Raw genomic sequence first — 55983 nt, forward strand, 5'->3', positions numbered from 1 at the left:
ACAGCGGCGAGATCACCGCCCATTCCGCATCGCTCACATCGTGTCTGCCCGTCATGCTCACCTCCGTTTCCGAAAGTGAATCATCACACCGCCAAAAACGGAATCCCGTTTATGAGTTCACGACCTAGGCCCCCGCCCGCGCGCGTCCTGCGAAGGCCCCGTCATGGGGCCTTTTCTTTGCCTGCCGCATCCCCTACATCCCCGCCATGACTGAAACGCTTCATATCATCGGCGGCGGCATGGCCGGCTCCGAAGCCGCCTGGCAGGCCGCCCAGGCCGGTGTGCCCGTCGTCCTGCACGAGATGCGCCCCGAGGTGGGCACCTTCGCCCACCAGACCGGCAACCTGGCCGAAATGGTCTGCTCCAACTCCTTCCGCTCCGACGACGACGAGCAGAACGCCGTCGGGCTTCTGCATTGGGAAATGCGCGCCGCGGGCGGGTTGATCATGGAAATGGCCGATCGCCACGCCCTGCCCGCCGGCTCCGCGCTGGCGGTGGACCGCGATCCCTTCGCCGAAGACGTGACGGCGCGCCTCAAGGCGCACCCCAACGTCACCGTGGAATACGGCGAGATCACCGAGCTGCCCACCGAGGGCCACTGGATCATCGCCACCGGTCCGCTGACCTCGGGCAGCCTCGCGCAATCGATCCTGAAGGAGACGGGCGAAGAGAGCCTCGCCTTCTTCGATGCCATCGCGCCCATCGTCTATGCCGACACCATCGACATGGAGAAGGCCTGGTTCCAGTCGCGCTACGACAAGGGCGAGACGGAGGAAGAGCGCAAGGCCTACCTCAACTGCCCGATGTCGAAGGAAGACTACGAGGGCTTCATCGACGCGCTGCTCGCGGCCGAGAAGACCGAGTTCAAGCCCGGTGAGACGGCCGGCTACTTCGACGGCTGCCTGCCCATCGAGGTGATGGCGGAACGCGGGCGCGAGACCCTGCGCTTCGGCCCGATGAAGCCCATCGGCCTCACCAACCCGCACCAGCCCGACGTGAAGCCCTACGCCGTGGTGCAGCTGCGCCGCGACAACGCGCTCGGCACGCTGTTCAACATCGTCGGTTTCCAGACCAAGATGAAATACGGCGCCCAGAAAGAGGTGCTGCGCCGCATTCCGGGGCTGGAAAAGGCCGAATTCGCCCGCCTCGGCGGCATCCACCGCAACACCTTCATCAACTCGCCAACGCTGCTGGACGACCAGATGCGCTTGAAATCCCGGCCCAACCTCCGCTTCGCCGGCCAGATCACCGGCGTGGAAGGCTACGTGGAAAGCGCGGCCATGGGGCTGCTGGCGGGCCGGCTGGCCGCGGCCGAGATCCTCGGCAAGCCGCTCGCCTCCCCGCCGCAGGACACGGCCATGGGTGCGCTGGTGCGCCACATCACCGGCGGCGCCGATGCCAAGACCTTCCAGCCGATGAACGTGAACTTCGGGCTCTTCCGCCCGGTGGACGGGCTGAAGGGCGGCCGTCGCGGGCGCAAGGATCGCTACAAGGCCTATACCGACCGCGCCAAGGCGGCCTGGCAGCAGTGGCTGGACGCCGCCTAGGCGGCGCGCTACCGTCGCGTCCATGGTGTTCAAACGCTTTCTGGACAAGGTCTACGGCCTGAAAACCCCCGAGGAAACCCGCGCGCTCTATGACGCGTGGTCGGAGAGTTACGAGCAGGAGGTGGCCGAACAGGGCTACGCCACGCCCGGGCGCATCGCCAATGCGCTCGGCACCAAGCTGCCCGACAAGAGCCTGCCGATTCTCGATTTCGGCTGCGGCACGGGGCTGTCGGGCGTGGCGCTGCGGGCGCAGGGGTTCACCACCGTGGACGGCTGCGATCTCTCGCCCGAGATGCTTGAGAAGGCACGGGAAAAAGGCGTCTACCGGGATCTCTGGATCTCCTATGCCGATGCGGAACTGCCGATCCAGCCGGGCGATTACGCGGCGATCGCGGCCATCGGCGTCATCAGCGTCGGCGCCGCACCGGCCAGCGCTCTGCACCGGCTCTTCGCCAAGCTCGGCCCCGGCGGGCTGATCGCTTTCTCCTTCAACGATCACACCCTCGAAGACAAGAGCTACGAGGGCGCCGTGAGCGAGCTTCTGGACACCGGCAGCGCGCGGCTCCTCGTGCGCACCTATGGCGACCACCTGCCCGGGCTGAACATGAAGTCCATGATCTACATCCTTGAAAAGCTGTGACATTCACAACCCGCTTCGCGCCATCCCCGACAGGCCCCCTGCATCTCGGGCACGCCTATTCCGCCCTGCTTGCCCATGACATGGCACAGGCCGCGCAGGGCCGCTTCCTGCTGCGCATCGAAGACATCGACCGCTCCCGTGCAAGGACGGAATGGGAAGAGCTGATCTTCGAAGATCTCATCTGGCTCGGGATTGCCTGGGAGGCGCCGGTGATGCGGCAATCCGAGCAGATGGACCGTTACCGGTCGGCGCTGGAAATGCTCTGGAATCAGGGGCTTCTTTATGCTTGCTCATGCAACCGCCGGGATATTCTCGCAGCGGCGACGGCACCGCAGGAAGGTGGCTCGCCCCTCGTCGGCCCGGACGGGATCGTCTATCCCGGCACCTGCCGGCACGCCGGAGCGCGCGCGCCCGCGGCTTGCCCTCCCGAGGCCGCGCTTCGGCTCGACATGGCCGCCGCCCTCCGGCGGCTGGGGCTGTCCGAGATCCGGATCGACGAGCGGATCCACCAAGGCCCATGCGTGAAAAGCGCAGGGGAAATCATTGAAACCATTGGCGACATCGTGATCGCGCGGCGCGACATGGGAACCTCATACCACCTGTCGGTGGTGCTGGACGACGCCCATCAGGGGATCACCGACGTGGTGCGCGGCGCCGATCTCTTCGAGGCCAGTTTCATCCATGCGGTGCTGCAGAGGCTGCTCGGCCTGCCGGCGCCGCGCTATCACCACCACCGGTTGATCCGCGATGCCGCCGGCAAACGGCTGGCCAAGCGCGACGACGCCAAGGCGATCCGCAAATACCGCGCCGAGGGGCTGCGCCCCGAAGACATCCGCGCAATGGTCGGGCTCTGAAGGGGCCCGGCTCAGCCCTCCATCGGGCGCATCAGCTCCACCTCGTCGCCGCCCCGGATCGCGGTGTAGAAGCAGCTCCGGCGGTTGGTGTGGCAGGCCGGCCCCGTCTGGCGCACCTGCACGAGCAGGCAATCCCGATCGCAATCGACGCGCAGATCCACCAGCTCCTGCACATGGCCGGAGCTTTCGCCCTTCACCCAGAAGGCCTGGCGGGAGCGCGACCAATAGGTGACGCGGCCCGTTTCCAGCGTGCGCGCCACGGCTTCGGCGTTCATCCAGGCCATCATCAGCACCTCGCCGCTCTCGGCATCCTGCGCGATGGCGGGGATCAGCCCGTTGGAATCATAGGTCAGGCTGGCGGGATCGAACGGCATGGCAAAACCCTTTGCGTCTGGCAACAGGCAGACTATCTATGACAGAGCACTGCAAAGGGAAAGCCATGTCTGCCGAGGCCGATCTGATCAAACTCTACTCCGGAAAGATCCTCCAGCTCGCGGCGGACATCCCCCATACCGAGCCGCTGGATCAGCCGATGGCCTCCGCCAAGAAGCGCTCGCCGCTCTGCGGCTCCACCGTGACCGTTTCGCTCAACGTGGACGGCGGCCGGATCAGCGCCTTCTCACAGGACGTGAAGGCCTGTGCGCTCGGCCAGGCGGCGGCGGCCGTCGTCGGCGCCAATGCGATCGGGCGCGACGCGGCGGAGATCGAGAAGGCGCGCGACCAGCTCAAGGCCATGCTGAAAGAAGGAGGCCCCGCGCCTGAAGCCCCCTTCGACGGGCTCGAGGTGCTGATGCCCGCGCGCGACTACCGCAACCGCCACGCCTCGATCATGCTTGCGCTCGAAGCCACGCTCGAAGCCCTGAACGCCGCCCGCGAAACCGCCTGCGCCTGACGGCCGCGATGCAGGCGCTGATCGAATCCTTCGTCACGCTCTGGGTCGTCATCGATCCGATCGGCACCGTGCCGGTGTTCATCGCCGTGACGGCCGGCATGGCCACGGCGGCGCGCAGGAAGACGGCGCTGCAGGCCGCGCTGGTTTCGGCCGGCGTGCTGATGTTCTTCCTCGTCTTCGGACAGATCCTCATCAACGCGCTGGGGATCGGGCTCAATTCCTTCCAGGTGGCGGGTGGCATCATCCTGTTCCTTTTCGCGCTCACCATGATCTTCGGCGAATCCAAGCCCGAAGCCGATCTGCAGACGGCCGAGGCCGCGATGGAGAACAAGGCCGCCAACGTGGCCGTCTACCCGCTCGCCGTGCCCTCCCTCGCCTCGCCCGGCGCGATGCTCTCCATCGTGCTCTTGACGGACAACAACCGTTTCAGCATCGCCGACCAGACTCTGACTGCCGTTGTCATGCTGCTGGTGATCGCGATCGCCTACGCCTTCATGCGGCTGGCGGAACCGATCATCCGCGTCATCGGCGAGGCCGGCTCCGCCATCGTCAGCCGGGTCATGGGGATGATCCTGGCCTCTGTGGCCGCCAATGCCGTGCTGTCGGGCATCCTCACAATCGTGCAGACGGGCCAGCTCTGACAAAAAAACCGCCGCGACCCGTGGGGCGGGCGCGGCGGCAGTGGACCTGTTCTGTGGTGTCCGGATCGGCCCGGAGGCGGGGGAGAGGCAATCCCCCTGTTGGGGTCGGCACAGGCAGTGACCGATGGCATCGCTTGGGGACAGATGCGGCAGGCGACCGGCACAGACGACAGGCGGCAAACAGGGCACGGGCGAAGGCCCGCGAAAGAACCCGTCAGATCAGGGACGGAAGATGCAGGCCGACGACGAGCGTCACCACCAGCGCCAGCACGCCGGCCACATCCTGAAGCATCGTATCCGAAGACCGGTGATAGGCGGCTTTGACTTGCTGGATCATGGCGGCTCCTCCTGCGGCTCACAACTCTGTTGCCACTTTGTTCTCATATGCGCGACTCGAAGTAAAGAACTTTATGAGAACATTTGTGAACAAAGCGGAACGTCTCCGCTAACCTACTGAAATCAAACGGATGGCCTTGTCCTGCTCCATCAGCCAAAGCAGCAGCCGGGCGGCCTTCCCACGCTCGGACTCCAGCGCAGGATCGGATTCGAGCAGCCGGCGGGCGTCAGCCTGGGCGATCTTCATCAGCCCGGCCTGCCGCTCGAGATCGGCGATGCGGAAGCGCGGCAAACCCGATTGCGCGGTGCCGATCAGATCCCCGGCCCCGCGGATGGCGAGATCCTCCTCGGCGATGCGGAAGCCGTCCTCGGAGTCGCGCAGCACCTTGAGGCGGCGTTCGCCCCCTTCGGTGAGGGGCGGCTGGTAAAGAAGCAGGCAAGTGGAGGCGGCGGAGCCGCGCCCGACCCGCCCGCGCAGCTGGTGCAACTGCGCAAGGCCAAAGCTCTCGGCGCGCTCGATGACCATGATCGTGGCGTTGGGCACGTTCACCCCCACCTCGATCACCGTCGTGGCCACGAGCACGGACGTCTCCCCGGCCACGAATCGCGCCATGGCGGCATCCTTCTCAACCGGGGGCATCTGCCCATGCACGAGCCCGACCCGGCCCTCCCCGAGCACCGCGCGCAGGCGTTTGAAGCGCTCCTGAGCGGCCGTCATGTCGGAGACTTCGCTTTCCTCAACCAGCGGGCAGACCCAATAGGCCTGCCGGCCTTCGGCCACCGCCTTCTGCAGGTGGGCCACCACCTCGTCGATCCGGGCGGTGGAAATCAGCGCCGTCTTGATCGGCTGGCGTCCGGGGGGCTTTTCGTCCAGCACCGAGACATCCATGTCGCCGTATTGGGCCAGCGCCAGCGAGCGCGGGATCGGCGTGGCCGTCATGACCAGCATGTCCACCCGTGGCCCCTTCTCGCCCAGTTCCAGCCGCTGCCGCACGCCGAAACGGTGCTGCTCGTCCACCACCGCAAGGCGCAGATCCCGGAAGGCCACGTCCTTCTGGAAGACGGCATGGGTGCCCACGAGGATATGGATGTCGCCGCGCGCGAGCGCGGCCAGCTTGGCGGCGCGCTCGGCGCCCTTGTCGCGCCCGGTCAGGATCTCGAGCACCACCCCGGCCTCCTCGGCCATGGGCTTCAGCCCTTCGAGATGCTGGCGTGCGAGGATCTCGGTGGGGGCCATCATCACCCCCTGCCCGCCCGCCTCGACCGCGATCAGCAGCGCCATGAATGCCACGAGCGTCTTGCCGGCGCCAACGTCGCCCTGAAGCAGGCGGTTCATCCGCTGCGGGGCGGCCATGTCGGCGGCGATCTCGGCCATGGCACGCTCCTGTGCCCCCGTCGGCGCGTAGGGCAGCGTTTCGAGGATGCGCCGCTGCAGCCGCCCCGTGGCGCGGGAGACGATCCCGGGGGCCTTGCGGCTGTGTGCGCGGGCCAGGGCCAGCGTCAGCTGATGCGCGAGGAGTTCATCATAGGCCAGCCGCTGCCGGGCGCGCGCATCGGGCGAGAGATCGGCCGGCCCCTGCGGCGCGTGGGCGGCTTCCAGCGCGGCGCGCCAGGAGGGCCAGCCTTCGCGCTTGATCAGCTCGGGATCGGCCCATTCGGGCAACGCCGGCGCGCGGGAGAGCGCCCCGCGCACCGCCTTCTGCATCAGCCGGGCCGTGACGCCGGCGGTGAGCGGGTAGACCGGTTCGAAGGGCGCGATGCTGTCGGCCTCCTCGGCGGGCAGGATGTAATCCGGGTGCACCATCTGGCCGATACCGTCGAACAGCTCCACCCGGCCGGACACCACGCGGCGGCTGCCCGTGGGCAGCTGGCGTTTCAGGTAGTCTCCGCGCGCATGGAAGAAGACGAGCTGGAAGCTGGTTTCGGCATCCTGCACCTCGATCCGGTAGGGACGCCCCTTGCGCGCGGGCTCGTGGTGGCGACCCACGAGCACCTCCACCGTGACCACGGCCGGCAGGTTGGCGGCGCGGATCGAGGCCCGGGGCTGCCTGTCCACGCCGGAATGCGGCAGCGTGAAGAGCAGATCCCGCGGCTTCTCCACCCCCATCTGCGCGAGGTGTTCGGCCGTCTTCGGCCCTACGCCCTCCAGCCGCTCAAGCGCGGTGAACAGCGGAAACAGGATCTCCGGCCGCGTGCTCATCCCTGTTGCGCGGCCCCCTCGATCAGTGCCAGCCAGCCGTCTTCGTCGATGGTTTCGATGCCCAGCTCGGCCGCCTTCTTCGCCTTGGAGCCGGCGCCGGGGCCGGCGACCAGCAGATCCGTCTTGGAGGAAACCGAACCGGCCACCTTGGCGCCCAGGCTTTCGGCCCGCGCCTTGGCCTCGGCGCGCGTCATCTTTTCGAGCGCGCCGGTGAAGACGACCGTCTTGCCCGCCACCGGGCTGTCGGCCGCCGGGGCCTCCGGGGCCTCGATCGTCAGATGCGCGGTGAGGCGATCGAAGGCGGCGCGCTCTTCCGGGTTGGCGAGGGCATCGGAGAGCGACAGCGCCAGCGTGGGGCCGATGCCGTCGGTGCCGATCAGATCCTCCCAGGCGGCGGCGGCGGCCTCGGGCACCTGCGCGGCCGCGACCGCCGCCGCGCGCGCCTCGGAGATCCGCGCCCGGCGGCCCTCCTGCGCGGCGCGCCGGCGTTCCGCATCCTCGGCCTCGTCGGCGGCGCGATGGGCCAGCGCGGCCGGGCGCGCGGTGTCCAGCGCGGCCGTCAGCGCGTCCCAACTGCCGTAGTGCAGGGCCAGATCGCGTGCGGCGACCTCGCCCACGTGGCGAATTCCCAACGCGAAGATCATGCGCGCCAGCGGGATGCGGCGCTTCTCCTCGATGGCGTCGAACAGCTTCGCGGCGGATTTCTCCCCCCAGCCTTCGCGGTTCTTCAGCTGTTGCAGGCCGGTGCCGTATTTCTCCTTCAGATCAAAGATGTCGGCGGGTTCCCTGATCCAGCCGTCGGCGTGGAACTGCTCCACCTGCTTGGCACCGAGCCCCTCGATGTCGAAGGCCTTGCGCGAAACGAAATGCTTCAGCTGCTCCACCGCCTGCGCCGGGCAGATCACGCCCCCGGTGCAGCGGCGCACCGCATCGCCCTCCTCCCGCACCGCCGGGCTGCCGCATTCCGGGCAGCGATCGGGAAAGACGAAGGGCGCCGCCCCTTCGGGCCGCCGTGCGAGATCGACATCGGCCACCTTCGGGATCACGTCGCCCGCGCGGTAGACCTGCACCCAGTCGCCGACGCGGATGTCCTTGCCGTCGCGGATCACCTCGCCCGACGCGCCGCGCCCGGCGATGTAATCCTCGTTGTGAAGGGTGGCGTTGGAGACGACCACGCCGCCGACGGTGACGGGCGCGAGCCGGGCCACGGGGCTGAGCGCGCCGGTGCGCCCGACCTGGATGTCGATGGCTTCCAGCCGTGTCCAGGCCAGTTCCGCCGGAAACTTGTGGGCGATGGCCCAGCGGGGCGTCGTCGCCCGGAAACCGAGCCGGCGCTGCAGCTCCAGATCGTTCACCTTGTAGACGACGCCGTCGATGTCGTAGCCGAGGGTCGCGCGCCGCTCCTCGATGTGGCGGTAGTGGGCGATCAGCGCCGCCGCATCGGTGCAGAGGCGCGTGAGCGGGTTCGTCGCGAAGCCCAGATCCGCAAGGCGCGCAATGGCGCCCATCTGGGTCTCGGCGAGGGGCTCGGACAGGGCGCCCCAGGCATAGGCGAAGAAGCGCAGCGGCCGGGACCGGGTGATTTCAGGGTCCAGCTGGCGCAGGGAGCCGGCGGCCGCGTTGCGCGGGTTGGCAAAGAGCCTGGGGGCCTTGCCGGCCGCCTCGGCCTCGGCTTTCTGCGCGGCGTTGAGCGCCTCGAAATCGGCATGGGCCATGTAGACCTCGCCACGGACCTCCAGGATCTCCGGCGCGCCTTCGATCTTCTGGGGGATGTCGGCGATGGTGCGGGCGTTGGCGGTGACGTTCTCGCCGGTCTGCCCGTCCCCCCGCGTGGCCGCCTGAACCAGCAGGCCATCCTCGTAGCGCAGCGACAGCGAGAGGCCGTCGATCTTGGGTTCGGCGGTGAAATCCAGCGGATCCGCGGCGCGCAGGTTCAGGTATTTCCGGACGCGCGCGGTGAACTCCTCGACGTCCTCGTCGGTGAAGGCATTGCCGAGCGACAGCATCGCCACCTCGTGGCGGACCTTGCCGAAACCCTCCGCCGGGGCGGCCCCGACGCGATCGCTGGGGCTGTCGGCGCGCTTGAGCTCGGGGAAACGCGCCTCGATGGCGGCGTTGCGCCGCTTCAGCGCGTCATACTCCGCATCCGAAATCTCGGGCGCGTCATCTCGGTGGTAGGCGGTATTGGCCGCGCCGATCTGCTCGGCCAGCCACGCAAGCTCCTGTTCGGCTTGCTCTTTCGTCAGGCTCTCTACGGGGGGGCGTTCCTGCATCCTGTCCTCGCTGCGCGGATCCTGCCCTTTTGATAGGAGGCCCGCACGGCGAGGTCCAGAGCCCTAGGCACAGATCGGGATCGGGGTGGCCTCGTGCTCCGGCTCCGGATCGCGCAGCACGTAGCCCCTGCCCCAGACCGTCTCGATGTGGTTTTCGCCACCCGTGGCCTCGGAGAGCTTCTTGCGCAGCTTGCAGATGAACACGTCGATGATCTTCAGCTCCGGCTCGTCCATGCCGCCGTAAAGATGATTGAGGAACATCTCCTTCGTCAGCGTGGTGCCCTTGCGCAGGGAGAGCAGTTCGAGCATCTGGTATTCCTTGCCCGTCAGATGGACGGGCTTGTTGTCCACCGAGACCGTCTTGGCATCGAGATTCACGACGACGCGGCCGGTGCGGATGATGGATTGGGCATGGCCTTTGGAGCGGCGGATGATCGCGTGGATGCGCGCGATCAGCTCCTCCCGGTGGAAGGGCTTGGTGAGGTAGTCGTCCGCCCCGAACCCGAATCCCTTGATCTTGCTCTCGGTATCGTCGGCCCCGGAAAGGATCAGGATCGGCGTATCCACCCGCGCCATGCGCAGCTGCCTGAGCACGTCATGGCCGTTCATGTCCGGCAGGTTGAGATCAAGGAGAATGAGATCGTAATCGTAGAGCTTGGCAAGATCGATGCCTTCTTCACCAAGGTCCGTGCAATACACGTTGAGGTTGGCGTGAGTGAGCATGAGTTCGATGCTCTTCGACGTTGTCGGATCATCTTCTACCAGCAAAACGCGCATGATCGTTGTCCCCTTGATGCTCCAAATCCTTGGTCAAGATTTCGGAAATTGGTTAACTTCACGTTACCAATTCATCAACGCGCCAACCAACAACTTAAAATTGTTTGCACCTCATTTTCCGACCCAAGGTCCGGCATAGAGCGATTCAGGCGACTTTCCGACCGCCCCCCCGTCAGCGATATCGTTGCAGAGCGGTGGTTTTCAGCGCCGACTCACCGTGCCGCGCCACGGCCCGGCACCAGGAGGCGAACTCCTCCTCCGACAGGTTGTAGCGCTCCATGGCCTCCGATTTCGTGATCAGCCCGTGCTGCACCCCGTGCACGACGGCAGCCTTGCGGCTGGCAACCCACCGTTTCGTATCGCGCGCGGGCAGATCCGCGCGGGTCATGACGCGCCCGTCCGGCAGGGTGACAGCGCGCGGCCCGTCGACTTTCTTGAGATACATCGTTTCACCCATTGCTTCGACCCCGCGGCCGACTTTGCACAGGTGCGCTTAACCAGATGTGAAAGCCCCCCTTGTTGTTAGATAGCATTTTCCTATATTCCGCAGCATCCCACTGGAGCACGGACATATGGCACTCGACAGCGACACCCACCCGCTGAATTCCCTCGGCTTTGCGAAGCCGCCCGCAGAGACACGCGTGGTCGTCGCGATGTCGGGCGGCGTGGATTCCTCGGTGGTGGCGGCGCAGCTGGCCGAGGAAGGCTATGACGTGGTGGGCGTGACGCTGCAGCTCTACGATCACGGCGCGGCGCTGGCCAAGAAAGGCGCCTGCTGCGCCGGGCGCGACATCCACGATGCCCGCCGGGTGGCCGAGGAAATGGGCTTTCCCCACTACGTGCTCGACTACGAGAACATCTTCCAGGATGCGGTGATCGACGAATTCGCCGAGAGCTACCTCGCCGGGGCGACGCCGGTGCCCTGCATCCGCTGCAACGAGCGGGTGAAGTTCAAGGATCTGCTGGAAACGGCGAAGGATCTGGATGCCGACTGCATGGCGACGGGCCACTACATCCAGCGCAAGATGGGCCCCAACGGCCCGGAACTGCACAGCGCCGCCGATGCGAACCGGGATCAGAGCTACTTCCTGTTCTCCACCACCCCGGAGCAGCTGGAGTATCTGCGCTTCCCGCTCGGCCACCTGAAGAGCAAGGCCGAAACCCGTGCGCTGGCGGCGAAATACGGGCTGCCCGTGGCCGACAAGCCCGACAGCCAGGACATCTGCTTCGTGCCCAACGGCAACTACGCCAGCGTGATCGAGAAGCTGCGCCCGGAGGCCGCCAGCCCCGGCGAGATCGTCGATATGGACGGCAACGTACTGGCCAGGCACAAGGGCGTGATCCATTACACGATCGGCCAGCGGCGCGGCCTCGGGATCGGCGGGCTGAGCGAGCCGCTTTACGTGGTGAAACTCGATGCCGACAACCGCCGCGTGGTGGTGGGCCCGAAAGAGGCGCTGGCCACGCGCAAGGTGCCGGTGCGGGAGATCAACTGGCTCGGCGACGCCCCCTTTGCCAGCCGCGAGGAATGGCACGTGGGCGTGAAGGTGCGCTCCACCCGCCCGCCGACCGAGGCCGTCATCCGCCCGATCTCGGACACCGAGGCCGAAGTCGAGCTGCTGACACCGGAAGAAGGCGTCAGCCCGGGCCAGGCCTGCGTGTTCTACGACATGGACAGCAGCCGGATCTTCGGCGGCGGCTGGATCTGGCGCGGCTACTGAGCCCGCAAAATCGGAATGGAAAGGCCCGGCAGGTTCATTACCGGCCGGGCCTCATTCATTTCCATCGGCACGCGCAGAAATAGGCGCGGCGCGAATGAGCGATCTCAGATTTCCAGATCCTCGGGTGTTTTGCCGGCGGCCAGCGCGTCAATGAACCAGGCCGGTTTGCGGCCGCGGCCGCTCCAAGTCTGGGTCGGATCCGCCGGATTGGCGTATTTCGGCGCCGTCTTGGACCCTTTGCCGGAATGCAGCGCGATCACCTCGTCAAAGGAAACGCCGTGTTTCTTGGCCACCTCCAGCATGTCGGCATAGGCCTTTTTCAACGCTTGTTTCGCCACTTCCGCTTTCCGTGCTTCGATTTCCCGCGCGAGCTTTTCCAATTCGCCCGGAGAGAGACTGCTCAGATCAATCGACATCTTTCATCCTTTTTGTTGTGCGACCGGCAATTCAATCAGACCGGCAATAGGAATGGGCTTCATATTGGTGCCTTTGCGACATCTACGCAAAAGAATTTCGCCGAAAACTATCCAATTCGGGTTGAAATCCGGCCAATTCAATGAATTGCGCGCCGAGATCGAAAGGCGGCCCCTAAAAAACCGGGTGGAATTGCCGAAACACCAATAAAACTAGGATCAGATGAAACCAGTTTGCGGAGGATGCGGCGAATCAAATGCCCCGCCGCGCATGGCGGCGCCATGGCTTCGGTCCGCGGCGCAGCTTTCCAGAGAGGGGTGTCTTGCGGCGGTAGCGGGTGCGTGAAACGAGAGCTTCGCACCTGCAGCGATCGCGATCCTGCGCCCGCGCGGCGGCGCTCAAGACGTTGATGGCATGGAGTAAATGGCGCACCTGAGAGGATTCGAACCTCTGGCCTCTGCCTTCGGAGGGCAGCGCTCTATCCAGCTGAGCTACAGGTGCCTGTGCGCCCGTCTATAGGCAAAAGCCCCGGGCGCTGCAATCGCAAAATCCGCGCTCCGGGGCCGGAAACCGGTTCAGGCAAACAGCTCGTGGCACAGCTCCAGCGCCTCGACGAGCACGTCCACTTCCTCGCAGGTATTGTAGAGCCCGAAGGAGGCCCGCGCGGTGGCCGGAACGCCCAGATGCGCCATCAGCGGCTGGGCGCAATGGTGCCCGGCGCGCACGGCCACGCCCTTCTTGTCGAGCACGGTGGACAAATCATGCGCATGGGCCGCACCGTCCAGCGTGAAGGAGAAGATCGCGCCCTTGGAGTCGGAAGTGCCCTGGATGTTGAGCCAGTTCAGCCCCGAAAGCTTGGCTTGGGCGTAATCACGCAGGCTGCGTTCGTGGGCGGCGATGTTTTCCATGCCGAGGCCCATCAGGTATTCCAGCGCCGCGCCGAGGCCGATGGTCTGGACGATGCCCGGCGTGCCGGCCTCGAACTTCATCGGCGGATCATTGTAGCTCACCGCATCGCGGCTCACCTCGCGGATCATGTCGCCGCCCCCCATGAAGGGGCGCATCTCGGACATGCGTTCGGGCCGGATGTGGATCGCGCCGGAGCCGGAAGGCCCGTAGAGCTTGTGCCCGGTGATGGCGTAGAAATCGGCGCCGATCGCCTGCACGTCCACCGGCATGTGCACGGAGGCCTGGGAGCCGTCCACCAGCACCGGAACGCCCTTGGCATGGGCGGCCTCGGTGATCGTCTTCACGTCCACCACGGTGCCCAGCACGTTGGACATATGCGTGATCGCCACGAGCTTCGTCTTCGGGCCGATGGCGTCGATCACCTTCTGCGGATCGAGATCGCCCCGGGCGTCCACGTCCACCCATTTCAGCACCACGCCCTGCCGTTCGCGCAGGAAGTGCCAGGGCACGATGTTGGCGTGATGCTCCATCACCGAAAGCACGATCTCGTCGCCTGCCTCGAGCCGGGGCATGGCCCAGCCGTAGGCCACGAGGTTGATGCCTTCCGTGGTGCCGGAGGTGAAGACGATTTCATCCTCGCTGGCGGCGTTCAGAAAGCGCGCGATGGTGCCGCGCACGGCTTCGTAGCGCTCGGTGGAGAGGTTCGAAAGGTAGTGCAAGCCCCTGTGGACGTTGGAATATTCCTCGGCGTAGCCGCGCGTCACAGCGTCGATCACGGCTTGCGGCTTCTGCGCCGATGCGCCGTTGTCGAGATAGACGAGAGGCTTGCCGTTCACCTGCCGCGACAGGATCGGGAAATCGGCACGGATCTTTTCGACGTCATACATGTTACTGGCCTCCGGTCGCGCCGATGAGGATGAGGATGACGGCCAGCCCCACGGCCACGCCGATCATCGTTGCGAGGATCATGACAAAGACGAGCCCGAGGGAGGCGAACCCATGCACCTCGGCCACGAAATTGGTGAGCAGCCAGAACATGGCCGCGATGGCGAAGAGCGCGATCATGTCGCCCAGCGGCGGCAGGATCAGCCCGGCCAGCGTCTGCGCCACCTGGATCAGCAGCATCACCGCCTGAAGCCACGTAATGGCGAGCAGCACCTCGTCGAAGCGCCCGGTGCCGCCGCAGGCCCGGCCCACGAAATAGGCCGCGAAGACGGTGCCCACCATGGACGAGCCCAGGATGATCGCCAGCAGGAAGGGCGATGGAACCGCCCCCTGCGCGGCCTCGAGATCGACCGGCGACAGCATCAGGTTGCCGTAGGCCAGCACCACGCTCACCGCGATCACCAGCACCAGCAGCTGCCACAGGAAGCCCTGCGGAATGCCGAGATTCAGCACGTCGCGCAGCCCCTTGCGAGGATCCCGCAGCGACAGGACGGCCAGATCGAGGAGAGGTTTCAAGGTGGATTGCATGGGCGCTTCTTGCTGTTTCAGGCGGGTTGGGCTGGCGCGGACTCTGCTTCAAGCAGCCCTGCTATCCATATGATAAGAAAAGCGACGCCGGCAATGGTGGAGACGAGCACATGCGCCGGACTGTCGCCGATGAACCCCGCGACAAGGCCGCGCAGCAGCACCAGCGGGCTGACCGCGAGCAGCGCCCAGAACAGCGCCAGTCGCGCCTCGACCCAGCGCGCCCGCCCGCCGAAGAGCCGGGCCACGAGGTGGCTCAGCGCCGCGAGGCCGTAGAAGAACAGGGGTGCGAAGAACACGCCGCCCACGAAGGCTTCGCTCATGCGCTCGGCCAGATCGGGGCCGGCCGGGTCCATGTGCACGGCGCGGGCCAGTTCCGGCCAGCGGGCCACGAAGGAGATGAAGCAGGCGATCATCACGAAGGCCAGCGCCCGCTCTTCGCCGGCGCCCTGGTCGAGCTGGCGCCGCAGGACCTTCCGCGGCGCCCGGTAGCTTTGCACGATATCCGTGGTGACGGGCATCCTACCCCCGGTGACGGCTCAGCCAGCCTTCGAGGCGGGCGAGGATGCAATCGGCGATCTCTTCGCTCTCGATCTCCTCGATGGCTTCGGCGAGGAAGGCCAGAACCAGCAGATCCTGCGCATCGGCCTGCGGCACGCCGCGCGAGCGCAGGTAGAAGAGCGCCTCCTCGTCGATCGCGCCGGAGGTGGAACCATGCGAACAGGCCACGTCGTCGGCGTAGATCTCAAGCTCGGGCTTGGCGTAGAACTGCGCGTCGTCATCCAGCAGCAGCGATTGGCTGATCTGGTAACCGTCGGTCTTCTGGGCGCCTTCCTTCACGAGGATCTTGCCCTGGAACACGCCGGTGGCGCCGTTGCGCAGCACCTTCTTGAACACCTGCCGGCTTTCGCAGTTCACCGCGTCATGGGTGATGAACACCGTGGTGTCGCAGTGGAAATCGCCATCGCCCACGCAGGCCCCGGCCACATGGGCCACGGCGTCGTCGCCGCGGATGTCGAGCACGATCTCGTTGCGGGTCAGCACGCCGTTCACGGTGAGGGTGAAGCTCTTGAAGGTGGCTTCCTTCGCCACACGGCCAAAGAGATGCGTGGCGGCCTGGCGCTCGTGATCGCGCCCCTGCGCACGGATGTGGTGGAAGCTGCCGTTCTCGGCCACGTCCACTTCCATCACCTTGTTGAATCGCGCCGCCGCGGGGCCGTTCTCCAGCACCGTCAGCTCGGCGTCCTCTTCCACGCGGATCACGTGGTGCAGCACGGCGTCCGAGGTTTCGGAGCGGTGCAGATACATCAGCGAGACGGGCTTCTTCACCTTGCCGGTGGCGCGGATCAGCACGCCGTCGGTGGCGAAGGCGGTGTTGAGCGTGGCCAGCGGGCGTTCCACCGGATCCTGGCCATCCTTCTCAAGCTGGCCGTAGAGATCCTTGGCCCAGTGGATGTCGGCGCCTTGCGCCTCGGCGAGGCGGGCGATCTCGAGCCCCTCGCCTTCCAGCGGATCGGAGGCCGCCGCGTCGAAAACGCCGTCCACGAAGACGATCTTCAACCGCTCGATCTCGTCGAACACCGGCGGCTCGCCGTGATCGAAGAGCGCCGCCGGCTTCGGCTCCGGGGCCGTCAGCAGATCGGGGCGGGTGTATTTCCAGTATTCATCGCGCCGCCCAGGCAAGCCCACGGCCAGCAGGCGCGCGAGCGCCTCTTCGCGGGCCGGCTTCGTCCAGCCCGCCGCCTCGGGCATCGTCAGCCCGGCCAGCCGCGCCTCGGTGGCGTCCAGTTTCGCTTGCGCCACGGCCATCACGCCACCTCCGACAGGATGTCGGCGTAGCCGTTCTGCTCGACTTCCAGCGCCAGCTCGGGGCCGCCGGTCTTCACAATGCGGCCGTCGGCCATGATGTGGACGACATCGGGTTTGATGTGGTCCAGCAGGCGCTGGTAGTGGGTGATCACGAGGAAGGCGCGGCCTTCGTCGCGCAGGGCGTTCACGCCCTCGGCCACCAGTTTCATGGCGTCCACGTCGAGGCCGGAGTCGGTTTCGTCGAGGATGCACATCTTCGGCTCCAGCATCGCCATCTGCAGGATTTCGTTGCGCTTCTTCTCGCCGCCGGAGAAGCCCACGTTCACCGGGCGCTTCAGCATCTCGGGGCTGATCTTCAGGCTCTTGGCCTTCTCGCGCACGACCTTGAGGAAATCGCCGGCCGACAGCTCTTCTTCGCCGCGCGCCTTGCGCTGCGCGTTCACCGCGGTGCGCAGGAAGGTCATGTTGCCCACGCCCGGGATCTCGACTGGGTATTGGAACGCCAGGAACAGCCCCGCAGCAGCGCGCTCTTCCGGCTCCATCTCAAGGATCTCCTCGCCTTCCAGCGTGGCGGAGCCTTCCGTCACCTCGTAGCCGTCGCGGCCCGACAGCACGTAGGAGAGCGTGGATTTGCCGGAGCCGTTCGGCCCCATGATCGCATGCACCTTGCCGGCTTCGACGGTCAGGTCCACACCCTTGAGGATCTGCTTGTCCTCTTCTTCAAGTTTCACGTGCAGGTTCTTGATTTCCAGCATGTTTTTCGTCCTTTTCTAAGGCAGCGGCAGGGCGGCCCCGCCCTACGGAATGGGGTTGGCTCGGGGCGTCAGCCCCGGAATACGAGCGCCGCACCGGCGGCGATGAGACAGAAGCCCAGAAGCGTGTTCAGGCTCAGGCTTTCCTTGAGGTAGAACGCCGAGAACCCGGCGAAGATGGTCAGGGTGATCACTTCCTGGATCGTCTTGAGCTGGGCGGCCGAGTAGTAGCCGTGCCCGATCCGGTTGGCCGGAACGGCCAGCCAGTACTCGAAGAAGGCGATGCCCCAGCTGACCAGCACCACGGTGGCCAGCGGGGCGGTCTTGAACTTCAAATGCCCGTACCAGGCGAACGTCATGAAGAGGTTCGAGGCGGAGAGCAGAACGATCGGCCAGAGGGCCTGCGCGGGTATGGTCATCTTGCGTTACCAAAGGTTCAGTCCAGCGTCACGGCCGTGCCGGAGGCAGAGACCATGAGCATGTTGTTGATCACTTCGTAGTCCAGATCGACGCCCACGACGGCATTGCCGCCCGCTTCGGCGGCCCGCTGCTCCAGTTCGGCAAGCGCCGCGATGCGGGCCTCGCCGAGGCTCACCTCATAGGCCCCGGAACGGCCGCCGATGATGTCGGTGATGCCCGCGAAGATATCGCGGAACACATTGGCGCCGATGATCGCCTCTCCGACCACCACGCCATGGTAGGCGGTGATGCGGCGGCCTTCGACGGTCGGGGTTGTCGTCACGATCATGGGGCGGGTCTTTCTCCAGGGTCCTTCGGTCATTTCCGGTTGCGCATCACGGTCTGGGCGAAGAGGCTTCCCAGGAAGCCCGAGGTGCCCGCACTGGCGAGCAGGAAGGCCACGCTCATCGTCGGCAGCAGCACGTTCAGAACGATGGCGAACACCGCGCAGAACGCACCTGTCAGAAGTGCCGAGAGAAGCGATATGCCGGCCCTGCCCTGCATGATCTAGCCGCGCGCTCCCTTGCCCGGCCCGCGATGCAGGCGCCGCATGAAGCGCAGCACCCCCACGGTGAGCGCGCCCCAGAACAGGAAGAGCACCGCCCCGATCGCCAGTTCGGCGGCTTCCGTCTGCGAGGCATCGATCATGCCGCGGGCCACCATGTCCTGCGCGATCTCGTCATGGGTGAGCATGAGCACGAACAGGATGAAGAACCCCAGCACGAAGACCGTCACGCGCAGGCCGTGTTCGTCGCGCAGGCGGCTGGGGTGCCCCAGTTGGACCTTTGGTGCGTGATCGCCAGGTTTCATCAGCCGACGGACCCTTCCAGAGAGATCGCCACCAGCTGCTGGGCTTCCATGGCGAATTCCATCGGCAGCGCCTGGAGCACCTCCTTGCAGAATCCGTTCACCACCAGCGCCACGGCCTCTTCTTCGTCCATGCCGCGCTGGCGGCAGTAGAAGAGCTGGTCGTCATCCACCTTGGAGGTGGTGGCCTCGTGCTCGACGCGGGAAGAATTGTTCTTCACCTCGATGTAGGGCACCGTGTGCGCGCCGCATTTGTCGCCGATCAGCAGGGAGTCGCACTGCGTGTAGTTGCGCCCGTTCTTGGCCTTCGGATGCATTGACACGAGCCCGCGATAGGTGTTCTGCGCGCGGCCGGCGCTGATCCCCTTGGAGACGATGCGCGATTTCGTATCGCGGCCGAGGTGCACCATCTTTGTGCCGGTGTCGGCCTGCTGGTAGTTGTTGGCGATGGCGATGGAATAGAATTCGCCCTGGCTTTCGTTGCCGCGCAGGATGCAGGAGGGGTATTTCCACGTCACGGCTGAACCGGTTTCCACCTGCGTCCACATCACCTTGGCCCGGTCGCCCCGGCAATCGGCGCGCTTGGTCACGAAGTTGTAGATCCCGCCCTTGCCGTTCTCATCGCCCGGGAACCAGTTCTGTACCGTGGAGTATTTCACCTCGGCATCTTCCTCGACGATGATCTCCACCACGGCGGCGTGCAGCTGCGCGGTGTCGCGCTGGGGCGCGGTGCAGCCTTCGAGGTAGCTCACGTAGCTGCCCTTGTCGGCGATGATCAGCGTGCGCTCGAACTGGCCGGTATTCTCGGCGTTGATGCGGAAATAGGTCGAAAGCTCCATCGGGCAGCGCACGCCCGGCGGCACGTAGACGAAGGAGCCGTCGGAGAAGACGGCGGAGTTCAGCGTGGCGTAGAAGTTGTCCGACACCGGAACGACGGAGCCGAGGTATTTCTTCACCAGCTCGGGATGCTCGCGGATGGCTTCGGAAATCGAGCAGAAGATCACGCCCGCCTTCTTCAATTCCTCCTGGAAGGTCGTGCCCACGGAAACGGAATCAAACACCGCGTCCACCGCCACCTTGCGGCCCTCGGCAGGCATGTCTTCCGCGCCTTCGACGCCGGCCAGGATCATCTGCTCCTTCAGCGGAATGCCAAGCTTCTGGTAGGTCTCCAGCAGCTTCGGGTCCACCTCGTCGAGCGATTTCGGCTTGGTTTCCATGCTCTTGGGCCGGGCGTAGTAATATTGATCCTGGAAGTCGATCTCCGGGTAGTGGACCATGGCCCACTTCGGCTCCTCCATCTGCTCCCAGCGCTGCAGAGCGGAGAGGCGCCACTCCGTCATCCACTCGGGCTCTTCGTTCTTCTCTGAGATGAGGCGCACGATATCGGCGTTCACGCCCTTGGGCGCATATTCCATCTCGATCTCGGTTTCCCAGCCGTATTTGTATTTCCCGGCAAGGGATTTCACCGCTTCAACCGTCTCTTCCTCGACCCCGTCCTTGACAGTGACCTGATCCATGGCTGACATCACGTCTTTCCTTTTTTCAGCCCCCCGAAGGGCGCCCGTTTCATGCGGCCCGCGCCTTGTGGCGGGCATGGGCCTTGCTCCAGGCCTCTGCGAAGCCGAGCACCTCGGCCTCCGTTGTCTGCGGCCCCAGCGACACGCGCACGGCCGAGGCCGCCTCGCGTTCGTCGAAGCCCATGGCGCGCAAGGCGCGGCTCGCTTTCACCTTGCCCGACGAGCAGGCCGAGCCGGCCGAAATCGCGTAGCCGGCCAGCTCCATCTGCATCACCTGGGTTTCCCCCTTCCAGCCGGGAACGATGAAACAGCAGGTGTTGGGCAGGCGCCGCGCGCCTTTCCCGACAAAAATAATCTCGCTTGCGGATTCTGCCAGCGCGTTTTCTAGAATGTTTCTAAGTTTTTCCACCTCGCCCCAGCGCCCGCTTTCGAGATCGGCCTGCGCGGCCTGCGCCGCGGCGCCGAAACCGGCGATGCCGATCACGTTCTCGGTGCCCGAACGCCGGCCCATCTCCTGCCCGCCGCCCCGGATCTGCGCCGCCACGTCCAGCCCCTGCTTCAGCACCAGCGCGCCGATGCCCTTGGGGCCGCCCAGCTTGTGGGCCGAGACCAGCGCCATCTCCGCACCGCACCAGTTGAAGGCGAAGGGAATCTTGCCGAAAGCCTGGGTGGCATCGGTCACCGCGAGCCCCTCGGGAAGTTCTTGCAACACGCCGGTTTCACTGTTGGCCAGCTGAAGCGCGCTCGCCGCCGCATCGCGTACCTCGACGCGCCCGTCCCGATCGCAGGGAAGGGAAACGTCGCACCAGCTTGCCACCGCGTCATGCTCCACTCCCGCGCAGGCCAACCCGCGCCCGGCCAGGGCCAGCGCCGCCGCTTCCGTCGCCCCGGAGGTGAACACCACGTCCGCGCCGTCGGCCCCAAGCGCCGCCGCAACCTGCGCACGCGCCTTCTCGATCAGCGATTTCGCCGCCCGCCCCTCGGCATGGACGGAAGACGGGTTTCCCACCACGTCCATCGCCGCGATCATCGCCGCGCGCGCTTCGGCGCGCAGGGGCGCCGTGGCGTTGTAGTCCAGGTAGACGCGCGCCGGCATCACGAAGCGGCCTCCACTTTGTTCCTCAAATATCCCCGCCGGAGGCATCCACCCCCCGCCACGGGCGCCGGGTTGCGCGATCTCATGCGTCGTCCACCACTTCGAAAAGCTGCGGAATCGCCGGGCAAGGCGTCAATTCGTTCTTCACCACGTCCGACAGCCGCGTCTGGTGCAAAAAGACGTAGACATGGGCCGAAAGCCCTTCCCAGAGCCGGTTGGTCAGCGATTGCGCCCGGCTGCCCGAAAGCGCGCCCGAGGCCCCCGCCCCCTTGTGCATGGCCGAAACCGTCTCATCCACCGCGCCCAGGATCTCGGCCACGCGGATGTCGCTCGCCGGCCGGGCGAGCCGGTAGCCGCCACCGGGGCCGCGCACGGACTCCACCAGCCCGGCCCGGCGCAGCTTCACGAAGAGCTGTTCGAGATAGGGCAGCGAAATGTCCTGCCGCCTGGAGATCTCGGCCAGCGAAACCAGCCCGTCGCCCTGCTGCAGCGCAAGGTCCGCCAGCGCCACCATCGCGTATCGCCCCTTGGTGCTGAGTTTCATTGCTTCATTCCCGCAAATACATTGACGACAGCCACGCCAGCCCTTACTTCCATCAGGCCTGATCTGCCGACGCGGCAGAGATTAGAACCGTTCTAAGGACGCTGACTCATTTCGTCAAGAATGAGTTCGGCCAAAACAAAAGCAGGGACAAGAATGCCCGAGGTTATCTTCCCGGGGCCGGAAGGCCGGCTCGAAGGTCGCTACCACCCGCAGAAAGCGAAAGACGCGCCCATCGCCATCGTGCTGCATCCGCACCCGCAGTTCGGCGGCACGATGAACAACCGGGTGGTCTACAATCTGCATTACGCCTTCTACAACATGGGCTTCACCGTGCTGCGCTTCAATTTCCGCGGCGTGGGCCGGAGCCAGGGCGAATACGATCAGGGCGTGGGCGAGCTCTCGGATGCCGCCAGCGCGCTCGACTACCTGCAATCGATGAACTCCAACGCCAAGCACTGCTGGGTCGCGGGCTTCTCCTTCGGGGCCTGGATCGGGATGCAGCTGCTGATGCGCCGCCCCGAGATCACCGGCTTCGTCTCGGTCTCGCCGCCGGCGAACATGTATGACTTCAGCTTCCTCGCCCCCTGCCCGGCCTCCGGCCTCATCATCAACGGCAGCGCAGACCGCGTCGCCCCGCCGAAGGACACCGCGGCGCTGGTAGAGAAGCTGCACGAGCAGAAGGGCATCACGATCACCCACCAGGAGATCGAGGGCGCCGGGCATTTCTTCGAGGATCCCCACATGGACACGCTCATCGGCAACGTCGATGAATACGTCCGCCGCCGCCTGACCGAAAACACCCGCTGAAGGGCCCGCCGATGCACGTCAACGAGCAGATCGCAGACGAGCTGGCCCTCGAGGCCCTGAAGCTCATCGAAGCCACGGGCAACGACGATATCGTCAACGACATCGCCAAGACGATCGGCGCCTCCTCCACGACGCTGGAGGAGAGCTTCCTGACGGCGGTGCGGGTGCGGCGGGCCGAAGCCCGCGCGCGCGCGCTCATCGAAGCGGCCAAGGCGCGCGTCGCCGAATCCGACGGCGCCGCCCAGAGCCCCTCGTCATGAAGGACGCGGCGCCGGCCGGGCCACGCGATGCCCGGCTTGCCGCGCAGTTCCGCTTCCTGCAGGAGGCCGACGCCCTGAAAGGGGTGCTGCGCGCCAACGTGCTGCAGGATCTTTCCCGCCCCGAGAACTCCGCCGAACACAGCTGGCACGCCGCCCTCTTCGCGCTGGTGCTGGCCGACTGCGCCCCGCAACCCGTGGAGGCCGCGCGCGCCATCGCCATGCTGCTGCTGCACGACCTCGTGGAGATCGACGCCGGAGATCACCCGATCCACCTGCCGGTGGACGCCGCCGCGGTGGAAGCGGCGGAGGCGGCGGCGGCGCAACGGCTCTTCGGGCTGCTGCCCGCGGACCAGGCCGCCGAACTGCACGCCCTGCGCGCCGAGTTCGAGGCCGGCGAAACCACCGATGCCCGCTACGCGCGCATGATCGACGTCATCCAGCCGGTGTTCCAGGTCCTGATGGCGCCCGCGCCCCTTCCCGAACACCGCCGCATCGCGCAGGACAACCTGCTTTCGGGGCGCGCGGCGCCGCTGGTGGCGCACTGGCCCGAGGCCCATGCCGCAGCCCTTGCGCTCTTGGAGGGCCGCCCCCTGCCCGCAACGCCCGTCGCGGCCCGCCTCGCCTTCCTCGCCGAGGCCGACCGGCTGAAATCCGTCCTGCGGGCAACGCCCGTTCTCAAGGGCGCGCGGCGGGAGAACTCCGCCGAACACAGCTGGCACATCGCGCTGCACGCGCTCGTCCTGCACGATCTGGCCGCCCCCGGCGTGGACCGGGACCGCATCATCGCCATGCTGCTGCTGCACGACCTGGTGGAGATCGACGCCGGTGACACCCCGATCCATGCCGGCGTGGATGCCGCTGCGCAGGCGGCCAGGGAAGCGGCGGCGGCGGAGCGCCTGTTCGGGCTGCTGCCAGCAAAGCAGGGCGCGGCGCTGCACGCCCTCTGGCAGGAGTTCGAGGCCGCCGAAACCGCCGATGCCGTCTTCGCGAAATCCATCGACCGCGTGCAGCCGCTGTTTCTCAACCTCGCCTCGGGCGGCGGCAGCTGGCGGGACTACGAGGTGACGCTCGCCCAGCTCGAACACCGCGTCGGCAGCAAGATCGCGCGCGGCTCGCCCGCGCTCTGGGCCTTCGTGCGCGCCCGCGTGGCCCCCTGGTTCGCGGCGTAGGGGCGACGCCCCGCTTCGGTATACCGTCGCATACAGCCTTCCATCCCAAGCGGCCATCGGATAGAAGGCGGCTCAAATCCCGACTCACATCCAATCATGCCTGAGAGGCCCACCCATGACGAAGATCAAGGTTGAAAACCCCATCGTCGAGATGGACGGTGACGAGATGACCCGCATCATGTGGCAGTTCATCAAGGACAAGCTGATCCTGCCCTATCTCGACATCGATCTGCTCTACTACGATCTCGGCATCGAGGAGCGCGACCGCACCGACGACCAGGTCACCATCGACGCCGCCGAGAAGACGAAGGAAGTGGGCGTCGCGGTGAAATGCGCGACGATCACGCCGGATGAAGCCCGCATGGAGGAATTCGGCCTCAAGCGGATGTATCGCTCCCCCAACGGCACCATCCGCAACATCCTTGGCGGCGTGATCTTCCGCCAGCCGATCATCTGCCGGAACGTGCCCCGCCTCGTGCCGGGCTGGACGCAGCCCGTCGTCGTCGGCCGCCACGCCTACGGCGATCAGTATCGCGCCACCGATTTCCACTTCCCCGGCGCCGGCAAGCTGACGCTGAAGTTCGAGGGCGAAGACGGCACCGTGATCGAGAAAGAGGTGTTCCAGGCGCCTGACGCGGGCGTCACCATGGCGATGTACAACCTCGACAAGTCGATCTACGATTTCGCCCGCGCCTCCTTCAACTACGGGCTCAACCTGGGCTGGCCGGTGTATCTTTCCACCAAGAATACCATCCTCAAGGTATATGACGGCCGCTTCAAGGACATCTTCGCCGAGGTCTACGCCAACGAGTTCGAAGAGAAGTTCAAGGCCAAGGGCATCTGGTACGAACACCGCCTGATCGACGACATGGTGGCTTCCAGCCTGAAGTGGTCCGGTGGCTACGTCTGGGCCTGCAAGAACTACGACGGCGACGTACAATCCGATACCGTGGCCCAGGGCTTCGGCTCGCTCGGCCTGATGACGAGCCAGCTGATGACGCCGGACGGCAAGATCGTGGAAGCCGAGGCCGCCCACGGCACCGTCACCCGCCACTACCGCCAGCACCAGGCCGGCCAGCAGACCTCGACGAACTCCATCGCCTCGATCTTCGCCTGGACGGGCGGGCTGAAGCACCGCGCCAAGCTCGACGGCAACGCCCAGCTCACGCGGTTCGCCGAAACGCTGGAGAAGGTGATCGTGGACACCGTGGAGAGCGGCCACATGACGAAGGACCTCGCCCTGCTCGTGGGCCCGGACCAGGGCTGGCTCACCACCATGGGCTTCCTCGAAAAGATCGATGAGAACCTGAACAAGGCCCTCGTCGGCTGAACCGGCACCGAGCCGATCAGGGGCCGCTTCCGATCCGGGGCGGCCCTTTTGCCGTCAGGGGGCCCACCGGGCCCCGCAGAGACCATCAGACATCGCCATGACCTTCCTGCTCGATTCCTCCACTCCCGAACGCCACTCCCTCTTCGAGGATGCCTTCGCACTCTTCGTGGGCACCGCGCTCATGGCGCTCGCGGTGATGCTGCTGCAGGCCAGCGGGCTCATCACCGGGCAGATCGCAGGGCTTTCGCTGCTCACCTCCTACGCCACGGGGCAGAGCTTCGGGCTGGTGTTCTTCCTGCTGAACCTTCCCTTCTACCTGCTGGCCTTCCTGCGGATGGGGCTGCGCTTCACGGTGAAGACCTTCTGCGCCGTCGCACTGCTGACCTTATTCACCGAGATCCTGCCTGGACAGATGCGGCTGGAGATGCTCAGCCCGCTCGCAGGCGCGCTGCTGGCCGGGGTCGTCTCCGGCGCGGGGCTGCTGGTGCTGTTTCGCCACGGCGCCTCGCTGGGCGGCGTCGGAATCGCCGCGCTCTACCTTCAGGATCGCTTCGGGATCAAGGCGGGCTGGGTGCAGCTCGGATTTGACACCGGCGTGTTCCTGCTGGCCTTCTGGCTGTTTCCGGCGGTCACGGTGCTCTATTCTCTGGCCGGCGCGGCGGTGGTGAACGTGGTGATCGCCATGAACCACCGCCGCGACCGTTACATCGCGAGCTGAGCCATGCCCAAGCACTACCTGTTCCTGATCGCCGCCATCCTGATGGAGACCGTGGGCACCACCGCGCTTCAGGCCAGCCAGCAGTTCACCCGCGCGGTGCCATCCGTGATCGTGGTCGTGGCCTACGGGCTGGCCTTCTACCTGCTCTCGCTCACGCTGAAGGTGATGCCCGTGGGCATCGTCTACGCGATCTGGTCGGGGCTGGGCATCGTCTTCATCGCGCTGATCGGGTTCCTCGCCTTCGGCCAGAAACTGGATCTTCCGGCGGTGATCGGCATCGGCCTCGTGCTGGCCGGCATCCTGGTGATCCACCTCTTCTCGCAGACCGCCGGCCACTGACCCGCGCCGAGGCGCGCCGGATGCAACGCTGCGTTGCCGCATTTTCACTGGCCTTTTCCCCCAAGGCAGGTTAGGGCGCGCGGGAACAGTTATGAGGCAGGCCCAATGGACCTTCGCAATATTGCAATCATCGCGCACGTCGACCACGGCAAGACCACCCTCGTGGACGAGCTGCTGAAACAGTCCGGCGCATTCCGTGAAAACCAGTCCGTGGCCGAAAGGGCCATGGATTCCAACGATCTGGAGCGTGAGCGCGGCATCACCATCCTCGCCAAGGCCACCTCGGTGGAGTGGAAAGGCACGCGCATCAACATCGTGGACACCCCCGGCCACGCCGATTTCGGCGGCGAGGTGGAGCGCATCCTGAGCATGGTGGACGGTGTTGTCCTGCTGGTGGACGCCGCCGAAGGCCCGATGCCGCAGACGAAATTCGTTACCTCCAAGGCGCTCGCCCTCGGCCTGCGCCCGATCGTGGTGGTGAACAAGGTAGACAAGCCCGACGCCGAGCCCGACCGCGCGCTCGACGAGTGCTTCGATCTCTTTGCCAGCCTCGACGCCAGCGACGAGCAGCTCGATTTCCCCTCCATGTATGCCTCCGGCCGCGCCGGCTGGGCCGACATGGAACTGGACGGCCCGCGCAAGGATCTCTCCGCCCTGTTCGACCTGATCGTGGAGCATGTCCCCGCCCCGCGCCAGGTGGAGAACAAGGACAAGCCCTTCCGCATGCTGGCCACCACGCTGGGCAGCGATCCCTTCATCGGCCGTATCCTGACGGGCCGCGTGGAAAGCGGCACCCTCAAGACCGGCGACACGATCAAGGCGCTGTCGCGCGAAGGCGAGAAGATCGAGCAGTTCCGCGCCACCAAGATCCTCGCCTTCCGGGGCCTTTCCCAGCAGCCGATCGACGTGGCGGAGGCCGGTGACATCGTGACCGTGGCCGGCATGACGACGGCCACCGTGGCCGACACGCTCTGCGCCCCCGAGATCGACATTCCGCTGCCGGCGCAGCCGATCGATCCGCCCACCATCACCGTGACCTTCGGCATCAACGACAGCCCGCTCGCGGGCCGCGACGGCAAGAAGGTGCAATCGCGCGTGATCCGCGAGCGCCTGATGAAGGAAGCCGAGCAGAACGTGGCCATCCGCGTCACCGACACCCCCGGCGGCGAAGCCTTCGAGGTGGCCGGCCGCGGCGAGCTTCAGATGGGCGTGCTGATCGAGAACATGCGCCGCGAGGGCTTCGAGCTGTCGATCTCCCGCCCGCAGGTTCTGCTGCGCGAAGAGAACGGCCAGCGCCTGGAGCCGATCGAGGAAGTGACGATCGACGTGGACGACGAATACGCCGGCGCCGTGATCGAGAAGATCACCGGCCCGCGCAAGGGCGATCTCGTCGAGATGCGCCAGAACGGCGGCAAGACCCGCATCATCGCCCACGTGCCTTCTCGCGGGCTGATCGGCTACCACGGCGAATTCCTGACCGACACCCGCGGCACCGGCGTGCTCAACCGCGTGTTCCATGACTGGGCGCCCCACAAGGGCCCGATCCCGGGCCGCCGCGCCGGCGTGCTGATCTCGATGGAGAACGGCACCTCGGTAGCCTATGCGCTCTGGAACCTCGAAGAGCGCGGCCGCATGTTCATCGGCGCGCAGGAAGCCGTGTACGAGGGCATGATCATCGGCGAGCACAGCCGCGACAACGATCTGGAAGTGAACCCGCTCAAGGGCAAGAAGCTGACCAACGTGCGCGCCTCGGGCTCCGATGACGCGGTGCGGCTCACGACCCCGGTGCGCTTCTCGCTGGAAGAGGCCATCGCCTACATCGACGATGACGAGCTGGTGGAGGTCACCCCGAACGCGATCCGCCTGCGCAAGCGCTTCCTCGACCCGCACGAGCGCAAAAGGCAGGCAAAAGCGGCCAACGCGTGATCGAAACTTCATGAAATTTGAACCCGGCGTTCCTCGCCGGTTTTTTTTGTGCTGCCGTTTGTGCTAGTTACCGTGACGTTAAGTGTATCCGTGGCCAGGGCAGGCGAACGGTGAGGAAACGGTGAAGTTGAGTACCAAGTATCCGGTCGACGCGCGGCTTGCGCCCGTCGCCCAGAGGGTTGCCGCGGCGGCCCTCGATCCGCGCCAGTGGCAATGGGCCCTGGCGGAACTGCAGCGCGTCAGCGACGGCGTCAACGTGGTGATGTTCAGCCACGATCTGCGCAGCGACACGTCGCTGGACCTGATCCATTCCGGCTACGATCCGGCGATGATCGACAGCTACCTTTCCTACTTCGGCGGCATCAACGTCTGGGCGGAGAAATTCCCCACGATCGCGCCGGGCGAGGTGCGCACCTGCGCCTCTCTGGTGCCGGACGAGGATCTCGTGCAGACCGAGTTCTACAATGACTGGCTGCGCCCGCAGGAAGACATGCGCGGCGGCGCCGGGACGGTGATTTCGCTCGGCAACGGGCGCGTGGTGGCTGTCGCGGGCAGCATCCGCCACAAGGACAGGGATCGGATCGAAGCGAAATTCACGCGGGATCTCGAAGCGCTCGTGCCCCACATCCGGGCGTCGCTTCTGGCCAACCGGATGCTTGGCGAATTGGCCTCTCTGGCCTGCATGGCCCGCCTCTCCCTGGACGGGGAGAACACCGCCCTGCTCGTCGTGCGCGACGACGGTCGGCTTGTGCACGCCAATGCCGCCGGGCAGAGGCTCGTCTGCGAGGGGCTGCATTTCGGGCTCGACATCCTGAACCGGCTCCGGTTCACCGCGCCCGAGGCCAACGCCGCGCTGGCGCGCGCGCTCTTCGAGCTGCGCCATTGCGAGCCGGGGCTGAGCCTGCCGTTCTTCCTGAACGGCGCGCGCCGCGAAAGCGAGCCGCTCCTGATGTGCCGCGCCCTGCACCTGCACGGCAACGACATCACGGAAAATCCGCTGCCCTTCCTCGATCAGAGCCGGAATTACCTGGCGCTTCTGATCTCACCGATGGACGCCGAAGCCGAGGCCACGCAGCCGGCCGGCTGACGCCGCCCGCCGCAGGAGCAGACGAACAGGGGCAGACGAAAAAGGGGGCCGCGGCCCCCTTTCCTTCTTCATTCGTTGGTTTCTACGATCACCAGTTCCCGCTCGGAGGCCCCGCGCGCATGGCTCAGCGCTTCCTGGTAGGTCTCGGATCGGTAGCAGGCCTCCGCCGCCTCGACGGAAGGAAACCGGGCCACCACGTTGCGGGGCCGTTCCTTGCCTTCGAGCTGCACGTAGCGCCCGCCGCGGGCGATGAAGGTGCCGCCGTGCTCGGCGATGGCGGCCGTGGCCAGCTTGGCGTATTTGCCGTAGGCCTCTTCATCGGTCACCGTCACATGGGCAATCCAGAGCGCTCCCATCGCCTTATCCTCCGATCACGGCTTCGGCGGCCTTGATCGCGGCCTCGGCGTTGCCGGCATCCTTGCCGCCACCCTGGGCCATGTCGGGGCGGCCACCGCCGCCCTTGCCGCCAAGCTCCACCACGGCCGCCCGCACGAGATCCACGGCGGAAACCCGTTCCGTTAGATCCTCGGTCACGCCCGCCGCCACGGCCGCCTTGCCGCCGGTGTCGGCGATCAGCAGGACGGCGCCGGAGCCGAGCCGCGCCTTGTGCTCGTCGATCAGCGCCGGAAGATCCTTGCCCGACACGCCCGAAAGCGTCTGCGCGAGGAATTTCACACCGTTCACGTCGCGGGCTTCCGGGCCGCCCGCGCCGCCGGAACCGCCGCCCATGGCCAGCTCGCGGCGCAGCTGCGCCACCTCGTTCTGCAGCGCCTTGCGCTCCTCGAGCAGCGCCTTCACGCGGTCCTCGATCTCGCTGGCCTGGCTCTTCAGCAGCCCGGCGACACGCGCCACTCGGGCGTCCTGCGCGTTCAGATACTCCAGCGCCGCGGCCCCCGTGAGCGCCTCGATCCGGCGCACCCCGGCGGAGGAGGCGCTGTCGCTCGTCAGCACGAAGGCGCCGATGTCACCGGTGCGCCGCACGTGGGTGCCGCCGCAGAGCTCCAGCGAGTAGGTGTTGCCGTCCACGCCCTTGCCCGAGCCGGTGGCGACGCCCATGGAGACAACGCGCACCTCGTCGCCGTATTTCTCGCCGAACAGCGCCTGGGCCCCAAGCGCACGCGCCTCGTCCGGCGTCATGATGCGGGTTTCCACCGGGCTGTTCTGGCGGATGTAGGCGTTCACGTCGGCCTCGACCTTGGCGATCTCTTCGTCGGTCAGCGCCTTTGCGTGGCTGAAATCGAACCGCAGGCGATCGGGCGCATTGAGCGAGCCCCGCTGGGCGACGTGATCGCCGAGCGTTTCGCGCAGCGCTTCATGCAGCAGGTGCGTGGCGGAGTGGTTGGCCCGGATCATGCTGCGCCGTGCGTGATCCACGCGCAGCTCCAGCGCATCCCCCACGGCGAGCCCGGATTTGCCGGCCGTCACCTTGTGGGCGAAGACGCCTCCGGCCATCTTCTGGGTGTCGCCGATCACGCCGGCCCCATCGGGCTTGAGATAGGTGCCCGTGTCGCCGACCTGCCCGCCGGACTCCGCGTAGAACGGCGTCTGGTTCAGCACGATCCATCCCTCTTCGCCCTCGGCGAGCGCCTCCTTGGCGGCGCCCTCCTGCACGATCGCAAGAACCTGCCCCTCGGCCACCTCGGTATCGTAGCCGAGGAATTCGGTCGCGCCGTGCTGCTCGGCCAGATCGAACCAGATCGCGGCATCGGCGGTTTCGCCCGAGCCGGACCAGGCCGCGCGGGCCTTGGCCTTCTGCTCGGCCATGGCGGCATCGAAGCCCTCGGTGTCCACGGTGCGGCCCTTCTCGCGCAAGGCATCCTGCGTCAGGTCCAGCGGGAAGCCGTAGGTATCGTAGAGCTTGAAGGCCGCCGCGCCCGGCAGGGCCGCGCCCTCGGGCAGAGCGGCAAGCTCGTCGTCCAGCAGGCGCAGGCCGCGATCGAGCGTGGTGCGGAAGCGGGTTTCCTCCAGCTTCAGCGTTTCCTCGATCAGCGCCTGCGCCTGGCGCAACTCGGTGAAATGGCCGCCCATCTGCTGCACCAGCGCCGGGACAAGCCGGTGCATCACCGGATCCTTCGCGCCCAGAAGATGGGCGTGGCGCATGGCGCGGCGCATGATGCGGCGCAGCACGTAGCCGCGGCCCTCGTTGGAGGGCATCACGCCGTCGGCGATCAGGAAGGAGACCGAGCGCAGGTGGTCGGCGATCACGCGGTGATGCACGTTTCCGGGGCCGTCCGGATCCTGGCTGGTGGCATGGGCGGAGGCCTCGATCAGCGCGCGCATCAGATCGGTGTCGTAGTTGTCGTGCTTGCCCTGCAGCAGGGCGCCGATGCGTTCCAGCCCCATGCCGGTGTCGATCGACGGCTTGGGCAGGTTCTCGCGGCGGCCGTCCTCGAACTGCTCGAACTGCATGAACACGAGGTTCCAGATCTCGATGAAGCGGTCACCATCTTCCTCCGGGCTGCCCGGAGGGCCGCCCCAGATGTGCTCGCCGTGATCGTAGAAGATCTCGGTGCAGGGGCCGCAGGGGCCCGTCGGACCCATGGACCAGAAGTTGTCGTTCGTCGGGATGCGGATGATGCGCTCATCCGGCAGGCCGGCGTATTTCTTCCAGATGTTCGCGGCCTCGTCGTCGGTATGGTAGACGGTGACGAGCAGGCGATCCTTGGAGATGCCGAATTCCTTGGTGATCAGATCCCAGGCGTAGGGGATCGCCTCTTCCTTGAAGTAGTCGCCGAAGGAGAAGTTCCCCAGCATCTCGAAGAAGGTGTGGTGGCGCGCGGTGTAGCCGACGTTGTCCAGATCGTTGTGCTTGCCGCCGGCGCGTACGCATTTCTGCGAGGTGGCGGCGCGGGTGTAGTCGCGTTGCTCGACGCCGGTGAAGACGTTCTTGAACTGCACCATGCCCGCGTTGGTGAACATCAGCGTCGGGTCGTTGCGCGGGACAAGCGGCGAGGAGTCGATCACGGCGTGATCGTTGCGGCCAAAATAGTCCAGGAAGGTGGAGCGGATATCGTTCAGGCTCGGCATGTGGGGCGATGTTCCGGAGCTGTTATTTCAAAGGGTCAGCCCCGTTTAGCCCCGTGTGCGGGTGCTGTCCACCGCCAACGGAAAAAGCCGCCCGTTCAAGGGCGGCTTTCGGCCCGGCAAGGCCGGGCGCAAGCGATGCATCAGCGCGGCGGCGGCGCCTCAATCCTCGACGAGATCCTCGCCGTCGGCCCCGGAAAACCCGAAGTCCAACCCATGGGCGGCGCGGATCTTGTCTTCGATCTCGAGCGCGATGGCGCTGTTTTCGCGCAGGAAGGTCTTGGCGTTCTCGCGGCCCTGCCCGATGCGCTGATCCCCGTAGGAGAACCAGGAGCCCGATTTGTCCACCACGCCGGCCTTCACGCCCAGATCGAGCAGTTCGCCCATCTTGGAGATGCCCTCGCCGTACATGATGTCGAATTCCACCTGCTTGAAGGGCGGCGCGACCTTGTTCTTCACCACCTTCACGCGGGTCTGGTTGCCCACCACCTCGTCGCGGTCCTTCACCGAGCCGATGCGACGGATGTCGAGACGCACGGAGGAATAGAATTTCAGCGCGTTGCCGCCGGTGGTCGTCTCCGGGCTGCCGAACATCACCCCGATCTTCATCCGGATCTGGTTGATGAAGATCACCATGCAGTTGGAGCGCGCGATGGAGCCGGTGAGCTTGCGCATCGCCTGGCTCATCAGCCGGGCCTGCACACCGACGGAGCTGTCGCCCATGTCGCCTTCAAGCTCGGACTTCGGCGTCAGGGCCGCCACGGAATCCACCACAACCATGCTCACGGCGCCGGAGCGCACCAGCGTGTCGGTGATTTCGAGCGCCTGTTCCCCGGTGTCGGGCTGCGAGATCAGCAGCTCGTCCAGGTCCACGCCGAGTTTCTTGGCGTATTGCGGATCAAGCGCGTGCTCGGCATCGACGAAGGCGCAGACGCCGCCCTTCTTCTGTTCTTCCGCCACGCAATGCAGCGTGAGCGTCGTCTTGCCCGAGCTTTCGGGCCCGTAGATTTCGATGATGCGGCCCTTGGGCAGCCCGCCGATCCCCAGGGCGATGTCGAGCCCGAGCGAGCCCGTCGAGGTGGCCTCGATTTCCTGCACCGCGCCTTCCTGGCCGAGCTTCATGATGGAGCCCTTGCCGAACTGCCGCTCGATCTGGGCCAGGGCCGAATCGAGGGCCTTTTGCTTATCTGCGCTACGTTTGTCTGTCATGCTCAAAAGATCTGCCGTCGCCATTGATTGACCCCTTATTCCACACCCGAGCCCGGGCAGCAATTCCTGTTATGTTCGCCTCTTGTTCTCATTCTTATGAGCACAAAATGAGAACATTTCAACTAAAAATTTCATGCACATCAAACCGCACGATCGGTTAAAGAGTGGTTTAAAGACTGAAAACACCGCCAAAACCGAAAGGCAGGCGCCATCCCATGCTGGTATTTCACAAGGAACGCCTCGTGATCCTCTCCGTGCCCAAGACGGGCACGACCGCCCTGCAGGCCGCACTCGGCGCGCAGGCCGACATGGTGGTGCGCGATCCGCCGCTGCTCAAACATGCGCCCCTCTACCGCTATCACCGGTTCTTCAAGCCGATGCTGGAGAAATTCTGCGGCCCGATGGAAACCGTCGCGGTGATCCGCGAGCCGCTGGACTGGACGGGCAGCTGGTATCGCTACCGCGGGCGCCCGTTCCTGCGCGGCACGCCCAACAGCACGGAGGGTGTTTCCTTCGGCGCCTTTCTCGAAGGCTACCTGTCTGATCCGCGGCCACCTTTCGCCGACATCGGCGCGCAGCCGCAACGCGCGCGAAGCGAAGGCGCGCACCGGCTCTTCGTCCTCCACGAGCAGCACGACCCCCTGCTCCACGGGGCTGGAGGCGACGGGCTCCTGCGCCTTCGACGGCTCCTCCACGGCGGCCATTTCTTCCTCGACGTCCATCGCCGGCAGGTAGATCGAAAAACAGGCCCCCTGCCCGGGCGCGCTTTCGGCAAAGACGAAGCCGTTGCTCTGCTTGATGATCCCGTAGACGGTGGACAGCCCCAGGCCGGTGCCCTCGCCCGGCGCCTTGCTGGTGAAGAAGGGCTCGAACACCTTGTCCAGGTTGTCCTGCGGGATGCCGGCACCGGAATCGATCACGCGGATGATCGAGTAGTTGCCGGGCGGAATCTCGGCCCGGCCCTTCTGCAGCGGCGCGCGGATCGTCCGGCTCGTGGTTTCGATCGATACGGTGCCCCCATCCGGCATGGCATCGCGCGCGTTGACGACGAGGTTCATCATCACCTGTTCGATCTGGCGCGGATCGGCCTTGACCGGCCCGACATCCGGATCGTGATTGAAGCTCAGGCGCACCTTCTCGCCGACCAGGCGGTTGAGCAGATGCGTCAGATCCGAAAGGCATTCGCGCAGATCCACCCGTTCCAGCCGCATCGTCTGCTTGCGGGAAAAGGCCAGAAGCTGGCCGACGAGACTGGCGGCGCGGTTGGCGTTCTGCGCGATCTGTTCGAGATCGGCGTAATCCGGATCGTCCTTGCCGTGCTTGAGCAGCAGCAGATCGCAATGGCCCGAGATCGCGGTAAGCAGGTTGTTGAAATCATGGGCCACGCCGCCGGCCAGCTGGCCGATGGTCTGCATTTTCTGGCTCTGGACGAATTGCGCCTCCAGCGTCTTCAATTCGGTGGCATCGCTCAGCACGATCAGCCGCTGGCCTTCCGCATCGGCGGGGCCATCGGCAAGAGTGGCATGGACGAACCGCTCCCCCCCTGCGTTCCGGATCTGCAGAAGCTCCGCCTTGTGCGGGCCGTTGCCCTTGCGCGCCGCTCCGAGCCAGTCGGCCAGCGGGCGCGAGACGCCGAGCAGCAGATCCTCGATCGCCGGGCGCACCCGCAGCCCGCCGGGCAGAAGCACGCGGGCACGCTGGTTCATGAAGCTGACCCGGCCATCCTCCGCAAGCAGCAGCGCGGCCACCGGCAGGCTGTCCACGTCGATGTTGCGCGTGCCCTCCGCGGCGCTTTCGCGCGGCGGCAGGAAATAGAGCTCCTGGCGCCCCCCCGCCCCGACGACGCGCGCCACGTCAACCCGGACGGCACCGTCCCCCGTCTGCACGCTGCACGGGCCTTCCGGGCGCAGGATGCCGGGGCCGAAGATATCGGAGAGCCCGCGCACCTTGCGCCCGAGCAGGCGCTTCATCGCATCGTTCATGAAGAGAACCGCCCCCTTCTCGCTGGCGATCAGCATCGGCAGGGAGAGCCCGTCCGTCCCCTTGCCGGGGGCGTGGGCAGCGTAGACATCCTCGAACCGCCAGAGGAACCCTTCCTCCCCCAGCCTGTGCACCATGAGGCGCATGTGGCCGCGCCGCGTCACCACGTCCTCCCGGGCGGCGCCCTTTTCGCGCGCCTTGCCATGCAGCGCATTCATCACCTTTTCCGGCCGGGCGAACACGGCCCGGAAGATGGAGGAGAGCGGCTTGCCGAGGGCAAGCGGATACATCGCCTGCGCCGCGGCATTGCCGTGGCGCACGATCCCGTCGGCGTCGGTGACGAAACTGGGCGCGGAATCGTGCTCGATGAAGGCGGCGACGACGGAAAGCTGCCCCTTCTGCTGCGCCTGGGCCCGTTTCCCGGACAACCAGGACACCGCGATGGCGGCGAGCACCGAAAGCCCCGTCGCGACGAGGGGCACGCGCAGGGCATCCAACTGGGTGCGCCAGGCCGCGATCAGCAGCAGCACCGACAACACGATCAGAACGGAGCGCCGGGCGGCCTGGACCGACGTGGCCGGTTTCGCGGCCCCCTTTCCAACGGCTGACTTGGAGCCGGCGGGCAGCTTGGGATCGGCCTGCGCGGCCATCGACTGGGGGGAAACGGCTGTATCCGACACGTTGGCTCCGCTTTGGTTCCTGCGCATCAGTTTCGGGCGAAACTCGTTAAACGACCTTTAAGAGAACTGCGAAAACCGGCGGCCTATTCGGTTTTCCGCCTCAGCACCGAGAGGAAGAACCCGTCGCCACCATCCAGCGGCGTCAATGACAGGCGCTTTTCCTCGTGCCAGTCGGCATTTTCCGACAGGAATCGCTCAATCTGCTGCCTGTTTTCCTGATCCAGCAGAGAGCAGGTCGCATAGGCGAGCCCCCCACCGGGCGAAACGAGATCACGGCAGCTGCGCAGGATCCCGGCCTGAACATCAACAAGATCCTGCAAGGCATTGGCATCAAATCGCCATTTTGAATCCGGCGAACGCCGCCAGGCGCCGGTGCCACTGCAGGGCACGTCCGCCAGAACCAGATCGAACGGGCGGCCCGCGCGCAACTCCGCACCGGTGGCGCGCCGGATCTCCACGCCCGCCCGCGCGGCGCGTTCAGGCAGATCCTTCATCCGCGCCGCACTTGCGTCATGGGCGACGAACTCGGCCGTGACCCGCGCCGCCATGGCGAGGCTCTTGCCCCCGCCACCGGCGCAATAGTCGAGGATGCGCCCACCTTCCGGCAGCGGCAATGCCTCCACAAGGGCCTGCGAACCCACGTCCTGCAATTCGACGAGGCCATCGCGATAGGCGGCGCTGGCCTGCACCCGACGGGCATTGGCGGTAACTTCTAGTGCGGCCTGCGCCAAGGGATGCGGGCGCGTTTCAATGTTGTCCGCGAGCAGGTTTTCCCTTGCCGCTTCAATGCCTTGCTTGCGTGTGTTGACGCGCAGGAATACGGGTGCGCGATGGCGGAGCGCCTCGGCGATCCCATCGGCGGCGGCGCCATGGGCCTGCTGCACCAGCGGCCAGATCCATTCAGGAAGATCGCGGGCCACGGCGCGGGGCATTTCGGAGGGATCGGGCAAGGCCGCCCGCTCGGCGGCAGACAGCGGCGCCGGTGCGTGGCCTTCTCCGGTGAACAGCGTCTCCGGCGCCAGCCCCTGGCTGCGCAGTGCTCCGATCATCACCGCACGCCCGGTTTCGCCGCCACCGAGCCATCCAAACGAGCTGCGGCAGCGCAGCGCATCGAAGACGTGATCGCGCACGGCGGCGCGATCCTTGGACCCGGCAAAGCGGCTCCCCCGCGCCCAGCGGGTGAGCGCCCTCTCCGCCGGCGCGCCGGCGAAGATCTCGTCAAGAATGCCGATGGCGGCGGCCACGCGCGCAGCAGGCGTCATGCGGCGGCTCCCGGCTCAGGCGAGGCGGTAGTTCGGGCTTTCGCGGGTGATCTGCACGTCATGCACGTGGCTTTCCTTGAGGCCGGCACCGGTGATGCGAACGAACTGGCAGTTACGGCGCATCTCCTCGACGGTGGCGCAGCCGGTATAGCCCATGGCCGCGCGCAGGCCGCCCACCAGCTGGTGGATCACCGCGTTGGCGGACCCTTTGTAGGGCACCTGGCCTTCGATGCCTTCGGGCACCAGCTTGTCGCTGGCCGCATCCTTCTGGAAGTAGCGGTCCGCGGAGCCGCGTGCCATGGCGCCGAGCGAGCCCATGCCGCGGTAGCTCTTGAAGCTACGGCCTTGATACAGAATGACTTCTCCCGGGCTTTCATCGGTGCCCGCGATCATCGAGCCGACCATGGCACAGGAGGCGCCGGCGGCGATGGCCTTGGCGAAATCGCCGGAGAACTTGATGCCGCCGTCGGCGATGATCGGGGTGCCGCTCTCGCGCGCGCCCTCGGCGGAATCCATGATCGCCGTCAGCTGCGGGACGCCCACGCCGGCCACCATGCGCGTGGTGCAGATGGAGCCCGGCCCGATGCCGACCTTCACCGCGTCCGCGCCGGCGCCGATCAGCGCACGGGTGGCCTCGGCGGTGGCCACGTTGCCGGCCACGATCTGCACCTCGTTGGAGAGCGCCTTGGCGCGTTCCACGGCCTTGGCGACGCCTTCGGAGTGGCCGTGGGCGGTGTCGATCACCACCATGTCCACGCCAGCGTCGATCAGCGCCTGGGTGCGCTCGAAGCCGGCATCGCCCACGGTGGAGGCGGCTGCGACGCGCAGGCGGCCGAGATCGTCCTTGCAGGCGTTGGGGTTGAGCACCGCCTGCTCGGTATCCTTCAGCGTCAGCAGGCCGGTGAGCTTGCCCTCGCTGTCGGTCACCAGGAGCTTCTCGATCCGGCGGGCCTTCATCAAGCTCTTGGCTTCGTCCAGATCCGCGGGCTCCTGCAGCAGCGCCAGGTTGTCGGAGGTCATCATCACCGAGACCGGCGTGTCGTCATCGCTGGCAAAGCGCATGTCGCGGTTGGTCACGATCCCCACCACACGGCCGGAGCCGTCCACCACCGGGAAGCCGGTGACGCGGTAGCGCTCCTGCAGGGCCTTGGCGTCGGCCAGGGTCTGATCGGCGGTCAGGGTGATCGGGTTGTAGACGATGCCGCTTTCGAAGCGTTTCACCCGGCGCACCTCGCGGGCCTGCGCCTCGATGTCCAGGTTGCGGTGGATCACCCCCATGCCCCCGGCCTGCGCCATGGCGATGGCCATCTTGGCCTCCGTCACCGTGTCCATCGCGGAGGACAGCAGCGGGATGTTCAGGCGGATCGACTTGGTCACGTAGGTCGATGTGTCGGCGGTGTTCGGCAGCACGTTGGACGCGGCCGGGACAAGCAGGACATCATCGAAGGTGAGTGCCTCGCGAATCTCCATGAGGGGGCTCCTTGGATGCTTCGTTTGACGCGTCCCTATTGCATGAAGCCCGCAGGAGCGAAACCCCAATTCGTGCTAGCCCCTTGCCAAAGCCGCCAAATGGCACAAGCATCCGCCCCATGACACAGCACGGATACGACGGCGGGCGGCTCAACCTGCCCTTCACCGGGATCACCACCTTCGCCAGAACCCCCTACCTCGAGGATTGGGCGGGGATCGACGCCGACGCCGCCATCCTCGGCGCGCCCTTCGACGGCGGCACCCAGTATCGCCCCGGCGCCCGTTTCGGCCCCCGCGCCGTGCGCGAGGCCTCGACGCTCTTCACCTTCGGCCATGCCGGCGCCTACGATCACGAGGACGACGTGACCTACCTCGGCAAGGACGTGCGGATCGTGGACATCGGCGATGCCGACATCATCCACACCGACACGATCGCCAGCCACCGCAACATCGAAGCCGGGGTGCGCGCGATCCTCGATGCCGGCGCCCTGCCCGTGGTGATCGGCGGCGATCACTCGGTGAACATCCCCGCGATCAACGCCTTCGACGATTTCAGCGACATCCACATCCTGCAGATCGACGCGCATCTCGATTTCGTGGACGAACGCCACGGCGTGCGCTTCGGCCACGGCAACCCGATGCGGCGCGCGGCCGAGAAGCCCTACGTCAGCGGCATGACGCAGGTCGGCATCCGCAATGTCTCCTCCACCGCGAAGGAAGGCTACGACGCGGCCCGCGGCATCGGCAGCGACATCCTTTCGGTGCGGCAGGCGCGCAGGCTGGGCGCGCGCGGCGTGATCGAGCGCATCCCGCAGGGCGCCCAGGTCTACGTCACGCTCGACATCGACGCCTTCTGCCCCTCCATCGCACCGGGCACCGGCACGCCGAGCCACGGCGGCTTCCTCTACTACGAGGTGCTCGAAATGCTTCAGCATCTCTCCCGCCGCCACGAGGTCGTGGGGCTGGACCTCGTCGAGGTCGCGCCGGCCTATGATCCGGCCGGGGTCACCGCGATCCTCGCGGCGCAGATCCTGATGAACACGCTGGGGTTCATCTTCCACGCCCGCATGGCGGGGGGCTGAGCCGTGGCGCGGGCCGTGCAGCGGGGGCAGCGGGGGCGCGCGTTGCGCCCGCTGGCCTTCGCGCTGGCGGCGGTGCTCGTGCTGGCGCTCGTCTTCTTCGGGGCGGCCCGGATCCTGAAGGCGAGCGAACAGGCGCGCGCGGAGGCGCGGCTGTCGCTCTACCACGCCACGCTCACCGAGGCGCTGGAGCGCTACAGCCACCTGCCCTACCTGCTGGCCCGCGATCCCTTCGTGCAGCGCGGCACCGCAGGGATCGGGCTGGCCGGCCTCAACCGCCGACTCGCCGATTTCGCCGCGCGCACCAACCTCGAAGCCATCTACCTGATGGATCCCAACGGGCTCACGATCGCGGCCTCCAACTACGCCGATCCCGTCACCTTCATCGGCAAGAGCTACGCCTTCCGGCCCTATTTCACCGAGGCCCGCGCCGGCGGCTCCGGCGCCTTCTTCGCCATCGGCGTGACGACGGGCCGGCCCGGCTACTTCCTCGCCGAGCCGGTGCGCAACGAGGCCGGCGACATCACCGGCGTCATCGCCATCAAGGTGGATGTCTCGCCCATCGCCTCGCTCTGGGCCGAGGGCGGCGAGACGCTCTTCGTCTCCAACCCGGACGGCGTCGTCATCCTCGCCTCCGATCCGGACTGGCAGTATCACACGCTGGCGCCTCTGCCCGAGGCGCGGCGGGCCGAGATCGCCAAGGCCCGCCAGTTCGCCGATGCGCCCCTGCCCGCGCTCGATTTCGCCGAGGCGGGGCCCGATGTCGCCCGGCTGTCGGGCACGCGCTACCTGCACCGCAGCGCTCCGCTCGGGCGGTTGTCGTGGCGGCTGCACTACCTCGCGCCGGAGCGGGTGATCTGGGCGGGCGCCCTGATCGCGGCGGGCGCGGCGGCCGTGCTGCTGCTGATCGCCACCGCGATTGCTCTCTACTGGCGCGCACGGCGCATCCGCAGCGCGCTCGATGCCGCCCAGGCCGACCGCCGCGCGCTGCGCGCCACCAATGCCGCGCTCGAACATGAGATCGAGGAGCGCCGCGCCGCCGAGAAACGGGCCGCCAAGGCCCAGGCCGAATTGGCACAGGCCTCCAAGATGGCCGCGCTGGGGCAGCTTTCGGCCTCCGTCACCCACGAGCTCGGCCAGCCGCTCTCGGCCATGCGCAACTTCCTGGTCGCCGCCGAGATCGGCGCCAGCGAGCGCGACGGCCAGCTGCTGGCCCGCCTCTCGGGCCTCGTGGCGCGGATGGAGGCGATCACGCGCGAGCTGCGCTTCTTCGCCCGCCCCGGCAAGGACGCGCTGGCGGACGTGGCGCTGGAAGAGGTGGCCCGGGGCGCGATGGAGATGGTGGAAGCCGATGCGCGCATGGCCGGGGTCTCCATCACGCTGGAGCAGGCCGCGACCGGGCTGACCGTGCGCGGCGACAGGCTGCGCCTCGAACAGGTGCTGGTGAACCTGCTGCGCAACGCGCTGGCCGCCAACGCCGAAACATCCGGCTCCGCCATCACCCTGCGGCTCTACGCCGAGAACGGTCAGGCCTGCATCGACGTGGCCGACGAAGGCCCCGGCCTGCGCGGCACCGGGCTCGCGCAGATGCAGGAGCCCTTCCACACCACCCGCGCCTCCGGCGAGGGCATGGGGCTGGGCCTTGCCATCTCCACCGCCATCCTCCAGGAACACGGCGGCTGGCTGCGCGCTGCGGACGGCCCGAATGGCGGCGCCGTCTTCAGTTTCGGGATGCCGGCCACCCAACCGGAAGGACTTGCCGCATGACCCCGCAAAGCCTCAAGGCGCTGGTGGTGGACGATGACCGCAACATGCGGGAATCATTGGTGGAACTGCTGGAAAGCGCCGGCTGGCAGGCCGAGGGGCTGGCCTCGGCCCGGCAGGTGGGCGAGGCGCTGGAACGCCTGCGCCCCGATGCCATCGTCTCCGACGTGCGGATGCCGGGGATGAGCGGTCTCGAACTGCTCGAAAGCCTCTCGGGCACCGAGGCTCCGCCGATGATCCTGATCTCCGCCCACGGCGACATCCCGATGGCCGTGGAGGCCATCCAGGCCGGGGCCTATACCTTCCTCGAAAAGCCGTTCGATCCGCGCCGCCTGCTCACCGCGCTTTCCCATGCCGCCGAACAGCACCGGCTCCGGCTCGGCACCGCGCGCCTGAAGGCAAGGCTGGCGCGCCTTTCGGGGTTGGACCGGATCCTGCTCGGGCGCACCCCCGCCATGACGGCGCTGCGCGAGATGGTGCAGGATCTGGCCGAAACCCCGACGACCGTGCTTCTGCACGGCGAGACGGGCACCGGCAAGGATCTGGTGGCCCACGCGCTGCACGATCTGTCGCCGCGCTCGGATGCGCCCTTCATGGCGCTCTCCTGCGCCACCCTGCCGGCAGAGCATTTCGAAAGCACCCTGTTCGGCCACGGCGGCCAGCCGGGCCTTCTGGCGCGCGCCCACGGCGGCACGCTCTTCCTCGACGAGATCGCCGCTTGCCCACCCGACGTGCAGAGCAAGCTTCTGCGGGTGATCGAAACGCGCGAGTTCCATGCGCTGGACGATCCCACGCCGCGGCGGGTGGATTTCCGCCTGCTGTCGGCCACCAACGAAGATCTCGAAGCCGCCGTGGCCGCGGGCCGCTTCCGGGGCGATCTGCTCTACCGGATCAACACCGTGGTGCTTTCACTGCCCGCGCTCCGCGAACGCGCCGACGACATCCCCCTCCTCTTCGCCCATTTCACCGGCCTCTGCGCCGCGCTCTATGAATCGGCGCAGCCCGAACTGACCCCCTCCGACATCGCCGCGCTGCTGGCCCACGACTGGCCCGGCAACGTGCGCGAACTGCGCAACGTGGCGGAGCGTTTCGTGCTGGCGCGGCGGCGCGCGGAGACCAGCCTGTCGGACGTGATCTCGGCGCAGGGCGCTCCCCAGCCGGCGGCCCCCAACACCCTGCGCGAGGCGGTGGCCGCCTTCGAGCGCGAGATGATCGCCAAGGCGCTCAAGGCCCACGGCGGCCGGATGGACGAGGTTGCCGAGGCGCTGGGCATCGGCCGCCGCACGCTCAACGAGAAGATCGTGAAGCTCGGCCTCAACAAGGACGCGGTGTTGGTGGAGAACGGATAGAAGCGGGGTTCGCCACCGGCTTTCTGTCAGCCAACCGCCCGGCGGCTCGCCGGGCAGCCCCCGGCCGCCCCCTCGGGCGGGGGCTTCTCCCCCACCCGCGGCCGTGCGCTGCCCTCCGACTTCGATCCACATACGGCAACGGCCAGAAGCCGACGCGCCCCGCCCTGCGGATTTCCGCAGGGCCTGCGGGTTTCCGCAGGCGGTTTTCTTCATTGGCCTGCGCACACCGCCCCCATACACTCTGCCCCGGACGCAACAAGAACCTGTTTTCTGGGAGGAAACCGATGAAGAAATACCTTGGTCAGGCCGCCGTCGCCGCCATCGCCGTGGCCTTTGCCGGCGAAGCCGTGGCAACCGAGTGGAACGTTTCGCTCTGGGGCAAGCGCCGCGCCTTCACCGAGCACGTCGAGAAGCTCGCCGAACTGGTGAGCGAGAAGACGGGCGGTGAATTCACCCTCAACATCTCCTACGGCGGGCTGTCGAAAAACACCGAGAACCTCGACGGCATCTCCATCGGCGCCTTCGAGATGGCCCAGTTCTGCGCCGGCTACCACCGCGACAAGAACCCCTCCATCACCGTGCTGGAACTGCCTTTCCTCGGCGTCTCCAGCCTTGAGGAAGAGCGCAAGATCAGCCAGGCGCTCTACGCCCACCCGGCGGCGCAGGCCGACCTCGCCCGCTGGAACGCCACCCTGCTGATGCCCTCGCCGCTGCCGCAGTACAACCTCGTGGGCGTGGGCGATGCGCCCACGACGCTCGCCGATTTCGAAGGCATGGCCGTGCGTGCGACCGGCGGCATCGGCCAGGCGATGGAGAAGGTCGGCGCGGTGCCCACCTCGATGTCGGCCACCGAGGTGCGCCAGGCGCTCGACAGCGGCGTCGTCACGGCCGTCTCCTTCGCGCCGCACGCGCATATGTCCTTCGGCACGATCGAATCCGGCAAATGGTGGACGACCAACCTGAACCCCGGCACCGTGAACTGCCCGGTGGTGGTGAACACCGACGCGCTGAACGCGCTGACCGACGCCGAACGCGAAGCCCTTCTGGGCAGCGTCGATGAGGCCCTCGACCACTACATCGACTTCTACAACAACAACACGATGTCGAAATGGGGCCCGGCGCTGGAAGAGCGCGGCATCGAACAGGTCACCTTCTCCGACGAAGAGATCGCCGCCTTCCGCGAAGCGGCCGCCGGCCCGGTCGCCGCGGCCTGGATCGAAGACAACACCGCGCGCGGCCTGCCCGCGCAGGAGCTCTACGATTTCGTCACCGGCATGATCGGCCAATAAGCTGACGCGTTAGAATCCGGGGCCGCCGCGCAAGGAATTGATCGCGGCGGCCCCTTCCATATCTGGGGAGAGAGAGCCATGGCCGGAAGCGCCACGGTGCTGGAGGACGGCAGCACGCTGAGCCGCCTCGACAGGCAGTTGTACAAACTCGAAAAATTGCTGGCCCTGCTGAGCGGGCTTGCGGTGTTTTCGCTGATGATCCTCGCCGTCGTCTCGGTGGGCGGGCGCAACTTCTTCAACGCGCCGCTGCCGGGCTACGTGGACTGGATCGAGCAGGCGATGCCGCTGATCGCCTTCATGGGCGTCGCCTACACCCAGCGCGACGGCGGCCACATCCGGATGGACATCCTCGTGGGCAGGCTCCGGGGCCGCGCGCTCTGGGCTGCGGAATTCCTGACCACGCTGCTGATCCTGATCCTGATGATCCTGCTCGTCTGGGGCAGCTTCGCCCATTTCCAGCGCAGTTTCGATCTGAACGCCCCGCTGTGGAGCCGGGATTCCTCGATGGACATCGCCCTGCCTCTCTGGCCCGCCAAGCTGCTGGCCCCGATCGCCTTCTCCGTGCTCTGCCTGCGGCTCGTCCTGCAACTCTGGGGCTATGCCAGGGCCTTTGCGATGCGGGCGGACACCCCGGTGGCCGTGCCGCTGATCCAATCGGCCGCCGAACAGGCCGCCGCCGAGGCCGACCACGTGACCGGAGGGGCTGACTGATGGAACCCATCGATATCGGAATCACTGTCTCCATCGGGCTTCTGGTGATGGTCGTGCTCGGAATGCGGGTGGCTTTCGCCGCCGGCCTCGCCGGGCTCGTGGGCCTGATCTGGATCTTCTGGGCCAAGAAGGGCTACGCACCGGACGATTTCGGCTGGGCGCTCACGGTCGCGGTGAAGACCGCCGGACAGGTGCCCCATTCCAAGGTGGCCAGCCAGGCGCTTTCGCTGATCCCCACCTTCATCCTGATCGGCTACCTGGCCTATTACGCCGGGCTCACCAAGGCGCTGTTTGACGCCGCCAAGAAATGGGTGGGCTGGCTTCCGGGCGGGCTGGCCGTTTCCACGGTCTTCGCCACCGCCGGTTTCGCCGCCGTCTCCGGCGCTTCCGTCGCCACCTCAGCCGTGTTCGCCCGCATCGCCATCCCGGAGATGCTCAAGATCGGCTACGACAAGCGCTTCGCCGCCGGTGTCGTGGCGGCCGGCGGCACGCTGGCCTCGCTGATCCCGCCCTCCGCCATCCTCGTGATCTACGCGATCATCGTAGAGCAGGACGTGGGCAAGCTGCTGCTGGCGGGCTTCGTGCCGGGGGCCGTTTCGGCGCTGATCTACGCGGGGCTCATCGTGGGCATGGCCGTGGCGCTGCCCAACTTCGGCCCGCCGGTGAAGGGCTTCACCTGGGGCGAGCGCTTCAAGGCGCTGCCGCCGGCCTTCCCGATCTTCTTCGTGGTCACCATCATCATCTTCTTCATCTACAATCCCTTCGGCGGCGACGCCTGGGGCACGCCGACCGAGGGCGGCGCGCTGGGGGCCTTCGTCGTGTTCTGCATGGCCGTCTATAAGGGAATGCGTTGGACGCAGCTGAAGGACGCCCTGCTGGAGACCGCCAAGCTGGCGGTGATGATCTTCACCATCATCTGGGGCGTGCTGATCTACGTGCGCTTCCTCGGCTTCGCCGATCTGCCCGGCGCGTTTTCGGAGTGGATCACCTCGCTGGATCAATCGCCGATGCTGACGCTGGTGCTGATCCTGCTGGCCTACGCGGTGCTCGGCATGTTCATGGACGCCATCGGCATGCTGCTTCTGACGCTGCCCGTCGTCTACCCGGCGGTGATGGCGCTCAACGGCGGCGAGTTCGTCTCGGCGGCCGACAGCGCCTTCGGCATGAGCGGGCCGATGTGCGCGATCTGGTTCGGGATCCTGGTGGTGAAGATGGCGGAGTTCTGCCTGATCACCCCGCCCATCGGGCTGAACTGCTTCGTGGTGGCCGGGGTGCGCGATGATCTGAGCGTGCAGGACGTGTTCAAGGGCGTCACCCCCTTCTTCATCGCCGACGCGATCACCATCGCCGTGCTGGTGGCCTTCCCGGCCATCGTGCTCTGGCTGCCGAGCCTCGCCTAGGCAATCCGCGCAGATGCGAGGGGGCGGCGCCTCAGCCGCCCTCTTCGCCCAGCTCCATCGCCCGCAGGTGGGCGGCCAGCTTCTCGCGGTTGATCCGCAGGCCTCCGTTTCATCCGCCTGCATCAGGCCCGCCTCCTTCAACGCGCCGATCTCGCGGTTGATCGTCTGGCGCGAACAGCCCACCAGCGTGGCCAGGTAGCCCTGGCTGTAGGTCACGCGGCTGGAGAACCGGGACAGGTGCTGAAGGTAGTGGCCGATGCGCTGCGGCACCGCCTGGTATTGATCGATGTCCTTGAACAGAAGCCCCCGCGTGAGCCGCTCGGCCTGGATGCGCATCAGGTTGCGCTGCACGCCGGGATCGGCGGCGAAGCCACGGAACACCGTAGCCCCCGCCCGCAGGAGAATCGCGCCGGACTGCGCCTCGCAGGTGGCGATCACCGGCTGATCGCCGATCACCTCCACATCGCCCAGAACGTCACCGGGCCCGGCATGGTTGGCGATGACCTTGTGCCCCTGCCGGCTGAGAAAGCTGACCTCCACGATCCCGTGGGCGACCACGTAGACATGCGCCGCCCGCCCTTCCTGCGACAGCAGCACCCGAGGCTGGTTGCACAGGATCTCTTCGCAGCGATCCATGAAATCCTCGGCAACCGCCGCCGGAAGGCCTTCCAGAAGCGGCGAGGGGCGCAGAAAGGCGTATTTCTGACTGATGCGCATGGCGGGCGCGTCTCCACCTCAGGTTGTCATCCAAGATTTACGGCTGGCAGGTTCAAGCGGGGGCTGCCGGGAACGCACGCTACAGCAGATGTCCGAAAAAAGGAAAGGGTTGAGGGGGGAATGCACCCTCAACCCTACCAATCACTCGTGACAAGGCGCCGTCACGACCTAATTCGTTGCCGGCACCGGGGGATCAGTCACTCACTCTGAATACCCACCAGAAAGATTACGCCGACGTCGGGGAAACCGGGTGTCGCCAAGGCGACAGGTTGATGAAATTCTTGATTTTTACGCGGGGGAACTTCTCGCGCTGGTTGTTTTTTCAACGTGCCAATGCGTCTTCCAGCACATCCAGCACCGCTTTTTCGGGCACTTCGGAGGTGACGAAGGCCTCTCCGATTCCCCGCGCCAGAACGAATCGCAGCTTGCCGTCGAGCACTTTCTTGTCCTGCCCCATGAGATCCAGCAGATGCCGCGCGTCCGGCAGATCGCCCGGAATCTCCGAAAGGTCCCGCTTCGCGCCCACCGCGGCCAGGTGCGCCCGCACGCGGCTCGGCGTTTCCTGGGCGCAGAGCCCGAGGCGGGCGGACAGTTCAAACGCAAGCCCGCAGCCGATCGCCACCCCCTCGCCATGCAGCAGGCGATCGGAATAGCCCGTGGCCGCCTCCAGCGCGTGGCAGAAGGTATGGCCGAGGTTCAGCAGCGCCCGGTCGCCCTGCTCGGTTTCGTCCCGCGCCACGATCTCCGCCTTCATCTCGCAGGAGCGTTTCACCGCATGGATCCGCCGCGCCACGTCGCCCTCGATCATGGCGGGGGCGTTTTCCTCAAGCCATTCAAAGAATTGCGCATCCCCCAGCAGGCCGTATTTCACCACTTCGCCGTATCCGGCGAGGAAATCCCGCCGGGGCAGTGTTTCCAGAACGGAAACATCGGCCAGCACCAGCGACGGCTGGTGGAAGGCGCCGATCAGGTTCTTGCCGGCCGGGGAGTTGATCGCCGTCTTGCCGCCCACCGAGCTGTCCACCTGCGCCAGAAGGGTTGTGGGCACCTGCACGAAGCGCACGCCGCGCCGCAGGATGGCCGCGGCGAAACCGACGAGATCGCCGATCACCCCGCCCCCGAGCGCCACCACCACGTCGTTGCGCTCGATCTTTTCGGCCAGAAGCCACTCCACCGTGCGGCTCAGATGTTCCCAGCTCTTGGTGGCTTCGCCGGCCGGCAACTCCAGCGCGGTGGCCGTGATGCCGTCGCGGCCCAGCCCGGCCTTCAGTGCCTCCAGGTGCAGCGGCGCCACCGAGGCATCCGTCACGATGGCCACGCGCGGGCGGCGCAGCAGCGGCGCGATGAAGCGCCCGGCACGCCCGATCAGCCCCTCGCCGATCTCGATGTCATAGGAGCGCTCGGCCAGGTTCACGCGGACGGTTTCGCTCATTCGGTCTTCTCCAGGATGTCAGGGCGCGTCAGCAGCGCCTGAAGCACGCGGTGTGCCATGTCTTCCACGGAATAGGACGCGTCGGCGTCCACGATCAGCGGCGCCTTGGCATAGAAGGGCTCGCGCGCGCGCAGCAGTTCGGCAAGGGTGGCGCGCGGGTTGGCCGTGCGCAGCAGCGGCCGCGTCGTCTTGTGGCGCACGCGGTTCCACAGAAGGTCCAGATCCGCGCGCAGCCAGACGGCCACCCCGCGCGAATCCACGATCTCGCGGTTCACCTCCGACAGGAACGCCCCGCCGCCGACGGAGAGCACGCAGCGCTCCTCGTCCATCAGCCGCGCGATCACCTCGGTTTCACGCGCGCGGAAGAAGGCTTCGCCGTCGCGCTCGAAAATCTCGGCGATGCTCATGTTCGCGGCTTTGACGATCTCGTCGTCCGAATCGAGGAAAGGCGCCTGAAGCATCTGCGCCAAGGCCTTGCCCACGGCCGTTTTTCCGGCCCCCATCATGCCCACGAGGACGACCGTCTTTTTCAATCGATAGGCCAAACCGGCAGCTACCCGCTCAATTCTTCGTTTCCCGCCCCTGAATGGCGTGATCTCGCCGAAAAGACCATATATAATCAGCGCAAGAACGCAAAAATGCGGCGCTAACACGTGAGGGCAGAGAATTGATGGGGCGGCTTCTGAAACTTCTGGCATTCCTCCTGGTGGTGGGATTCGTGCTGCTCGTCGGCTTCGCCTACCTGGGCGATCTGACGCCCGAGCAGAGCGATGTCAGCACCCCGGTGACACTGGATGTCGACTAGCCGAACGCCGCGCCGCGGCCGCGGCCCCGCGGTGCCTTGCGGGGCGGTTCCAGTCACCGTTTGCAAAGCCCTGCCAAGGGCCTTTCCCAAAGCGCCCCAGCGCCTCGCGGCCGCCGTTCTGGCGGGCCTTCTGGCCGCGCCCGCCGCTGTGGCCCAGCCGCTTTCCGCCATCGACTGGCTGTCGGATTCGATCCGCGCCCCGGTGACGGTGCCGCGCGATGACGGCGCCGTGGCCGACAGCGCCGCCGTCGGTGAAATCACCGTTACCCCTCTGGACGAACCGGGGCTGGATGCCGTGGGCCTTCTGCCCACCTCCGTCACCGGCTTTCCGCGCGATCTCTGGGGCGGCAGCGACGTGCAGACGCTCACCGAACAGATCGCCCGCATCGATGCCACCGCCAGCCCCGCCCTGCAGGATCTGCTCTACACGCTGCTACTGGCCGAGCTCGATCCTCCGCGCGGTGCCGGCGGCGAGAACACGCTCTTTCTCGCACGGGTGGACAAGCTCCTCGAGATGGGCGCGCTCGAACAGTCCAAGGCGCTGCTGGAACGCGCCGGTCCCGACACCAGCGCGCTGTTTCGGCGCTGGTTCGACGTCAGCTTGCTGACGGGGACCGAAAATGCCGCCTGCGACGCCCTGCGCCGGAAGGCCGACATCGCGCCCACCTTTCAGGCAAGGATCTTCTGCCTCGCCCGCAACGGCGATTGGAACGCCGCCGCCCTCACCCTGGAAACCGCCAAGGCACTCGGGTTTCTCAGCCCCGAGGAAGACGCGCTGCTGGCCCGCTTCCTCGATCCGCTGCTGTTCGAGGGGCTGCCGCCCCTGCCCCTGCCCGCCCATCCCACGCCGCTCGTCTTCCGCATGTACGAGGCGATCGGCCAGCCCATCGCCACCGCGAGCCAGCCGCTGGCCTTCGCCCATTCCGACCTGCGCCCCGTCTCCGGCTGGAAGGCGCAGATCGAGGCGGCCGAGCGGCTTGCGCGCTCCGGCGCCATCGACGAGAACCTGCTGCTGGGGATCTACACGGAGCGGCTTCCCGCCGCCTCCGGCGGCACCTGGGATCGGGTCGCCGCCCTGCAGCGCTTCGACGTCGCCCTGCGCGCGCGCAACACCAACGCCATCGCCAAAACCCTGCCTCCGGCCTGGCGCATGCTGCGCGAAGCCGGGCTCGAAACCGCCTTCGCCCGCCTCTACGGCGCTGAACTGGCCGGATTCGAACTGCCCGGCAAGGCCGCGCGCATCGCCTACCGGCTCGGCCTGCTGTCGCCCGATTACGAGGTGATCGCCCGCAACCACCGAAGCGACGATCCCTTCGAAACCTATCTCGCCTCCGTCGCCGCCGGCACCCCCTCCGAACCGCCCGCCGGCAACCTGCGCGCCGCCGCCGTCTCCGAAGGCTTCTCCAGCCTCACGGCACCGCCCGATTACGCCCCGATGCTGGCGGAAGGGCGCATCGGCGAGGCCATCCTCGCCGCCACCGATGAATTCGCCCGCGCCTTTGAAGGCGATCCGGCCGATGCAAGCGAGGCCATCGCCCTGCTGCGCGCCGTCGGCCTGGAAGACACCGCCCGCCGCGCCGCGCTCGAATTCCTGCTGGCCGGGGGCGCGGCCTGATGCGCGCCCGGATCGAAGCCTTCATCGAAGCCCAGGCCGCCGAACTGGACGCCGCGCGCAACACCCAGCTCGCCTATGCCCGCGATCTGCGGATCTTCGGCGAATGGCTGGAGTCGCAGGGCTTCGAGGATCTCTCCGTCACCCAGCAGCAGATCGAGGCCTTTCTCGTGGCCTGCGACGCCGAGGGGCTCTCCCGCGCCACCCGCGCACGCCGCCTCTCCGCCATCCGCCAGTTCTACCGCTTCGCCTACGAGGAAGGCTGGCGCCCCGACAATCCGGCCATCCAAATCGCCGGTCCCGGAAAAGACAGACGCCTGCCGAAAACCTTGAGCGTCGAAGAGGTCGGCCGCCTGCTGGCCGCCGCCGCCCAGGCCGGGCGCACCGACGCCGACCGCCGCCGCAACCGCTGCCTCGCCGAGCTGCTCTACGCCACCGGGATGCGCGTGAGCGAACTCGTCGGACTGCCCGTCGCCGCCGTGCGCGGCGATCCGCGGATGCTGCTGGTGCAGGGCAAGGGCGGCAAGGAACGCCTCGTGCCCCTCACGCCCGATGCCCGCGCCGCCGTGGCCGATTGGGTCACCGCGCGCGATGCCGCGCAGGAAAAGATCGTCCGCAAGGGCGGCGCGGAGTCGAAGTTCCTCTTCCCCTCGCGCGGCAAGGAAGGCCACCTCACGCGCCACCGCTTCTACATGCTGATCAAGGAGATCGCCGTCGTCGCCGGCGTCCCGCCCGAAAAGGTCACCCCGCACACCCTGCGCCATGCCTTCGCCACCCACCTGCTGGCCAACGGCGCCGACCTGCGCGCGATCCAGACGCTCCTCGGCCATGCCGACGTCGCCACCACGGAAATCTACACCCATGTGCTGGACGAACGCCTGAAAGCGCTGGTGCTGGAGCATCACCCGCTGGCCGAGGGCTGATCCCCACTTTGTTCCCCAAGTATCCTCGGGGGGCGCGGGGGGCAGACAGCCCCCCGCCTGCAGCATCAGCCCCGGCGCAGCGCGTCGGGCAGAATCTCCTCGCTGGGCCAGATCCCGCTGGTGAGCGCGGCGTGATAGCCCTGCGTCAGCCCGGCCTCCTCCATCGCCCGCCGGGCCGCCGCCGCATCATAGGCCAGCCGCAGGATGCGGGCCCCGTCCGCACCCAGCACCGCGTAGCGCGTCTGCGGGCGCCCGTCGTGGGGCGGCAGGCCGATGACGCCCGCATTGATCCAGGAAACGCCAGCCACGACCCGTTCGAAGGCCAGCCCGCAATGGCCCGCGATCACTGCATCCACCGGGCCGACGATCTCGCGCAGATGCGCGATCTCCGCGGCGAAAGCGCTGTCGGGGTCCGAGGGCCAGAGAAACCGGTTGTTGGCCCGTGCCCCGCCATGCAGCACGGCCACGCTGCGGCCCGCGTGCTCGAAGGTCACGATGTCCGGCAGCCCGGCCATCCAGCGCCGGGCCTCTGCACCAACCTGTGCATCGGCATGGGCGAACCATCCGCGCGACAGAAGATCGCAGGCGGTGCCGGCCTCGAAACCGCAGCCGCAGTCCAGCGCCCCTTCGGCCAGCTGCGTTTCGCAGTTGCCGGCCACCACCGTGCAGCCCCAGGCCCGGATCCGCGCCACCGTTTCGCGCGGCGCGCCGCAGTAGGCCACCAGATCCCCGGTGCAGATAACGTGGTCCGCCGCGATCCCGCGCGCCGCAGCGGTGGCCATCAGCGCCTCCGTGGCCTGCAGGTTGGAATAGGGCCCGCCAAACAGCAGAACCTCGCCCGAAAGCCTGCCAAGTGCCTGCACTTTCACCGTTCCGCCTCCCTTGAATGGCCGCCCCGAAGCCCCCATAAGGAAGCAAGGCCAAACGATTGCAAGGCAAATGGACCAGACTTCAACGCTTCTTGATTCCGCCTTCTGGGTATCCGCGGGCGCGATCTTCTTCCTCCTGCTCATGTCGGGATTCTTCTCGGGCTCCGAAACCGCCCTCACCGCGGCCTCCCGCGGCAAGCTGCGCGCGCAGGCCGACAAGGGCAGCAAGGGCGCGGAACGGGCGCTGAAGATCACCGAGGACAACGAACGCCTCATCGGCTCAGTCCTGCTGGGCAACAACCTCGTCAACATCCTCGCCACATCGCTGGCCACCGCGCTCTTCACCCGGCTCTTCGGCGAAAGCGGCGTGGCGCTGGCCACGCTGGTGATGACTCTCCTCGTGCTGATCTTCGCCGAGGTGCTGCCCAAGACCTACGCCATCACCAATGCCGAGACCGCCGCCGCCTCCGTTTCGAGGCCGATCTCGCTGGTGATCTTCCTCTTCGCCCCGATCGTCGGCGCGGTGCGCCTCCTGGTGCGCGGCATCCTGCGCCTCTTCGGCGTGCAGACGGACCCGGACGGCCAGATCCTCGCCGTGCGCGAGGAGATCGCCGGCGCCATCTCGCTCGGCCATTCCGAAGGGGTCGTCGAGAAGGAAGACCGCGACCGCATCCTCGGCGCGCTGGACCTGGGCGAACGCACGGTGGACGAGATCATGCTCCACCGCTCCAACATCGAGATGATCGACGCCGACGACACGCCCGACGCCATCCTCAACCAGGCGCTGGCCTCGCGCCACACCCGCCTGCCGGTGTTCAAGGACGATCGCGAGAATGTGGTCGGCGTGGTGCATGCCAAGGATCTGTTGCGTGAAGTGAACCGCCTGCTGCGCGGCGCACCGGCCACCGAGGCCGGGCTTGCGAACTTCGACATCATGAAGGTGGCCAAGCCGCCCTACTTCGTGCCCGAGACCACCACGCTCGATGACCAGATGCGCCAGTTCCTGCGCCGCAAGGCCCATTTCGCGCTGGTGGTGGACGAATACGGCACCATCGAAGGGCTGATCACGCTGGAAGACATCCTCGAGGAAATCGTGGGCGAGATCACCGACGAGTTCGATCTCGAACAGGAAACGCCCTTCACCCGCACCGAGGACGGCCACTACCTCGTGGAAGGTGCCACCACGATCCGAGATCTCAACCGCGCCACCGAATGGAGCCTGCCCGACGAGGAGGCCAACACCGTGGCCGGGCTGGTGATCCACGAGGCCCAGATGATCCCCAACGAGGGGCAGGTCTTCTCGTTCCACGGCTTCCGCTTCGAGGTGCTCAAGCGCGAAGACAACCGCCTGACTCTGCTCAAGATCAAGCCGCTCTGAAAAAGGCTAATGCGCAAGAGGTGCGCCCGGCCCGTCGCCGGGCGCATGCGCTCGTCAGCGCCCCTTGAACAGGCTGCCCAGGATGCCGCGCACGAGTTTCTTGCCGGTGGTGCCGGTCAGCTCGTCCATCACCATCTTGCCCATGGCCTCGCCGAAACTGCGGCTGTTGCCGCGGCTGCCACGCGAGGAGGATCGCGACACGCGCGCGCCGGTGTAGCGGCGCGCGGTGCGGTATTCGCGTTCGGCCGGGGGCGCTTCCTCCTCCGCGGCCTCCGCCGCCTCGGCTTCCGCCGCCGCCTGCGCCGCCCGGCGCTTCAGGATCTCGTGGGCGCTGTCGCGATCGACCGTCGCGTCATATTTCGCGCCCATTCCCGAGGCCTGCATGATCTGCGCCCGTTCCGCATCGCTCAAGGGCCCCATCCGCGAGGACGGCGGCCGGATCAGCGTGCGTTCCACCACGCCCGGCACGCCCTTCTTCTGAAGGAAGGAGGTCACCGCCTCCCCGACCCCGACGTCGCGGATCGCGTCGGCCGTGTCGAAGCGGGGATTGTCGCGGTAGGTTTCCGCCGCCAGCTTCAGGTTCCTGCGGTCTTTGGCGGTATAGGCGCGCAGCGCGTGCTGCACCCGGTTGCCCAGCTGGCCGAGGATGTCTTCCGGGATGTCGCCCGGGCTCTGCGACACGAAATAGACGCCGACGCCCTTGGAACGGATCAGCCGCGCCACCTGCTCCACCTTGTCGAGGAGCGCCTTGGGAGCATCGTCGAACAGAAGGTGGGCTTCGTCGAAGAAAAAGACGAGCTTGGGTTTGTCCGGGTCCCCCACCTCGGGCAGCGTTTCGAACAGCTCCGACAGCAGCCAGAGCAGGAAGGTCGCGTAGAGTTTGGGCGCCTGCATCAGCTTGTCGGAGGCCAGGATGTTGATGCGCCCGCGCCCGTCGGCCTCGGTCGCCATCAGATCGTCGATCTCCAGCGCCGGTTCCCCGAACATGCCGGTGATCCCCTGATTCTCCAGCGTGAGAAGCCCCCGCTGGATCGCGCCGACAGAGGCGATCGACACGTTGCCGTAGCGCAGCGAAAGCTCGGCGCGGTTTTCCCCGACCCAGGCCAGCAGCGATTGCAGATCCTTGAGATCCAGAAGCGGCAGCCCTTCCTCATCGGCCACCCGGAAGGCGATGTTGAGCACCCCCTCCTGCGCCTCGGTCAGTTCAAGAAGCTGCGCCAGCAGAAGCGGCCCCATCTCCGCCACCGTCGTGCGCACCGGGTGCCCCTGCCGGCCGAACACGTCCCAGAAGACGACCGGATAGGCCTGGTAGCCAATGTCCTCCAGCCCGATGGTGGCCGCGCGCCTGGAGAAGGCCTCGTGCAGATCCCCCTCGGCCTGCCCGGCCACGGCGAGCCCGGAGAGATCGCCCTTCACGTCCGAAAGGAAGACGGGCACGCCTTCGCGCGAGAAGGCCTCGGCCATGATCTGGAGCGTGACCGTCTTGCCCGTGCCCGTGGCCCCGGCGATCATGCCGTGGCGGTTGGCATATTTCAGAAGCAGTTCCTGCGGCGTGCCGTAACCTTCCCCGCCTCCGCCGATGAATATCCCGCCAGCCATGCTTTGCCCTCCGCCAAAAAACCCCGGAAATCGGTGCGTCACGGGATGAAAATACAGTCTTAACCCTTTTGCGCCACAGTGAAATTGCCCGCGGGCGCCTTGCTTGGCCACGCGGGCCTTCCTCCCTGTTGGACTGG

General features: G+C 66.8%; 53 protein-coding genes, 1 tRNA gene and 1 pseudogene. 24 read left to right on the forward strand and 31 right to left on the reverse strand.

Features of this window, described 5'->3' with window-relative positions:
• Positions 1-206 precede the first annotated feature (206 nt).
• The 3 genes from trmFO to gluQRS are packed head-to-tail and all read left to right on the forward strand — an operon-like array spanning position 207 to position 3041.
• Positions 207-1547, forward strand: a complete 1341-nt coding sequence (gene trmFO / locus PSA7680_RS00005; RefSeq protein WP_085866614.1) for a methylenetetrahydrofolate--tRNA-(uracil(54)-C(5))-methyltransferase (FADH(2)-oxidizing) TrmFO — start codon at positions 207-209, stop codon at positions 1545-1547.
• Positions 1548-1569: 22 nt separating this feature from the next.
• Positions 1570-2187, forward strand: a complete 618-nt coding sequence (locus tag PSA7680_RS00010; protein WP_306372440.1) for a class I SAM-dependent DNA methyltransferase — start codon at positions 1570-1572, stop codon at positions 2185-2187.
• The gene (gene gluQRS, locus PSA7680_RS00015; RefSeq protein WP_085866615.1) at positions 2184-3041 is read left to right on the forward strand and encodes a tRNA glutamyl-Q(34) synthetase GluQRS; all 858 of its coding nucleotides are present in this window, start codon (positions 2184-2186) and stop codon (positions 3039-3041) included. Before PSA7680_RS00010 ends, gluQRS begins: the two co-directional genes overlap by 4 nt.
• A gap of 11 nt (positions 3042-3052) precedes the next feature.
• On the opposite strand, the gene hisI is transcribed toward gluQRS, so the two are convergent.
• Positions 3053-3415 carry a phosphoribosyl-AMP cyclohydrolase gene (hisI, locus tag PSA7680_RS00020; RefSeq protein ID WP_085866616.1) on the reverse strand — a complete coding sequence of 121 codons (363 nt, stop codon included), beginning with the start codon at positions 3413-3415 and terminating at the stop codon, positions 3053-3055.
• Positions 3416-3480: 65 nt separating this feature from the next.
• Here hisI and PSA7680_RS00025 point away from each other — a divergent pair, with 65 nt between their 5' ends.
• Together PSA7680_RS00025 and PSA7680_RS00030 are read left to right on the forward strand one after the other, a co-directional pair.
• Entirely contained in the window at positions 3481-3933 is a 453-nt protein-coding gene (locus PSA7680_RS00025) for an iron-sulfur cluster assembly scaffold protein (RefSeq protein ID WP_085866617.1), read from the forward strand.
• An 8-nt stretch (positions 3934-3941) separates the two neighbouring features.
• Positions 3942-4574 carry a MarC family protein gene (locus PSA7680_RS00030; RefSeq protein ID WP_085866618.1) on the forward strand — a complete coding sequence of 211 codons (633 nt, stop codon included), beginning with the start codon at positions 3942-3944 and terminating at the stop codon, positions 4572-4574.
• Between the two features lie 214 nt (positions 4575-4788).
• On the opposite strand, the gene PSA7680_RS19035 is transcribed toward PSA7680_RS00030, so the two are convergent.
• From PSA7680_RS19035 to sciP, 5 genes are all read right to left on the reverse strand, one after another.
• The gene (locus PSA7680_RS19035; protein WP_275936502.1) at positions 4789-4911 is read right to left on the reverse strand and encodes a hypothetical protein; all 123 of its coding nucleotides are present in this window, start codon (positions 4909-4911) and stop codon (positions 4789-4791) included.
• Between the two features lie 108 nt (positions 4912-5019).
• The gene (gene recG, locus PSA7680_RS00035; protein WP_085866619.1) at positions 5020-7110 is read right to left on the reverse strand and encodes an ATP-dependent DNA helicase RecG; all 2091 of its coding nucleotides are present in this window, start codon (positions 7108-7110) and stop codon (positions 5020-5022) included.
• Complete coding sequence (gene ligA, locus PSA7680_RS00040) at positions 7107-9383, reverse strand: NAD-dependent DNA ligase LigA (protein WP_085866620.1); 2277 nt, start codon at positions 9381-9383, stop codon at positions 7107-7109. Before ligA ends, recG begins: the two co-directional genes overlap by 4 nt.
• 63 nt (positions 9384-9446) lie before the next feature.
• Complete coding sequence (gene ctrA / locus PSA7680_RS00045) at positions 9447-10160, reverse strand: response regulator transcription factor CtrA (protein WP_085866621.1); 714 nt, start codon at positions 10158-10160, stop codon at positions 9447-9449.
• A gap of 172 nt (positions 10161-10332) precedes the next feature.
• On the reverse strand, positions 10333-10605 hold the full coding sequence (gene sciP, locus PSA7680_RS00050; protein ID WP_085866622.1) for a CtrA inhibitor SciP: 273 nt from the start codon (positions 10603-10605) through the stop codon (positions 10333-10335).
• 127 nt (positions 10606-10732) lie between these two features.
• On the opposite strand from sciP, the gene mnmA reads away from it, so the two are divergent.
• Positions 10733-11881, forward strand: coding sequence for a tRNA 2-thiouridine(34) synthase MnmA (mnmA, locus tag PSA7680_RS00055; protein WP_085866623.1), 1149 nt, complete (start codon positions 10733-10735; stop codon positions 11879-11881).
• Positions 11882-11985: 104 nt separating this feature from the next.
• Here the strand turns inward: mnmA and PSA7680_RS00060 are convergent, their stop codons facing one another.
• The 14 genes from PSA7680_RS00060 to iscR form a co-directional block, all read right to left on the reverse strand.
• Complete coding sequence (locus PSA7680_RS00060; protein WP_085866624.1) at positions 11986-12297, reverse strand: H-NS histone family protein; 312 nt, start codon at positions 12295-12297, stop codon at positions 11986-11988.
• 422 nt (positions 12298-12719) lie between these two features.
• A tRNA-Arg gene (locus tag PSA7680_RS00065) sits at positions 12720-12796 on the reverse strand.
• A 74-nt stretch (positions 12797-12870) separates the two neighbouring features.
• Entirely contained in the window at positions 12871-14091 is a 1221-nt protein-coding gene (locus PSA7680_RS00070) for a cysteine desulfurase (protein WP_085866625.1), read from the reverse strand.
• Position 14092: 1 nt separating this feature from the next.
• Entirely contained in the window at positions 14093-14677 is a 585-nt protein-coding gene (locus tag PSA7680_RS00075; protein WP_085866626.1) for a YIP1 family protein, read from the reverse strand.
• A 17-nt stretch (positions 14678-14694) separates the two neighbouring features.
• On the reverse strand, positions 14695-15195 hold the full coding sequence (locus PSA7680_RS00080; RefSeq protein WP_085866627.1) for a YIP1 family protein: 501 nt from the start codon (positions 15193-15195) through the stop codon (positions 14695-14697).
• 1 nt (position 15196) lies between these two features.
• The gene (gene sufD, locus PSA7680_RS00085) at positions 15197-16483 is read right to left on the reverse strand and encodes a Fe-S cluster assembly protein SufD (protein WP_085866628.1); all 1287 of its coding nucleotides are present in this window, start codon (positions 16481-16483) and stop codon (positions 15197-15199) included.
• Positions 16483-17238, reverse strand: a complete 756-nt coding sequence (gene sufC / locus PSA7680_RS00090) for a Fe-S cluster assembly ATPase SufC (protein WP_085866629.1) — start codon at positions 17236-17238, stop codon at positions 16483-16485. The genes sufD and sufC overlap by 1 nt, the downstream gene beginning before the upstream one ends.
• A 68-nt stretch (positions 17239-17306) precedes the next feature.
• A complete protein-coding gene (locus PSA7680_RS00095) occupies positions 17307-17654 on the reverse strand; it encodes a DMT family protein (protein WP_085866630.1) in 348 nt (115 codons plus the stop codon).
• Positions 17655-17671: 17 nt separating this feature from the next.
• The gene (locus PSA7680_RS00100) at positions 17672-17983 is read right to left on the reverse strand and encodes a heavy metal-binding domain-containing protein (RefSeq protein WP_085866631.1); all 312 of its coding nucleotides are present in this window, start codon (positions 17981-17983) and stop codon (positions 17672-17674) included.
• A 29-nt stretch (positions 17984-18012) separates the two neighbouring features.
• Positions 18013-18198, reverse strand: a complete 186-nt coding sequence (locus PSA7680_RS00105; RefSeq protein WP_085866632.1) for a hypothetical protein — start codon at positions 18196-18198, stop codon at positions 18013-18015.
• A 3-nt stretch (positions 18199-18201) separates the two neighbouring features.
• Positions 18202-18504 (reverse strand): hypothetical protein, encoded by a 303-nt coding sequence (locus tag PSA7680_RS00110; RefSeq protein ID WP_085866633.1) that lies wholly within the window; start codon positions 18502-18504, stop codon positions 18202-18204.
• On the reverse strand, positions 18504-20027 hold the full coding sequence (sufB, locus tag PSA7680_RS00115; RefSeq protein WP_085866634.1) for a Fe-S cluster assembly protein SufB: 1524 nt from the start codon (positions 20025-20027) through the stop codon (positions 18504-18506). Before sufB ends, PSA7680_RS00110 begins: the two co-directional genes overlap by 1 nt.
• 40 nt (positions 20028-20067) lie before the next feature.
• Positions 20068-21114, reverse strand: coding sequence for a cysteine desulfurase family protein (locus PSA7680_RS00120; protein ID WP_085866635.1), 1047 nt, complete (start codon positions 21112-21114; stop codon positions 20068-20070).
• Between the two features lie 82 nt (positions 21115-21196).
• On the reverse strand, positions 21197-21658 hold the full coding sequence (gene iscR, locus PSA7680_RS00125; RefSeq protein WP_085866636.1) for a Fe-S cluster assembly transcriptional regulator IscR: 462 nt from the start codon (positions 21656-21658) through the stop codon (positions 21197-21199).
• A gap of 153 nt (positions 21659-21811) precedes the next feature.
• Between iscR and PSA7680_RS00130 the strand changes: the two genes are divergently transcribed.
• The 8 genes from PSA7680_RS00130 (at position 21812) to PSA7680_RS00165 (ending at position 29294) form a co-directional block, all read left to right on the forward strand.
• Positions 21812-22465, forward strand: a complete 654-nt coding sequence (locus tag PSA7680_RS00130; RefSeq protein WP_085866637.1) for an alpha/beta hydrolase — start codon at positions 21812-21814, stop codon at positions 22463-22465.
• 11 nt (positions 22466-22476) lie between these two features.
• A complete protein-coding gene (locus PSA7680_RS00135) occupies positions 22477-22725 on the forward strand; it encodes a hypothetical protein (RefSeq protein WP_085866638.1) in 249 nt (82 codons plus the stop codon).
• Positions 22722-23894 (forward strand): HD domain-containing protein, encoded by a 1173-nt coding sequence (locus tag PSA7680_RS00140; protein ID WP_085866639.1) that lies wholly within the window; start codon positions 22722-22724, stop codon positions 23892-23894. The genes PSA7680_RS00135 and PSA7680_RS00140 overlap by 4 nt, the downstream gene beginning before the upstream one ends.
• A 115-nt stretch (positions 23895-24009) precedes the next feature.
• On the forward strand, positions 24010-25224 hold the full coding sequence (locus PSA7680_RS00145; RefSeq protein WP_085866640.1) for an NADP-dependent isocitrate dehydrogenase: 1215 nt from the start codon (positions 24010-24012) through the stop codon (positions 25222-25224).
• A 97-nt stretch (positions 25225-25321) separates the two neighbouring features.
• Entirely contained in the window at positions 25322-25942 is a 621-nt protein-coding gene (locus PSA7680_RS00150) for a YitT family protein (RefSeq protein ID WP_085866641.1), read from the forward strand.
• 3 nt (positions 25943-25945) lie between these two features.
• Positions 25946-26281, forward strand: a complete 336-nt coding sequence (locus PSA7680_RS00155; protein ID WP_085866642.1) for a DMT family transporter — start codon at positions 25946-25948, stop codon at positions 26279-26281.
• Positions 26282-26386: 105 nt separating this feature from the next.
• Complete coding sequence (gene typA / locus PSA7680_RS00160; protein ID WP_085866643.1) at positions 26387-28207, forward strand: translational GTPase TypA; 1821 nt, start codon at positions 26387-26389, stop codon at positions 28205-28207.
• Positions 28208-28334: 127 nt separating this feature from the next.
• Positions 28335-29294, forward strand: coding sequence for a hypothetical protein (locus PSA7680_RS00165; protein WP_085866644.1), 960 nt, complete (start codon positions 28335-28337; stop codon positions 29292-29294).
• A 68-nt stretch (positions 29295-29362) separates the two neighbouring features.
• Here the strand turns inward: PSA7680_RS00165 and PSA7680_RS00170 are convergent, their stop codons facing one another.
• The 6 genes from PSA7680_RS00170 to guaB all read right to left on the reverse strand — a co-directional run bounded on the left by PSA7680_RS00170 (position 29363) and on the right by guaB (position 38919).
• Entirely contained in the window at positions 29363-29650 is a 288-nt protein-coding gene (locus PSA7680_RS00170; RefSeq protein WP_085866645.1) for a DUF1330 domain-containing protein, read from the reverse strand.
• Positions 29651-29654: 4 nt separating this feature from the next.
• A complete protein-coding gene (gene alaS / locus PSA7680_RS00175; protein WP_085866646.1) occupies positions 29655-32321 on the reverse strand; it encodes an alanine--tRNA ligase in 2667 nt (888 codons plus the stop codon).
• A 159-nt stretch (positions 32322-32480) separates the two neighbouring features.
• Positions 32481-33551: a recombinase RecA gene (gene recA, locus PSA7680_RS00180; protein ID WP_085866647.1), complete on the reverse strand. Its 1071-nt coding sequence runs from the start codon at positions 33549-33551 to the stop codon at positions 32481-32483.
• Positions 33552-33667: 116 nt separating this feature from the next.
• Positions 33668-36187, reverse strand: coding sequence for a two-component system sensor histidine kinase NtrB (locus PSA7680_RS19120; protein WP_176244050.1), 2520 nt, complete (start codon positions 36185-36187; stop codon positions 33668-33670).
• Positions 36188-36270: 83 nt separating this feature from the next.
• A complete protein-coding gene (locus tag PSA7680_RS00190; protein WP_085866649.1) occupies positions 36271-37449 on the reverse strand; it encodes an RsmB/NOP family class I SAM-dependent RNA methyltransferase in 1179 nt (392 codons plus the stop codon).
• Between the two features lie 15 nt (positions 37450-37464).
• Positions 37465-38919 (reverse strand): IMP dehydrogenase, encoded by a 1455-nt coding sequence (gene guaB, locus PSA7680_RS00195; RefSeq protein WP_085866650.1) that lies wholly within the window; start codon positions 38917-38919, stop codon positions 37465-37467.
• Between the two features lie 119 nt (positions 38920-39038).
• Between guaB and speB the strand changes: the two genes are divergently transcribed.
• The 6 genes from speB (at position 39039) to PSA7680_RS00225 (ending at position 46511) form a co-directional block, all read left to right on the forward strand.
• A complete protein-coding gene (gene speB / locus PSA7680_RS00200) occupies positions 39039-40001 on the forward strand; it encodes an agmatinase (RefSeq protein WP_085866651.1) in 963 nt (320 codons plus the stop codon).
• A gap of 3 nt (positions 40002-40004) precedes the next feature.
• Entirely contained in the window at positions 40005-41765 is a 1761-nt protein-coding gene (locus tag PSA7680_RS00205) for a sensor histidine kinase (protein WP_085866652.1), read from the forward strand.
• Complete coding sequence (locus PSA7680_RS00210) at positions 41762-43111, forward strand: sigma-54-dependent transcriptional regulator (RefSeq protein WP_085866653.1); 1350 nt, start codon at positions 41762-41764, stop codon at positions 43109-43111. Before PSA7680_RS00205 ends, PSA7680_RS00210 begins: the two co-directional genes overlap by 4 nt.
• Positions 43112-43395: 284 nt before the next feature.
• Positions 43396-44400, forward strand: a complete 1005-nt coding sequence (locus PSA7680_RS00215) for a C4-dicarboxylate TRAP transporter substrate-binding protein (RefSeq protein WP_085866654.1) — start codon at positions 43396-43398, stop codon at positions 44398-44400.
• Positions 44401-44478: 78 nt separating this feature from the next.
• Positions 44479-45111, forward strand: a complete 633-nt coding sequence (locus PSA7680_RS00220) for a TRAP transporter small permease subunit (RefSeq protein ID WP_085866655.1) — start codon at positions 44479-44481, stop codon at positions 45109-45111.
• Positions 45111-46511, forward strand: coding sequence for a TRAP transporter large permease (locus tag PSA7680_RS00225; protein ID WP_085866656.1), 1401 nt, complete (start codon positions 45111-45113; stop codon positions 46509-46511). Before PSA7680_RS00220 ends, PSA7680_RS00225 begins: the two co-directional genes overlap by 1 nt.
• A 177-nt stretch (positions 46512-46688) precedes the next feature.
• Here the strand turns inward: PSA7680_RS00225 and PSA7680_RS19145 are convergent.
• The 3 genes and pseudogenes from PSA7680_RS19145 to PSA7680_RS00245 form a co-directional block, all read right to left on the reverse strand.
• A pseudogene (locus PSA7680_RS19145) lies at positions 46689-47228 on the reverse strand (Crp/Fnr family transcriptional regulator); the annotation flags it as partial.
• Positions 47229-47550: 322 nt separating this feature from the next.
• Positions 47551-48660, reverse strand: a complete 1110-nt coding sequence (gene aroB / locus PSA7680_RS00240; protein ID WP_085866658.1) for a 3-dehydroquinate synthase — start codon at positions 48658-48660, stop codon at positions 47551-47553.
• Positions 48657-49205, reverse strand: coding sequence for a shikimate kinase (locus PSA7680_RS00245; RefSeq protein ID WP_275936503.1), 549 nt, complete (start codon positions 49203-49205; stop codon positions 48657-48659). Before PSA7680_RS00245 ends, aroB begins: the two co-directional genes overlap by 4 nt.
• 125 nt (positions 49206-49330) lie before the next feature.
• On the opposite strand from PSA7680_RS00245, the gene PSA7680_RS19040 reads away from it, so the two are divergent.
• The 3 genes from PSA7680_RS19040 (at position 49331) to PSA7680_RS00255 (ending at position 52000) form a co-directional block, all read left to right on the forward strand.
• A complete protein-coding gene (locus PSA7680_RS19040; protein WP_275936504.1) occupies positions 49331-49465 on the forward strand; it encodes a hypothetical protein in 135 nt (44 codons plus the stop codon).
• Between the two features lie 148 nt (positions 49466-49613).
• The gene (locus tag PSA7680_RS00250; RefSeq protein WP_139838512.1) at positions 49614-51080 is read left to right on the forward strand and encodes a hypothetical protein; all 1467 of its coding nucleotides are present in this window, start codon (positions 49614-49616) and stop codon (positions 51078-51080) included.
• Positions 51080-52000, forward strand: a complete 921-nt coding sequence (locus tag PSA7680_RS00255; protein ID WP_139838513.1) for a site-specific tyrosine recombinase XerD — start codon at positions 51080-51082, stop codon at positions 51998-52000. The genes PSA7680_RS00250 and PSA7680_RS00255 overlap by 1 nt, the downstream gene beginning before the upstream one ends.
• A 65-nt stretch (positions 52001-52065) precedes the next feature.
• On the opposite strand, the gene PSA7680_RS00260 is transcribed toward PSA7680_RS00255, so the two are convergent.
• Entirely contained in the window at positions 52066-52869 is an 804-nt protein-coding gene (locus tag PSA7680_RS00260) for a metallophosphoesterase family protein (protein WP_139838514.1), read from the reverse strand.
• A 70-nt stretch (positions 52870-52939) separates the two neighbouring features.
• On the opposite strand from PSA7680_RS00260, the gene PSA7680_RS00265 reads away from it, so the two are divergent.
• Positions 52940-54247 (forward strand): HlyC/CorC family transporter, encoded by a 1308-nt coding sequence (locus PSA7680_RS00265; RefSeq protein WP_085866661.1) that lies wholly within the window; start codon positions 52940-52942, stop codon positions 54245-54247.
• A gap of 54 nt (positions 54248-54301) precedes the next feature.
• On the opposite strand, the gene PSA7680_RS00270 is transcribed toward PSA7680_RS00265, so the two are convergent.
• Positions 54302-55846, reverse strand: a complete 1545-nt coding sequence (locus PSA7680_RS00270) for a helicase HerA-like domain-containing protein (protein WP_085866662.1) — start codon at positions 55844-55846, stop codon at positions 54302-54304.
• Positions 55847-55983: the final 137 nt, after the last annotated feature.

This window comes from Pseudoruegeria aquimaris, assembly GCF_900172235.1.
Classification (GTDB): Bacteria; Pseudomonadota; Alphaproteobacteria; order Rhodobacterales; family Rhodobacteraceae; genus Pseudoruegeria; species Pseudoruegeria aquimaris.

Excerpts from the sequence above, each read along its gene's own strand:
- trmFO (WP_085866614.1), top strand. The coding sequence starts at position 207 with ATGACTGAAACGCTTCATATCATCGGCGGCGGCATGGCCGGCTCCGAA.
- PSA7680_RS00010 (WP_306372440.1), top strand. The coding sequence starts at position 1,570 with ATGGTGTTCAAACGCTTTCTGGACAAGGTCTACGGCCTGAAAACCCCC.
- hisI (WP_085866616.1), bottom strand. The coding sequence starts at position 3,415 with ATGCCGTTCGATCCCGCCAGCCTGACCTATGATTCCAACGGGCTGATC.
- PSA7680_RS00025 (WP_085866617.1), top strand. The coding sequence starts at position 3,481 with ATGTCTGCCGAGGCCGATCTGATCAAACTCTACTCCGGAAAGATCCTC.
- PSA7680_RS00030 (WP_085866618.1), top strand. The coding sequence starts at position 3,942 with ATGCAGGCGCTGATCGAATCCTTCGTCACGCTCTGGGTCGTCATCGAT.
- PSA7680_RS19035 (WP_275936502.1), bottom strand. The coding sequence starts at position 4,911 with ATGATCCAGCAAGTCAAAGCCGCCTATCACCGGTCTTCGGATACGATG.
- recG (WP_085866619.1), bottom strand. The coding sequence starts at position 7,110 with ATGAGCACGCGGCCGGAGATCCTGTTTCCGCTGTTCACCGCGCTTGAG.
- ligA (WP_085866620.1), bottom strand. The coding sequence starts at position 9,383 with ATGCAGGAACGCCCCCCCGTAGAGAGCCTGACGAAAGAGCAAGCCGAA.
- ctrA (WP_085866621.1), bottom strand. The coding sequence starts at position 10,160 with ATGCGCGTTTTGCTGGTAGAAGATGATCCGACAACGTCGAAGAGCATC.
- sciP (WP_085866622.1), bottom strand. The coding sequence starts at position 10,605 with ATGTATCTCAAGAAAGTCGACGGGCCGCGCGCTGTCACCCTGCCGGAC.
- mnmA (WP_085866623.1), top strand. The coding sequence starts at position 10,733 with ATGGCACTCGACAGCGACACCCACCCGCTGAATTCCCTCGGCTTTGCG.
- PSA7680_RS00060 (WP_085866624.1), bottom strand. The coding sequence starts at position 12,297 with ATGTCGATTGATCTGAGCAGTCTCTCTCCGGGCGAATTGGAAAAGCTC.
- PSA7680_RS00070 (WP_085866625.1), bottom strand. The coding sequence starts at position 14,091 with ATGTATGACGTCGAAAAGATCCGTGCCGATTTCCCGATCCTGTCGCGG.
- PSA7680_RS00075 (WP_085866626.1), bottom strand. The coding sequence starts at position 14,677 with ATGCAATCCACCTTGAAACCTCTCCTCGATCTGGCCGTCCTGTCGCTG.
- PSA7680_RS00080 (WP_085866627.1), bottom strand. The coding sequence starts at position 15,195 with ATGCCCGTCACCACGGATATCGTGCAAAGCTACCGGGCGCCGCGGAAG.
- sufD (WP_085866628.1), bottom strand. The coding sequence starts at position 16,483 with ATGGCCGTGGCGCAAGCGAAACTGGACGCCACCGAGGCGCGGCTGGCC.
- sufC (WP_085866629.1), bottom strand. The coding sequence starts at position 17,238 with ATGCTGGAAATCAAGAACCTGCACGTGAAACTTGAAGAAGAGGACAAG.
- PSA7680_RS00095 (WP_085866630.1), bottom strand. The coding sequence starts at position 17,654 with ATGACCATACCCGCGCAGGCCCTCTGGCCGATCGTTCTGCTCTCCGCC.
- PSA7680_RS00100 (WP_085866631.1), bottom strand. The coding sequence starts at position 17,983 with ATGATCGTGACGACAACCCCGACCGTCGAAGGCCGCCGCATCACCGCC.
- PSA7680_RS00105 (WP_085866632.1), bottom strand. The coding sequence starts at position 18,198 with ATGCAGGGCAGGGCCGGCATATCGCTTCTCTCGGCACTTCTGACAGGT.
- PSA7680_RS00110 (WP_085866633.1), bottom strand. The coding sequence starts at position 18,504 with ATGAAACCTGGCGATCACGCACCAAAGGTCCAACTGGGGCACCCCAGC.
- sufB (WP_085866634.1), bottom strand. The coding sequence starts at position 20,027 with ATGTCAGCCATGGATCAGGTCACTGTCAAGGACGGGGTCGAGGAAGAG.
- PSA7680_RS00120 (WP_085866635.1), bottom strand. The coding sequence starts at position 21,114 with ATGCCGGCGCGCGTCTACCTGGACTACAACGCCACGGCGCCCCTGCGC.
- iscR (WP_085866636.1), bottom strand. The coding sequence starts at position 21,658 with ATGAAACTCAGCACCAAGGGGCGATACGCGATGGTGGCGCTGGCGGAC.
- PSA7680_RS00130 (WP_085866637.1), top strand. The coding sequence starts at position 21,812 with ATGCCCGAGGTTATCTTCCCGGGGCCGGAAGGCCGGCTCGAAGGTCGC.
- PSA7680_RS00135 (WP_085866638.1), top strand. The coding sequence starts at position 22,477 with ATGCACGTCAACGAGCAGATCGCAGACGAGCTGGCCCTCGAGGCCCTG.
- PSA7680_RS00140 (WP_085866639.1), top strand. The coding sequence starts at position 22,722 with ATGAAGGACGCGGCGCCGGCCGGGCCACGCGATGCCCGGCTTGCCGCG.
- PSA7680_RS00145 (WP_085866640.1), top strand. The coding sequence starts at position 24,010 with ATGACGAAGATCAAGGTTGAAAACCCCATCGTCGAGATGGACGGTGAC.
- PSA7680_RS00150 (WP_085866641.1), top strand. The coding sequence starts at position 25,322 with ATGACCTTCCTGCTCGATTCCTCCACTCCCGAACGCCACTCCCTCTTC.
- PSA7680_RS00155 (WP_085866642.1), top strand. The coding sequence starts at position 25,946 with ATGCCCAAGCACTACCTGTTCCTGATCGCCGCCATCCTGATGGAGACC.
- typA (WP_085866643.1), top strand. The coding sequence starts at position 26,387 with ATGGACCTTCGCAATATTGCAATCATCGCGCACGTCGACCACGGCAAG.
- PSA7680_RS00170 (WP_085866645.1), bottom strand. The coding sequence starts at position 29,650 with ATGGGAGCGCTCTGGATTGCCCATGTGACGGTGACCGATGAAGAGGCC.
- alaS (WP_085866646.1), bottom strand. The coding sequence starts at position 32,321 with ATGCCGAGCCTGAACGATATCCGCTCCACCTTCCTGGACTATTTTGGC.
- recA (WP_085866647.1), bottom strand. The coding sequence starts at position 33,551 with ATGGCGACGGCAGATCTTTTGAGCATGACAGACAAACGTAGCGCAGAT.
- PSA7680_RS00190 (WP_085866649.1), bottom strand. The coding sequence starts at position 37,449 with ATGACGCCTGCTGCGCGCGTGGCCGCCGCCATCGGCATTCTTGACGAG.
- guaB (WP_085866650.1), bottom strand. The coding sequence starts at position 38,919 with ATGGAGATTCGCGAGGCACTCACCTTCGATGATGTCCTGCTTGTCCCG.
- speB (WP_085866651.1), top strand. The coding sequence starts at position 39,039 with ATGACACAGCACGGATACGACGGCGGGCGGCTCAACCTGCCCTTCACC.
- PSA7680_RS00210 (WP_085866653.1), top strand. The coding sequence starts at position 41,762 with ATGACCCCGCAAAGCCTCAAGGCGCTGGTGGTGGACGATGACCGCAAC.
- PSA7680_RS00215 (WP_085866654.1), top strand. The coding sequence starts at position 43,396 with ATGAAGAAATACCTTGGTCAGGCCGCCGTCGCCGCCATCGCCGTGGCC.
- PSA7680_RS00220 (WP_085866655.1), top strand. The coding sequence starts at position 44,479 with ATGGCCGGAAGCGCCACGGTGCTGGAGGACGGCAGCACGCTGAGCCGC.
- PSA7680_RS00225 (WP_085866656.1), top strand. The coding sequence starts at position 45,111 with ATGGAACCCATCGATATCGGAATCACTGTCTCCATCGGGCTTCTGGTG.
- aroB (WP_085866658.1), bottom strand. The coding sequence starts at position 48,660 with ATGAGCGAAACCGTCCGCGTGAACCTGGCCGAGCGCTCCTATGACATC.
- PSA7680_RS19040 (WP_275936504.1), top strand. The coding sequence starts at position 49,331 with ATGGGGCGGCTTCTGAAACTTCTGGCATTCCTCCTGGTGGTGGGATTC.
- PSA7680_RS00255 (WP_139838513.1), top strand. The coding sequence starts at position 51,080 with ATGCGCGCCCGGATCGAAGCCTTCATCGAAGCCCAGGCCGCCGAACTG.
- PSA7680_RS00265 (WP_085866661.1), top strand. The coding sequence starts at position 52,940 with ATGGACCAGACTTCAACGCTTCTTGATTCCGCCTTCTGGGTATCCGCG.
- PSA7680_RS00270 (WP_085866662.1), bottom strand. The coding sequence starts at position 55,846 with ATGGCTGGCGGGATATTCATCGGCGGAGGCGGGGAAGGTTACGGCACG.